Here is a 57,671-nt window from a genome sequence, read left to right on the forward strand (position 1 = left end):
CGTTATGGAAAATTCCCTATGGGAATTGGAAATAACATCACATTTACAGCACACAAACCGGTTAAACCTAGTGATTTTGACTCTACTGAAGCGTTATTAAATCACATAGAAACTACCATTAAAAATAGCATAAAAATATAACGTTATGTCATCAAAAAATGTAAGATTAGAAGTCATGTCTTTTTTAGAAAAAGATATTGATACTTTAATAGAAAAATATTTAATCCCTGTTGAAAAAATTTGGCAACCTTCTGATTTTTTACCAAACTCTGAAGGTCCTAACTTTTTTGAAGAAGTAAGAGAAATAAGAGAATTGTCTAAAGAATTGTCTTACGATTTTTGGGTGGTTTTAGTTGGTGATATGATTACAGAAGAAGCTTTACCAACTTACGAATCTTGGCTTATGGATATAGAAGGTGTAGAACAAGATGGTAAAAACGGTTGGGCAAAATGGATTAGACATTGGACAGGCGAAGAAAACCGTCATGGTGATGTTTTAAACAAATACCTATACCTTTCTGGTCGTGTTAACATGCGCGAGATAGAACAAACCACACAACACCTTATTGCAGATGGTTTTGATATTGGTACAGCTAGAGATCCTTATAAAAACTTTGTTTATACCAGTTTTCAAGAATTAGCAACTTATGTTTCACACAATCGTGTAGCAAAATTAGCCAAAGAAAAAGGTAATAAGCAATTGGCTAGAATGTGTAAAATAATTTCGGGAGACGAGATGAGACACCACCATGCTTATAGCGAGTTTGTAGAGCGCATTTTTAAAGTAGATCCAAGCCAAATGATGCTAGCGTTTCAATATATGATGAAGCAAAAAATTACAATGCCTGCTCACTTTTTAAGAGAGTCTGGAGGTAAAATTAGCACTGTTTTTGACGAGTTTTCTAATACTGCACAACGTATAGGTGTTTATACATCTATGGACTACATAGACATTTTACAAAAATTAATTAAACGTTGGGAAATTGACAAAATAACAGACCTTAACGACGACGCTGAAAAAGCACGTGATTACTTAATGAAACTTCCAGACAGAATGTTACGTTTGGCAGACCGAATTAAAATCCCAGAAAACTCTTATCAATTTAAATGGGTTGAACCAGCCAAACTATAGTTTATGTTTAACCAAGAGCTAATTGAAGCCACTAAAACCTTTGTAAAAGACACTTTAAAAGATGCCGAAGGTGGACACGATTGGTTTCATGTGGAGCGTGTTTATAAAAATGCGCTTCTAATAGCTAAAGGCGAAATAGTTGATCCATTAGTTGTTGCGCTTGGCGCTTTACTACATGACATTGCAGATAGTAAGTTTTATGATGGTGATAGTACCATTGGTCCAAAAGTCGCTGGTGCTTTTTTGTTAAAACACAACGTAGACTCGGCAACCATTAATCATGTTATTAAAATTATTGAAAACATTTCCTATAGTTCTAATATAGGCTTAGAAAACACATTTAGGTCCATCGAGTTGGATGTTGTGCAAGATGCTGACCGTTTAGATGCTTTAGGAGCTATTGGTATTGCGCGCACTTTTAATTATGGAGGCTTTAAAAACAGGACTTTATATAATCCAGACATTAAGCCTAATTTAAATATGACTAAAGCAGAATATAAAACATCTAACGCTCCAACAATTAATCATTTTTACGAAAAATTACTGCTTTTAAAAGATAGAATGAATACTACTACTGGTCATAAAATTGCTAAACAACGACACCAATATATGGTAGACTTTTTAAAACAATTTGATGCAGAATGGAAAGGTGAGAAATAAATTATACTAGTTTAGTGATTCTGAAATTTTCAACTATTCAACATTTTAATAGTAATAACAAAACCATTTTCAGATAAAAAGCACAAAATGAAAAAAAATTGTTTAAGTCGTTTTTTTTTTTACTCTTGTCTAAGTTTTTAAAATAAAGATTAAAAAATCTACTTAATTTTTAAATCTAATATCGCGCGATAAAATCAAACAAAATGAAAGACTTTAATAATTAAATTTAACAAAATAAAAAAAATAAATATATCAAAGGTATTATACTTGTATTTTGTCTGTCGTTATTGACAGTTGGATGCACTACAGAAAAAACAGAAACAGATGACACTCGTACAGACTTGTCACTTGAAGAAAGTTTAAAAATTGATAGAAAAGGAGTATTATCATTTCAAAACAATAATTATATAATATTCAAAGATAATAAAATTAGAAAATTTAATAATGGTAATTTTGATTATGACATTATTAGTGATTTAAAAACAGAAGTAATAAACGATAAAAAAAATGAAGATTATACAATTACTTTACATAATAGTTTAGATAATACTGAAACTTTGACATACTTTAACTTTGAAGTAATTGATGGTAATAAATTAAATTTTAGTGTTTTAGCAAGCAATGGTGCTGAATTAAATAACTTAACTTTTGAATCAGAAACTATTTTAACAAGTACAAATACAGATGATAAAAATCCAGCTTTAGATAAGTATTGTTGGACTTGTATTGAAGTAATTGCTGGTTTAGTTCTTGACTCTATCATAGATGCTGTAACTTCTACAGGCAGCGGTATTGATATGACAAAAATTTGTTTAGAACAAATCAAAGCTTGTTTTCAATCTGGTGGTACTCCAACAAATATGCAGGCTTCATCTAGTTTTTTTGGTGGAGAAAACTGTAGCTTAGATTGTATACCAAACTAAATAATGAAATTTAAATTGTTTAAAAAAAACTGGCTAATGAGCTTAGGGTTATTTTTTTTAACCCTAGGTCTATTGGCTTTATACCTCTCGCAGTCACTACCTATTTCAAGTAGCATCCAACCAAACAGTTCTTTTTTTTCAATACCATATAACTTTCTTATAATTGCAGCATTAATAATAGCTCCAATATTAGAAGAAATTACATTCCGTGGTGTATTTACTAAAAACAAAATATTAAAATGGTTTTCATTAATTGCAATAATACTATTAGTAGTTTTCAGCAATACTATTGCATTAAAAATAGTTTTTGTACCCTATATACTTTCTTTATTCTATTTCAATTCTAAAAAAAACAATGTTAGTCTTAATATCTTAATTTTATTAAATGCTTTGCTGTTTTCATTTGCGCATTTAAACAATGATTATATAAATAATATCGAATATATATTTGCGCCTCTATTTATAAGATTTGCTATGGGCTTATTTTTAGTTTGGATCTGTATTAACTTTAGTATTATTAAATCTATGATTTTTCATGCTATTTGGAATCTCTGCCCAGTAGTCTTTATGAGCTATATATTATTTTTTCCAAATACTGAAATAAACCATTTTGAAAATAATGAATTAAAAGTTACTTGGAATAGAGTTAGTAAATCAACTTCCAAAGTAAATATTTTCCCTAAGACAAATAAAAATTCAATAGTCTCTGAAAGTAGTGAAGTCTTGTTTTTATTAAAATCTTTAGAATGGAGCAAAAACATGAGTGATGGTAATTATAAATTTAATCCAATAGAACCATACATGAATTATAAATTTGATATTGAATTAAAAGATACAATTCATAAATATGAAGATTTATATAATAAAATTGAAACTTTTTTAATAGCGTCAAAATTGGTTGAACGGATTAAATTAAATACCAGTTCAGATAATAAAAATGAATAAGCTTTATGTAGACTTTTTAAAACAATTTGATGCAAAATGGGAAGGTGAGAAATAAAAAAAGGTTATTTTAAGTTAGTCAATACTAACATTAAAATAACCTTTTTTACTGATTAAATGTGCTTACTCCATATAAGTAAAAGTAGTTGTATAAACACTTACGCTGTCATCCTCTAAATCTGTAGACGTTACAGTTCCGGTTGAAGGATAATTTTGAGCATCATAAACATAATTAGCAACAATCTGATAGATTGGTGTTAAATCTTCATCTTTATACGTGATTTTTTTAATGTTATTTGTAGGTAACAATAATCTAGCTTGTACAATTTCTGGTGCTTGAACATCCATGCTAAAGTTTAAATCTACATTATCCAACACATCAATAATTCCGGCTGCTTCTAGCGTGTAAAAAAATGGATTTGGTGTTGCATCATATTCAATTTCTGCAAAATATTCCACTACACTCATTGTATTGGCAACAAAGTCAAACTCTTCTTCTAAAAATCTAATACTAACAGGATTCATGTTACTATCATATTGCAAAACTTCTCCAGTTTCAAAAGCATCATAAGGCGATTCATATAATTCTTCTACATTTAATGTTTCACCTTCTCCTGTTACATTTGTTAAGTTGTCATTGTCATAAACTAATATGCTAGTTTCTACACCATCTGTGATGTTAGCGACTTGATTATTTCCGTTATAATTAATAGTAACAGATTGGTTTTCTGAAGCATCTTGAGCAGACACAACTGACAAATTAGTGATTAATTTAACTGATGCATTTTGATTTGCTTGGTTAAATTCTTCTGTAGCAGAATCTTCGCTACAGCTCATAAAAACAGCTAAAACAGTAAGTAATGTAATTTGTAATTTTAGTTTCATAAATAAATTATTGATTGATTAAATTATTAAATAAGTCACGAAAATAAAAAAATTCACAAATTTTAAGACTACACCATGGATTTTATTTCGCTTCTATATTTTGAAGCACTTTTTCCGATCACTTCGTTAAAGACTTTGTTAAAATGAGAAAAGTTATTAAAGCCACATTCAAAGCATATATCTGTAATGCTACTTTGGCTTTCGGTTAGTAATTTTGTAGCATAAAAGACACGATATTCGTTTACAAACTGCGTAAATGTTTTTCCTGTAATCTTTTTAAAATAACGACAAAAAGCTGGCACAGTAAGACTTACCTCCTGCGCTATTTGATCTAATGTAATATGATTTTGAAAATTTTTATTAACGTATTTATAAATTTTATCAATCTTATTAGTGTCTTGCGGTTGGGTTTCAAAAACGTAACCGTTTTCATTAAGTAATGTATAATCATTGGTTATTGCCAACAATTCTAGAATTTCTAAAAGTTTAGTAATTCGCTTTATACCTTCATACTTAGGAAGCTTTTCTATTTTAGGACCTACTATTTTTTTTATTTCTGGCTTAAACAGAATTCCCTTTTTTGCGCGCTCCAACAATTGCAAAATATTTTTCATTTCTGGTAACGCATTAAGCGCATCACCTAAAAATTGAGGATGAAATTGCACTAAGGTTTCTTTTCCTTTAGAAGTTAAACGGTCTGTAAATCCATTATGTGGCAAATTGGAACCAATTAATATTAACTGACTATTATTAAAATAAGACAAGTGATTACCTATATGTCGTCTTCCTTTTCCTTTATTAACATACACCATCTCTACCTCTGGATGAAAATGCCAAAATGCATCACTTCGTTTACGTTTTTTAGTTTTTTGAACCGCAATTATAGAGCTTCCAAAACTAGGTGTAATTTTTTTAAATGTAGGTTTAGTATTCACTGCATTGAACTTTTGACAAAATTACAACAACTTATAGTATGGTTGTATGCTAATTTAGCTTTAATATATGTTATTTTAACCTATAACGTTTTGGTAATACGTAATTAAGTTAAAATAGCATATAAAGTTGCCAAATGACTTGTTATTAAAACTACTCTTCTATATTAACTTTGCACCTGTAATCCTTAAAAAGATTTAGATTATGAAAAAAATTATGAAACACATTTTAGCTTTAGCAATCGTATTTGCTACGCTAAGCAGCAACGCAACAGAAGCCGTAACTTTTACAAACAAAGAGGACGGAAAAACGTTATTAATGTTTGAAAACGTTAGCCAAGGTGATCAATTATTAGTTAAAGATGCTTTTGGAATTATTTTATATAAAGAGTCTATAGAAAAAAGCGGTCAATATAATAAGTCCTTTGATTTGACATCTTTACCTGATGGAAATTATATTTTTGAATTAGATAAAAAACATCAAATTAGAACTTACCCATTTAAAGTAGATTTATCTGTAGTTACTTTTAATAAAGCTAAATTAACGGTAATTAATAAACCTGTAGTTAGCGCTAAATACAATATGGTGTATGTGACATCAAACAACCAAAACCCTACAGATTATAAAATTGAAATTTTTACAACACTAACGGAAGCTATTTTGAAAAAATACATACCGAAACCGTTAAAGATGCTATTAATTTTGGTAAAAAATTCAAATTATTAGAAGATAAAAAAGAAGATTATAAAGTCGTTATTACTTACGAAGGTCGCACATTTACATCAATTGTCAACTTTTAGTATTAGTATCCAAAAAACAAAAAAGACGCAATAATGCGTCTTTTTTTTGTTTAAAATTTAAAAAACTATTGTTTAGTTTCCAGGAAAATCTGCTTTACGTTTTTCTAAAAATGCAGTTGTACCTTCTTTAAAGTCTGCTGTACCAAAACAAGCACCAAATTCCTTAATTTCTATATCAAATCCATTAACACCATCTGTGTAGTTAGCATTTATTGCTTGAATAGCTTTACCAATTGCTACGCTTGAGTTACGCATAATTTTACTTGCTATTTTTTCGGCGAGAGGTATTAATTCTTCTAAAGCTACAACGTGATTAACTAATCCATAGTTTAATGCTGTATCAGCATCAATCATTCCTGCAGTCATAACCATTTCCATTGCACGACCTTTACCAACTAATTGTGGTAAACGTTGCGTACCACCATAACCAGGTATTACACCTAAACTTACTTCTGGCAATCCCATTTTTGCGTTATCACTGGCAATTCTAAAATGTGCAGCCATCGCCAACTCTAATCCTCCACCAAGCGCAAAACCATTGACAGCTGCAATAACAGGCGTTTGTAAATTTTGAACAAAGTCAAATAACATTTCCTGACCAAGCGCTGCTAATTTACCACCATTTTCAACAGTAAAATTTGCAAACTCGCTAATATCTGCTCCTGCTACAAATGCTTTTTCTCCGCTTCCGGTTATAATAATCACCTTAGTGTCTACGTCTTTATTTGCATTATCAAATGCATGATGAAGCTCAGTAATAGTAGCCTTATTTAACGCATTTAATTTTGAAGGTCTATTAATTGTAATAGTTGTTATTCCGTTTGCTGTTTTAGTAAGTATGTTTTCGAAATTCATATGTAAATGTTTTAATATTCTTTTGGAAATGAAACCGTAAAGGTTGTTCCAACATCTTTAACAGATGTAAAGGTAATTGTTCCTTGATAGGTTTCTACTATATTTTTTACCATTGCCAAACCAAGACCCATTCCGCTAGACTTTGTTGTAAATTTTGGCTCAAAGACTTTGTCTTTATTTTGATCAGAAATCCCTATTCCATTATCCGAAATATTTAAAACAACGCGATTGTTATCCTCAAATACTTTTACAATAACTTGAGGTATCCTATCATCTGGAATAGCTTGTATTGCATTTTTAACTAAATTGGTAATCACTCTAATTAATTGGGTACGATCAAATTTGGCAATAATTTCGTCTTTTTCTGGTGCAAACTGGATATAATCTTCATTAAAAATATCCAACGCTAAGTCTACAATTTTAACCACATCAAGTAGTTCGTTTTGTTGTGCTGGCATTTTAGCAAAATTAGAAAAAGCACCTGCAATTGCACTCATAGTATCAATTTGCTGTATTAGTGTTTTACTATACTCATCCAATTTTTGTACTATATCTGGATCTTCTGGATTAAACTTACGCTGAAAACTTTGAACCGTTAAACGCATTGGTGTTAATGGATTTTTAATCTCATGAGCTACCTGTTTAGCCATTTCTCTCCAAGCTTGTTCGCGCTCGCTTTTAGCAAGCTTAACAGCACTTTCTTCTAACTGATCAATCATGCTATTATATGCTTTTACTAAAGTAGAGATTTCTTCTGTTGTACTTTCAATTTCTATCTTTTCATTACGTTTTTCTAAACGTGTTTGATTCATTTTATCACTAATAGTTTTTAATGTTTTAGTTATATATTTTGACAAAAAATAAGCTAAAACAATTGCTATAATTAACATTAAAAGGTAAGCATATCCCAAACGCTCAAAAAATTCATTTAACTCTTTAGATAAAAAGTCATCATTTTCTAAATAAGGTAAATTTAATATGGCTAATGGTTTAAATTTCTCATCGACAATGTAGGTATAAGACGATCTAAAACTTTCTCCTTTTTCTTCTCTTAACTCGACAAATCTATGAGTAGTGGTATTAGATAATGTATTAAGCGCTTCCGCTTTTACGCATTTTTCTGCAATATCATAAGGCAATGCTGCTTTGGAAGAAATTAGCAAGGACCCTTCTAAATCGTACAAGTTAACCTGAAGTCCATGTACGTTAGCTATTTTATAGATTTCATCTTTAAAAATTAAGGGTAACTTTTCTGGAACCACCTCAAAAGAGGTTTCTTTAATAATAAAGTTAATGTGACGTTTTATGCTAATTTCTTTTCTTTCTAAACGTAACTTATGGTAATCTTGAGTTTCTTCGCTATACTGATAAGCAGCAACTAATGCAATTAAAATGGATGCCAAAAGGACCAAAAAAATCATCGCAAAAAAGATGCGAAGTCGTAAAGAAAGTCTAGTAATTTTCATTGTTTAAATATAACAATAATCACACCAAAAACATAAGATTTAGCAATGCTTAGATTAAGCTTTTGGATTTTTCTCTCTGATGCGCTTATAAACCTTAAAGCCTAACATAAGTAAAACCCCTAAAACAAAAATACCTATAACGCCAAACATCCAATTTATGGCACTTTTAAGTATTACTAAAAAGACAACTGCAAAAAGTATAAATGTGGCACCTTCATTATACATACGCATAAAATTTGAAGATTTTTTAACCACATCATTTTGTAATTGTTTAAAGTAAATATGTGTTTGAAATTGATATAAAAATAACAATACCACAAAGGTTAACTTAACATGCATCCAAGGTTGCTGCAACCAAAACGGTTGTAAAATTAATAACCAAACTGCAAAAATTGTAGCTAATATAGCACTAGGCCAAGTAATAATAAACCACAAGCGTTTAGCCATAAGCTTTAACTGATCTCCTAAAATTTCTTTATCTGGAGAGGGTTTATAAAATGCTTCTATTTGATAAACAAATAATCTTGGTATATAAAATAAACCAGCAAACCACGTGACTACAAATATGAGATGTAATGATTTAATGTAATTATAGTACTCCATAGTTTTTTTTTAAAAATAACTAGTTAAATATAGGCAATTATTAATTTAATTTAAGCCTTACTTCCCTAAGTAAAAAGAAAGCGGTTACGATTGTAGATAAAATATCCGAAATTGGAAAGGACACCCAAATACCAAATTCGCCAAAATACATTGGTAATATATACATCAAAGGAATAAAGAAAATAGCCTGTCTTGTTAATGTTAAGAATAACGCAGGTAAAGCCTTCCCTACTGCCTGAAAATAAGCAGCTCCAATTAACTGAATTGCTAATATAGGAATGGCAGCAAAAGCCCAACGCATGTTGTTTGGTGTAACTTTTAAAACCTGTATATCTGTTGTAAATAATTTAGTAATAGCTTCTGGAAACAACATTAAAATAGCAAAAACTATAGTTGCTAAAATAGTCGCATATTTAATAGCAACATAAATTACCTGTTTAACACGATCATACTGCTCTGATCCATAATTGTAACCTGCTATAGGAATAAATCCTTGCGTAATACCAAACACAGGAAATAACGCAAACATACTCATCCTTCCTACAATTGCATAGGCTGTTACAGAAGTTTCACCACCAAAATCAAACAACGCATTATTAACTAGTAAAAAAGTAACACTAACTACAGCTTGTCTTGATAGGGTTACAAAACCTAGAGATCCGATTTCGGCAACTATTTTTTTATGTAATTTAAAATGAGAAACGTTTATTTTTAATTCAGAATTATCTGATAAAAAATACCAGAAAATAAACAAAAATGACACGATATATGAGCCTGTTGTAGCCCAAGCAGCACCAGACATTCCCATATCTAATACTCCAATAAAAATATAATCTAATACTAAATTTCCAACGGAAGGAATTAGCATAGCATACATTGCAAATTTGGGTTTACCTTCTGCACGTATTACACTATTACCCATCATTACAAAACCCAAAACAGGAACTCCGTACAGGATAATCTCGTAATACACTTTTGCTGGATCAAAAATAGCACCTTTACCTCCAAAAGCAGGAATTAATTGATCTACAAAATAAAGCCCAAAAGCAGCAAAACTTACAGTAAACAACAATGTTAAAGAGACTTGATTACCAAAGGTTTTTAAAGCTTTTTCTTTATTGTCTGCACCTAAAGCACGAGAAATAATTGAAGAACCTCCAATACCAATACTCATCCCTAAGGCAGCAATAAAAAAAGAGACTGGTAGCACAACATTTATAGCTGCAATTGCTGTAGACCCAATCCATTGACCTACAAAAATAGTATCCACTAAAATATTTAGTGACATTACCAAAATACCAATAGATGCAGGCACTGCTTGTTTTATCAAGAGTTTGCTTATGGCTTCTGTCCCTAAGTTTGAAGATTTGCTTGTCTGCATTATCCCTTAACAGCAGTTTTAGACCAATCGTTAATCCAATCTGCTAATAAGTTTACCCAATTTTGATCTGTATTTAAACAAGGTATTGTTGTAAAGCCCTCTCCTCCAACTTCATGAAAAATTTCTTCTCCTTCCATTGCTATTTCTTCTAAAGTTTCTAAACAATCGCTAACAAAAGCAGGTGTAACAATCGCCATATTTTTTATACCTTGTTTACCTAAACGTTCTATAGTACGATCTGTATAAGGTTGTAACCATGGATCAAAACCTAATCTAGATTGAAACGAGGTAGAATACGTATTGACTTCCAAACCTAAATATTGTCCAACTAATCTGGTAACCTCTTTACATTGGTGTCTATAACAAAACTCATGTGCTTTACTTGCGGTTTCGCAACAACTACCATCAATTTTACAATGTCCATTAGTAATATCGCTTTTTCTAATATGTCGCTCTGGAACACCATGATACGAGAATAATAAATGCTCGTAATTTTTACCTTGTAAATGACCTTTAATAGACTCGGCTAACACTTTAATATAATCAGGCTTGTTATAAAAAGCCGGTAAGCTATCAATTTTTAAATTAGGAAAATTGGCTTGTCTAACCTCCTCTGCTAACACCAAAATGGTTTCGGTAGTTGCCATAGCAAATTGAGGATATAACGGAATTAAAAAGACTTCTTCCACACCTTTATCAACCAATTCTTGAAGCCCTTTTTTAATAGTCATACTTCCGTAACGCATAGCTAAAGCTACCGGAAAGTCTACTTTTTCTTGAACCTTTTCTTGTAACTGCTCTGAAAGCACAATTAATGGTGACCCATTATCCCACCAAATTTTCTGGTAAGCTTTTGCACTTTGTTTAGGTCTAGTGTTTAAAATTATTCCTTTAACTAAAAGCGTCCTAGCCCAAAGCGGAACATCTATAACACGCTCGTCCATTAAAAATTCTCCCAAATATTTTTTAACATCTTTTGGAGTCGGACTTTCTGGTGACCCTAAATTTACAAGTAGTATTCCTTTTTTCATCTGTTATCTTTTTCAGATGCAAAAATACAACTCTAATTTAAAATATATAATAAACTTAAGACGTTGATTATACTTATAGCTTATTATAATATAATCAAAATCTTTCAGTTAAAATTAAGTTTGATATATTTACGAGTAGATATTATTAATATATGAAAAATTACATATTTGCACTTTTCTGTGCAATTTCATTTACCTCTCTTTCACAAAATCAAAATAACGATCAAAGTTTGCTTTGGGAAATCTCTGGAAACAATTTAACTAAATCGTCATATATTTATGGCACAATGCACGTTAGTGCAAAAGTTGCTTTTAGACTAGATGATGTTTTTTTTAAGGCTTTAGAAAACAGTGAGAGCATTGCTTTAGAGTCTGACCCTTCCACCTGGTTAGCTTTTAATTACCAGACAACGACTTTAACTCCTCAAAATTACTCTCAGAGTTATGACAAAAATTTTTACTCAACACTTTTTGGAATAGAACATCCAGAGGAAGTTGCTATTAGAGGTAGTATAAGATCTGATAACAGAATGATTAATGGCTATCTGTATCGTAAAGATGGTTATGCCGATAATTTTGAAGAAGAAACCTACTTGGATATGTTTATTTATCAAGCTGGTAAAAAGAAAAATAAAGCCATTTATAGCTTAGAAGATATTGAAGAGTCTCGCTATTTAGTATCGAAAGCACAACGTAACGCAAGAAAAAACAAAATAGACCCTTGGTTAACTAAATTGTATGAAAAAGAAAACCCATATCTAGTTCAAGAAAACACTTATAGAGATCGCAATTTAGCTTTGTTAGACTCTATCGGAGTTGCTTCCAACACTGAGTATTTTAGAGAAAACATGTTGTACATACGCAATGCCAATATGGTACATGTTTTAGACTCATTAATGCAATCACAATCCGTATTTGCAGGTGTTGGCGCTGCACATTTACCAGGAAATAAAGGGATGCTAAAAATGCTTGAAGACAAAGGTTACACAGTAAAACCTTTACTATCTAAACAAACGACTGTCGCACAAACCAAAAAAGAACAAATTGAAGCATTTATTGCACCAACTAGCATTACAAAACAAAGTACACCTGACGGTTTTTTAACCCTAAAGGCTTTTACGGAACTTTATGAGTTTTATTATGGTGGTCAAAAATATTACATATCTCCAGACATGACCAATGGTGCGTATTTAACTATTAGTAGGTTTAATACTTTTGATTATTTACCAAACGACAAAGAAATTTCTTTAAATAGATTAGATAATTTTTTATTTGAGGATATTCCTGGAGATATTATCAAAAAAGAAATACTATCCAATCCGTATCCAGGTATCAGTATTTTAAATAAAACTAAAAAAGGTGACTATCAAAAATATCATATATACAAAACACCTTTAGAAGTAGTCGTGATAAAATTTGCTGGTCAAAAAGAGTATGTTTTAAAAAATGAAGCACCAATATTTAAATCTATAAAATTTAAAACACCAACAAATACATTAACAACCTTTACCTCTGCTTACAATAAATACAAGGTTAATTTTCCAGAATACCATACCACAGATAACGTCCAAAATGCAGGACAAAAATTAATCCAAGGTAAAATAAAAGACGATTATTATTTTGTAAAAGAAGTCGCTTTTAACGATGTCTACTATATTGAAGAAGATAAATTTGAAGCTAAATATATCGTCACCAACTTTTTCAAAGATTTTGAAATTGAAGATTCTACAGGAGAGTACAAAAACAACAAATATTACAGTTATGAAGGTGTAGCAAAAAAGGACTCAACGTCTTTAGAAAACATCCACTTAAAAAGTATAGTAAAAGACGGAAGCTACTTTTTATTAGGCTACATTGGTACTAATAAAGACCTAGCAGATAACTTTTTTAAATCCTTTAAATTTACACCTATTAATCAGGAAGGGTTTACAAAAATAATTGACACATCGTTACATTTTTCTGTAGTCACTAACACAAAATCAACGCCTCCATACGACTATTACAGCTATAGTACACCTAAAGATTACGAAGAAAAAACTAAGCGCACCACTTACTATTCAAAATCAAATGAGCAAGTATACATAAGCAAACTAAAATTTCATGATTTGCAGATGTACAAAAATGTAGATAGCCTATGGAATGAAATTGATGCAGAATTAAAAGCTGTTGAAAAAATTGACGGATTCAAAAAATATAATATTTCTGACAAGAAAAAGTATAAAAAAGATAATCAGTATGTTTATGAGTACACCTTAAAAGATTCGTTAAGTGCAAAAGCAATCTTAGTAAAAAACATACTTAATAAAGGTGCTCTATTTGAAATTAAAAGCCTAACGGACACGCTATCAAAACCAACACCTTTTATCGCTAATTTTTATAATACATTTCAACCTTTAGACACGTTGTTAGGAGAATCTGTTTTTAGTGACAAAACTGAACGTTTTTTTAAAGCACTACGTGATAACGACAGCATAGTATTTAAAGCAAAAAACAAAGTGAAGTTTAATAAATCTAACGCAAGTACTATGATAGATTTGATTAAAAACTTTGATTTTCCGGATAATAAAGAAGATTTTAAAACTTTTTTAATTTCAGAATTGGCAAAACTTGAAGACCCTAGAACAGATGCTTTTTTAAATAATTTATACGAAGAGTCTTACTCTAAACCTGATATTCAAAACACTATTTTAAGGTCACTTTTAAATAAATCAACAAAAAAATCTTATGCTACTTTTTTAGATCTACTTAATAAAGACCTACCCTTAAGTGGATCTATTAGCTCAATGTTTTATAATTATAACGACTCGTTAGCGCTTAAAAAAACACTTTTTCCTGACCTATTAGAATACACATCAATTGAGGAATATAAAGAGCCTATTTACGAGCTGTTAGCAAAATTAAAAGACAGTAGTGTTATTAAAACAAAAGCTTATAAAAAATACAGAAAGCAATTAATAAAAGATGGTAAAATAGAAGTTAAACGAAGCTTAAAATCTAAAGCAAGTTATAATTATAGATCTTACAGTAGCTCATTATATGCTTTTGTAAAATTAATTTTTCCGTTTAGAAAAGAAGCCGAAGCTAAAAACTTTTTCAACAAACTATTAGATAGCGACAATGTTACTGCACTTACAACATATTATGTATTATTAGAAGAAACTGGAGAAGCAATACCAGAAAAATTAAAAGAAAAAACAATAGACGACTATAAAAACCAAGCCAACTTAGTAGACAAAATGTATCGTAAAAAGCTATACAAACAGTATCTAACAGAAAAAATTAGTCAAGAAATGTATGCTAAATCTAGTTTGTTTGGAAACACAACTATCGAAAAAGAAAGAGATTCTATTTATTTTTTAGGCAAAAAAACCTTTAAAACAGACGACGATCAAGAGGGAGACATGTATTTTTATATGTTAGTACAAAAAGAGGATAAGGATGAAACCAAACGTTTATATTATGCAGGCTTTTTAAAATCTAAAACAAAAGACAGGCTCCAGACTGAAGTCTATTACGACTCTGGTTACAGTGGTAATTATATCGATCAAAACGAGGAAGAAGATAAATTAATGAAAGATGTTTTAGACCTAGTTATCCATAAAAACCGAAGACGACTGGACGATAGTGGTTACTAAACAAACAAAAAGCGCTTAATAAATTAAGCGCTTTTTGTTATATGGACTGTATATACTTTTTAGGAGTAATCCCATACTTTTTTTTAAAAGCAGCGATAAAATGGCTAGCCGTACTATATCCAACACGCAAACCAACCTCGTTAACATTGTGCGAACCTGTCTCTAAAAGCTTTCTTGCAACCTCCATTTTATAATCAAACAAAAAACTAAAAACAGAGTCTCCATAAATCTGCTTAAAACCTTCTTTTAATTTTTTAAGCGATAAATTTATTTCTTCAGACAATTCTTGTAAAGTTGGTGGCTCTGCCATTCTAGCAATTACAATATCTTTGGCTTGCTTAATTTTAGCAACATTAGATTCATCTACTAAAAAGGGACACTGATCAATATTAGCATCCTCTCCTCTATTAAAATACAAGCTAAGTAACTCATATGCTTTTCCTTTAAAATACAAGGTTTTAATAGATGAGTTTAAGTTATAATTAATAATTTGATTTAATGCAATAGCCATAGATGGCGAAATCTTTCCATCCTTGTAATATTTTTTATCCTTATTATCACTACTTAAAAACGTGATATAATCGGCTTCTTGAGAAAACAAACCATGAAACTTTTTTATAGATATTAAAACAGAAACCAACCAACAATCAGGCTTTACATGTAGATTAATTGGCAAGTCTTTTTGCGGATTATAAAGCAGCAATGAGGTTTCTTCAGCAATATTTAAAACGTAGTTACCATTGTTAAATATAAAGTCACTATTACCCTTTAAACAAAAATGAAATTGAATAAAACCACTATCAATAAAGCGCTCAACAATCTGATTATTAGACGTTTCATTTTGATAAGTTAAAACAAAAACATCCTGATCAACCTGTGTTTCGTTAAACGAACCTTCAGCGACATTTTTAAGATCTTTAATAAGTGCCATAAAATTATTTTATTTAGATTGATTCTAAACAACAAGCTTTAAAACCATTGATTTCACTACAAAAATATGATAAATATCATTGTTACGTTAAAATAACGATTAAAAAACCACAATCGTTATTAAAAGTTCTTTTAGCGTTACTTTTTAAATAATATACAACATAAATTTGCTAACAATAAAGTCCCAGTCAGGTAAATGGAGCACTATCACATGTCAACAGGCACATATTTTTACGCGTTAGGTTTAAGTTATAAAAAGGCAGATGCAGAAATTAGAGGTCATTTTAGTTTAGATGAATCTTCTAAAGAAGCCCTTTTAAACCAAGCTAGATCAAACGGAGTAGAAAGCCTAATCGTAACGTCAACTTGCAATCGTACAGAAATTTACGGTTTTGCAGAACACCCATATCAATTAATTCAACTATTGTGCGATAACACAAAAGGAACTGTTGAAGAGTTCCAAAAATTTGCATATATCTATAAAGGCAAAGAAGCTATTTCGCATTTATTTAGAGTTGGTTCTGGATTAGACAGCCAAATTTTAGGAGATTTTGAAATAATTGGACAGCTTAAAAAAAGTACTATCGAATCTAAAAAACATGGCTTACTAAACCCTTTTATTGAGCGTTTAGTAAACTCTGTAATTCAAGCAAGCAAACGCATTAAAACCGAAACCGAAATTTCTTCTGGTGCAACAAGCGTATCTTTTGCTTCTGTTCAATACATTTTAAATACTATTGAAGACGTAACCAACAAAAACATACTATTGTTTGGTACTGGTAAAATTGGACGTAACACCTGCGAAAATTTAGTTAAGCATACTAAAAACGAGCAAATCACATTAATAAATCGTACCAAAGGAAAAGCAGAAGCTGTTGCTGGTAAATTTAATTTAGTGGTTAAGGATTATGCCAACCTACAAGAAGAAATAAATGAAGCTGACATTTTAATTGTAGCTACTGGAGCACAAAACCCAACGGTTGATAAACAACTAATTCAATCTAAAAAAGACTTATTAATTTTAGATTTATCTATTCCTAAAAATGTAGACGAAAACGTAACAGATTTACCTAACGTAAAACGTATACATTTAGACGATTTATCGCAAATTACCGATGAGACTTTAGAGCGCAGAAAACTTCAAATACCATTAGCAGAAAGTATTATAGAAGACATCAAAGCTGACTTTATAGGTTGGTTAGAAACTAGAAAATTTGCACCAACAATCAAGGCATTAAAACATAAACTACAAGGTTTTAAAAATGCCGAGTTAGATACGCAACGCAAAAAAATGGCTAACTTTAACGAAGAACAAGCCGAAATTATAAGTAATAAAATTATTCAAAAAATAACCAATCATTTCGCTCATCATCTAAAAGATGATGCTTTCTCAACAGACGAAAGTTTGGAATTAATAAAAAAAGTGTTTCAATTAGAAAACACCGCAAAGCATGTCTAAAATAATTAGAATCGGAACTCGTGATAGCGAGTTAGCTTTATATCAAGCAAAAGCAGTACAAAGTCAATTACAAGCATTAGGTCATCAAACTGTATTAGTCCCTATAAAATCTACAGGAGACATCGTACTTGACAAACCACTTTACGAGTTAGGTATTACAGGAATTTTTACACGTACTTTAGATATTGCCATGCTAAATGGAGATATTGATATTGCAGTACATTCCTTAAAAGATGTACCAACACTGCTGCCAAATGGCATTGTACAAGCTGCAGTATTAAAACGTGGTAATGTTAGGGACACTTTAGTCTTTAAAAACAACGAAGAGTTTTTAGGGTCAAGAGAGGCAACCATAGCAACCGGAAGTTTACGTAGACGTGCACAATGGTTAAACCGTTTTCCAACACACACCTTAGTAGATTTAAGAGGAAATGTAAACACTAGATTACAAAAACTAGAAGATAGCGATTGGAATGGAGCTATTTTTGCTGCTGCAGGTATTGGTCGTTTAGACTTAAGACCAGAAGACGCTGTTAATTTAGATTGGATGATTCCTGCGCCTGCACAAGGTGCAATAATGATTGCTGCTTTGGCTGACGATGAAGAAACCCTAGCAATCTTATCAGAAATAAATCATCAAGAAACTGAGATTTGCACCAAAATAGAACGTGCTTTTTTAAACAAACTTGAAGGTGGTTGCACTGCTCCAATTGGTGCTTTAGCTTTTATTAAAGATGAAGAACTAACTTTTGAAGGGATACTTTTAAGCAAAGACGGAACTAAAAAAATACAGGTTAAACGCGTTAAAGCAGTAGGAGAACATCATGATATTGCAGAGTGGTGCGCCAATTACATTTTAGATCGTGGTGGTAACCGTTTAATGGACGAGCTTAAAGAGTCTCATATACCAACAAACATATATTCTACCAAATCATTAACTGAAGATCAACGCTTTTTATTTAACGAAAAAGTAAAAGCAGAAAGCTCTGATTTTGTAAAGATTAGTTTAAATAGAATACACCCAAGATTTGTTAAAAACGAAATAAAAAACGTAGTTATAACTAGCCAAAATGCTATTGAAGCATTATTAAATAATTATTCTGCCATAGAGCTTCAGTTTAAAAACATATACTGTGTAGGTCGTCGTACCAAAAAAATGATTGAAAAGCGTATTGGTAAAGTCACTCACACTGAAAAAAACGCAAAAAAACTAGCGCAATATTTAGTAGATTTTATTGAAGGCACAGAAGTAACTTATTTTTGTAGCGACTTAAGATTAGATGATTTACCATCAATTTTAAAAGAAAACAATATCACAGTTAACGAGGTTGAAGCTTATCAAACCAAGCTAGATAGCATCAGTCTTCCAGAAAGTGTTGAAGGTGTTATGTTTTACAGCCCATCAACAGTACAAAGTTATAAAAAAGAAAATGATGCTAATGGTATTGCTTTTTGTATTGGCGAAACTACCGCTAAAGAAGCAAGCAAACATTTTAAAGATGTACGTATAGCAAAAGTACCAACGGTAGAAAGTGTAATAGAGTTAGTAAACCAACATTACATGTCATAGTCCGCCAAAAGGACAACATAAAGTATCAAGTAATAATAATTTAAAAGATTTTCCGTCTACGCGGAAAGGACACAAGGATATGTTGAAAAACGATTTATTTTTAAGAGCATTAAAAGGAGAAACAGTAGAGCGTCCACCAGTTTGGATGATGCGTCAAGCAGGTCGTTACCTTCCAGAATTTATGGAAATAAAGGCTAAATATGATTTTTTTACACGTTGTCAAACGCCAGAATTAGCTAGCGAAATCACTGTACAACCAATCCGTCGTTACGGTATGGACGCTGCTATTTTATTTAGTGATATTTTAGTAATTCCTCAAGCTATGAATATTGAGGTACAAATGAAACCTAATTTTGGTCCTTATTTACCAAATCCAATTCGTACGCAAAAAGACGTAGATAATGTTATAGTACCTGACACAAAGGAAGCTTTAAACTATGTTTACGAAGCTATAAAAGCCACAAAAGAGAAACTTAACAATGAAGTACCATTAATAGGTTTTGCAGGTTCGCCTTGGACTATCTTATGCTATTGCGTGCAAGGTCAAGGCTCTAAAAACTTTGATAAAGCAAAAGAGTTTTGTTTTACAAATCCTATCGCTGCACACCAATTATTACAAAAAATAACAGATACAACGATTGCTTACTTAAAAGAAAAAGTAAAAGCAGGTGTTAATGCTGTACAAGTATTTGATTCTTGGGGAGGCATGTTATCTCCCGTAGATTACCAAGAGTTTTCTTGGCAATACATTCAACAAATAATAGATGCATTAAAGGACGAAACACCTGTTATTGCATTTGGTAAAGGTTGTTGGTTTGCATTAGAAGAAATGTCTAAATCTGGAGCATCTGCTTTAGGTGTAGACTGGACATGTTCTGCTAAAAATGCACGTTATTTAACTGGAGGAAACATCACACTTCAAGGAAATTTTGATCCTACTAGATTATTCTCTCCTCCTGCAGAAATTAAAAAAATGGTACACCAAATGATAAACGATTTTGGTAAAGATAAATACATTGTAAACCTTGGTCATGGTATTTTACCAAACATACCATTAGAAAATGCTAAAGCATTTATAGACGCTGTAAAAGAGTATAAAGCGGATTAAAAATGAAACTTTCATTTAACCAAACAACAAAAAAATATGCTTTAGTTAAAAAAAGTTGGACACCTCAACAAAATTTATTTTACGGTTTTCTAACTTATATTGCTCTAGGTTTCATATTACTCTGTTTGCCAATATTTCAAAAACAAAGCGCTTCTATTTTAGACCATTTGTTTATTGCTACTTCTGCTGTATCAACTACAGGATTGGTTACAGTTTCAATTTTTGACACCTATAATATTTTTGGACAATTTATAATAATGGTCCTGGTTCAATTAGGTGGTATTGGATATTTATCCTTTACCACCTATATGATTTTATCCACTACCAGAAAAATAACCCTATGGCATAAAAAAATATTATCCACAGAATTCACATTACCTAACACAATTAAAATTACAGAATTTTTAAAATCTGTAGTGTTATTTACACTAATAATGGAGTCAATAGGTGCTATTCTGTTTTTTATAGCTTTTAAAGCACAAGGCATGCCAACCTTTGAGGCTATTTGGTCATCTGTTTTTCATAGCATAAGCTCCTTTTGCACAGCAGGCTTTAGTTTATTTAACAATAGTTTTATGGACTATGTTGACAATAATTTTGTCAATTTTATAATCTCAATGTTAGCTATTTGTGGATCATTAGGTTTTATTGTTATTACAGATTTTGGATTAAAAATAAAAAACAAATCACACAAAGTTAGTTTTACAACAAAAATAATTATCTACGGATTTTTAATGCTACTTACTTTTGGTACAGCATTTTTTTATTTTGAACCATCTATAGTCAATTACCATTCTGATTCAAGATTTATAGCTGCCTTTTTTCAATGTATGTCAGCCATGACCACAGTAGGGTTTAACACTGTAGATTTTGGATATTTTACTCAGGCAATGATGTTAATTTGCATCTTTTTAATGTACATTGGAGCCTCACCATCTGGAACAGCTGGAGGAATTAAAATCACAACACTAACTGCTGTTTTTGCAGTCATGAAAAGTAGACTAACTGGAAGTAAAACTGTAACTTTTTTAGGGAGACAAATTCCTTTTGAAAGATTATACATTGCCACCTCTGCTTTTATCTTTTACACAATCATAATACTTATCGGAACTTTTTTAATAACTTTAACTAACGATTTTAAATTTGAAGAAATCCTGTTTGAAGTTTCATCTGCACTTGGTACTGTAGGTTTAAGTACAGGTATTACAGGAGACTTAAATACAGGTGGTAAATTGATAATTATTGCTTTAATGTTTATTGGTCGTCTAGGTGTTTTAACTTTTGGATTAGCCATCTGGTCAAGACAAAGACAACAAGAAAAACCAAATGTTATAAAAGAAGATATCGCAGTATAAAAATGATACAAAACATAATAAAAGGAATAAACGGATACTCTGGTGCATTTGCATTAATTTCAAAACTTAAACTTTGGAAGTATTTTTTTATTCCTATTGTTATTAGTATTCTAACTGCAACTATCATTGGTTTTACTGCTTATGGACTATCCGATAATATTGGACAGTTTATCGCAAAAATTTGGTTTTGGGAATGGGGTAAACAAACCTTTACAACTATATCTACAGTCCTTGGAGCTATAATTATTATAGCATTAGGCATAATCCTTTACAAACACATTATTATGGCATTATCGGCTCCATTTATGAGTCCTGTGTCAGAAAAAATAGAAACGCATTTAACTGGTATAGTTAAACACAATCACAGAAAAACATCGTTTCAAGAGCAACTTTGGCGTGGGATTAGAATTAACATCAGAAATTTAGGTCGCGAGCTACTAATTACCATTCCAATTTTACTTCTTAAATTTATTCCTGTAATTAATATCTTTTCTACAGCATTATTAATAATCATACAATCCTATTATGCTGGTTTTGGTAATATGGATTACACCTTGGAGCGTCATTTTAATTACAAAGACAGTGTAAAATTTGTTAGAGCTAATCGTAGACTAGCTATAGGTAACGGACTAGTTTTTATCCTGTTTTTATTTATTCCAATAATTGGTGTAATTTTAGTACTACCCTTAAGTGTAACAGCAGGAACAATCAGCACTGTAAAACGTCTTAAACCCGAAAATCAAAACATAATCTAATGATTGCAACTTTTGATAATTTTGAAATCAATCCCATACACAATGGAGATGCATGGAAAATTTGCGATTTCATGGTTACCAATCAAGACAGATTAAAACGTTATTTTCCTAAAACATTACAACAAAACCTAACACCTACTTTATCACAACTATTTGTAGATAAAAAAGTAAAACAATATAATAATAAAGAAGAGTTTTTATTCACTTTAAAATCTAGCGAAACCAGAACTTTAGCAGGACTAATTTATATAAAAGAAATCGACCATCACATCAAACAGGGTGAGTTTGCCTATTGCATTGATTACAACTTTCAAGGCAAAGGACTAATCACAAAGTCTGTTGCTGCATTATCATCTTACGCCTTTAAAAATTTAGATCTAAGCACACTACAAATCATTGTATATAAAGACAATATTAGCAGTGTTAAAGTGGCAAATAACACTAATTTTAAATGGATTAAAACCTTAAAAAACGAATTTACTCCAATTGGTGAAAACCCGCTTGATATGGAGTTATACGAATTATATAATGAAAGATAAATTTTTTGAATACATACATCAATTACAAGACAGCATAACTGCTGGATTAGAAAAAATAGATGGCAAAGCAACTTTCCAAGAAGACATTTGGAAACGACCAGAAGGTGGTGGAGGACGCACACGAGTTATAGAAAACGGAAATGTTTTTGAAAAAGGTGGTGTTAATATTTCTGGTGTACACGGTAAATTACCTGACAGCATGCAAAAATATTTTGGTGTTGAAGATGCCGATTTTTTTGCTTGTGGATTAAGTCTAGTTTTACATCCAAAAAATCCAATGGTACCTACTGTACACGCAAATTGGCGTTATTTTGAAATGTATGACAAAGACGGTAATATTGTAGACCAATGGTTTGGAGGAGGACAAGACCTAACACCTTATTACTTATTTGATGAGGATGCAACACACTTCCATCAAACATGTAAAACAGCTTGCGATAAACACAATGCAGAATTTTATCCAAAATATAAAGCACGTTGTGACGAGTATTTTCATAATACACATCGTAATGAAGGTCGTGGTATTGGAGGCTTGTTTTTTGATTACTGTAAAGCTTCAGAAGACATGAATATGCAAAATTGGTACGATTTTGTAACAGAAGTTGGTGATAGTTTCCTAGATGCCTATGTACCTATTGTAGCAAAAAGAAAAGATTTAGATTATACCAAAGCACAACGTGATTGGCAAGAAATAAGACGTGGACGTTATGTTGAGTTCAACTTAGTACATGATAAAGGAACCCTTTTTGGTTTAAAAACAAATGGACGTATAGAAAGTATTTTAATGAGTCTTCCGCCACATGTGCAATGGGTTTATGACCATCATCCAGAAGCTGGTAGCGAAGAGGAAAGGTTAATTAAAATATTGCAAAACCCTAAAGATTGGGTCTAAAATGGATTGCTACTGCGGAAATACTAAGAGTTATAAAAACTGTTGTGAAGTGTTTCATTTAAATAATGGAAAAACCGAAACAGCAGAGCAATTAATGCGCTCAAGATATAGCGCATTTGTATTAGCAAATGGCGATTATTTAATGCAAACACACCATATTTCTACTAGACCAATTTCAGAAAAAAAAGCAATTGTAAAATGGGCTAAATCTGTAGAGTGGATAAAACTTGAGATTTTAAATACAACTGAAGGTTTAAGTAATAATGAAGAGGGTACAGTAATGTTTAATGCCTATTTTTATGACAACGGAAACGTTGATGTAATACATGAAAACTCTGCCTTCATAAGAGAAAACAACAAATGGTATTACTTAGGTTATGCCAAAAACTAATATAATTATGTATCCAATTAAAAGAAATAGACGATTAAGAACAAACGAAGCCATTAGAAGCTTGGTACGAGAAACAATAATCTCTTCAAACGATTTTTTAGTACCTCTTTTTATTGTCGAAGGAAAAGGTGTTAAGGAAGAAATTGCTTCTATGCCAAATTACTATCGTTACAGCTTAGATTTATTACAAGCCGAAGTTAAAGAGCTGTGGAAACTAGGTTTAAAATCGGTATTACTATTTGTAAAAGTTCCGGACCATTTAAAAGACAATAAAGGGACAGAAGCTATTAATCCTGATGGATTAATGCAACGTGCCATAAAAACAGTTAAAAATGCTTGTCCTGACATGCTAGTGATGACAGATGTAGCATTGGATCCTTATTCAGTTTATGGACATGACGGAATTATTGAAAACGGAATAGTTGTCAATGACGACACTGTAGACGTTTTAGCAGACATGAGTGTATCACACGCTCAAGCTGGAGCAAATTTTGTTGCACCAAGTGACATGATGGATGGTCGTATACTAGCCATTCGCGAAGCTTTGGAAGACGAAGGATTTACAGACACAGGGATTATGAGCTATTCAGCTAAATATGCCTCAGCTTTTTATGGTCCTTTCCGTGATGCTTTAGACTCAGCTCCTGTGGATGCACAAGATATTCCGAAGGATAAAAAAACCTACCAAATGGATTATGCTAATCGTTTTGAAGCGCTACGCGAAACCGAAATGGATATAGATGAAGGTGCAGATATTGTAATGGTAAAACCAGGATTATGCTACTTAGATATTGTCCGAGAAATTAAAAACGAAGTTGACGTACCTGTTGCTGTATATCAAGTCTCTGGAGAATATGCAATGCTTAAAGCTGCTGCCGAAAAAGGTTGGCTAGACCACGATGCAGTTATGATGGAACAAGTTACAGCTATCAAACGTGCTGGTGCAGATGTAATTGCTAGTTATTTTGCTAAAGATATTGTAAAATTAATATCGTAAATTCGCAGTACATTAATCAAAAATCTATCCATGGGATTATTACTATTTTACGGAGTTATATCAATATTTTTTTCGTTTTTATGCTCTATTCTAGAAGCTGTTTTACTAAGTGTTACTCCAACATTTATTAACCTAAAAAAGCAAGAAGGTAAAGCGTTTGCAACAAATTTAGAAAATCTTAAAAAAGATGTAGATCGACCTTTAATTGCTATTTTAACACTAAATACAATCGCACACACTGTTGGTGCAATTTTAGTCGGGAAAGAGGCAGAAGGACTTTACGGAAATGGTGATGGATACGGAGTATTTGTAGTGTCTGCAGTTATGACTATTTTAATATTAGTCGCTTCAGAGATTATTCCAAAAACAATTGGTGCAACCTATTGGAAAAGTTTAGCTGGTTTTACAACAACAGCACTTAATATTTTAATTTTCCCATTAAAATGGACTGGATTACTATGGTTAATGCAACTTACAACAAAGTTAATTGGTGGTAAAGGTCATGGTAGCGTACTAAGTCGCGAAGGGTTTTTGGTTATGGCAGATATGGCTCATGAAGAAGGTGTTTTTGAGGGTAACGAAAGTAGGATTATAAAAAACCTGTTAACATTTAAAGAGGTTTTTGCTAAAAACGTAATGACACCTCGTACTGTAATGCAATCTGAAAATGAAACCACAACTGTGGAAGACTTTTTTAATAGAAATATGAACCTTCGTTTTTCAAGAATTCCTGTGTATTCTAAAACAGAAGATAATATTAAAGGATTAGTTTTAAAAGACGAAATTTTTAAAGAAATGGCTTTAGGCAATGGATCTAAAAAGTTAGTCGAATTAAAAAGAGACATTATTATCGTAGATCGTAACTTACCTATTCCAACACTTTTTGAACAACTTGTAGAAACTAGAAATCATATGGCTTTAGTGGTAGACGAGTATGGATCTGTTAGCGGAATTGTTACTATGGAAGATGTCATAGAAACACTTTTAGGTATGGAAATTATGGACGAAAGCGATAATGTTAGTGACCTACAAAACTTAGCAAGAAAAAGCTGGGAAGCGCGTGCAAAAAAATTAGGTATCATAGACGAAAATAATCCTGAATAATACATGGACACATGCATTATCAAATCGCCTTTAGGTTTTACTAAAATAACAGGTGATGTTAATGGTATTGCATCAGTAATCGTTTTAAATTCAGAAGAACAAGTTTCTGTAAAAATACCCAAGGTTTTAAATGACTGCGTACTTCAACTTAACCAATATTTTGAAGGTTCACGAGAACAATTCAGCTTAAAGCTAAACCCAAAAGGTACCGCTTTTCAAAACAAGGTTTGGGAAGCCTTACTAAACATTCCGTTTGGCAAAACCACATCTTATCTTCAACTTTCAAAACAACTAGGCGATGTAAAAGCAATCAGAGCTGTTGCTAACGCTAATGGTAAAAATCCATTATGGATTATAATACCATGTCATAGGGTTATAGGTACAGACGGAAGCTTAACAGGATATGCAGGAGGTTTACACCGCAAACAATGGTTGTTAGATCATGAAAGCCCATATAAACAGCAATCTTTATTTTAATGTACAAAGTAGTAACCCAATTTTTAACGCGTTTTGTTAAACCAGCAACAATATATAAATACGGTTTTAACTGGTCACCAATGTATAGACGAACAACCGCAAGACTTACAGAGGTTAGCGACGATTTACACTACGTCAAAATACGATTAAAACTTAATTATAAAAATCGTAATTACGCTGGATCTATGTTTGGTGGTAGCATGCTATCTGCAACAGACCCTATTTACATGATACAACTTATTCAAATTTTAGGTGACGACTATGTCGTTTGGGATAAAGCAGTTACTGCTAAATATAAACGACCTGGTAAAAGCACTATTTATGGTGAGTTTGTTTTTACTAAAGAAGAAATCGAAGCCTTAAAAAATCAATTAAAAACAAAACAACAAGTTGATATTATCAAAACAATGCAATTGGTAAATACCAAAGCTGAAGTTATTGCAGAATTTTCCAAAACGCTATACATCGCGCAAAAAGCATACTACAAGAAAAAGCTTGCGCTAAGACTTAGCAAATAATAAATTTTGATTCATAATTTTATTATATTTAAAATCTAAACTAATAAAATAAATGAAATTCTTAAAAAAGCTTCTTAAAGTACTTGTAGTTCTTTTTGGATTACTAATCGCAACCCTTTACATAACAGACACAGACTACTTAATTAAAGCTGTACGTACCATTTACATGCGTGGTTATACAACCGCCTTTTTAGATGACTACAAAAAATTTGATAACCAAGAGGTTAAAAATGGAACACCTCAACCTTGGCCTAATCATATTAAATACAATACAGTAACAGAAACCGAAACATTGCAAAAAGCCAATAAAGATTGGGGAACAATAGCATACGTTATTATAAAAAACGATAGTATCTGGTTTGAAAACTACTATGATGGTTACAACAAAGACTCTAAATCTAACTCATTTTCTATGGCTAAAAGTTATGTCTCTGGGCTTATGGGAAAAGCGATAATGGAAGGTTACATTAAAAGTTTAGATCAGCCAGTTTGTGACTTTTTACCAGCATTTTGTGATGGCGAAGCAGCAAAAATGACTGTTGGAGATTTGTCTAGCATGTCCTCTGGTACCAATTGGGATGAAGCATACTATTCGCCTTTATCTATCACTACACGTGCTTATTTTGACGATGACTTAGCTAAAGTTATGAATGGTTTAAAAGTTGTAGACCAACCTGGTCAAGCTTTTAAATATGCTAGTGGAGACACACAAATGTTAGCAATGGTTATTGAAAAAGCAACAGGTAAAAAAATGTACGATTATTTAACCGAAAGCTTTTGGAAACCATTAGGTAGTGAAAACGAAACCTTATGGCAAGTCGATAGTGAAACACACGATTTAGTAAAAGCCTATTGCTGTATAGCTAGTAACGCTAAAGATTTTGCAAGATTTGGTAAACTATACAAAGACCATGGAAAATGGAATGGACAACAAATTCTAGATTCTGCTTTTGTTGCTAAATCCTTAAAACCTCGTTTTGCAGCTAGTCCAGAATATGGCTATGGTTGGTGGTTAAAAAACCAGATTGGTAAAGACTTTTTCATGATGCGTGGACATTTAGGACAATATGTAATTGTACAACCAGAAGACAATGTTATAATTGTACGTTTAGGACATCAAAAATCTCCAGATGCTGGTGTTGGTGTATTTACTAATGATATTGCTTTATACATTGATGAAGCTTATAAAATGCTAAATATGAAACCTTAATATTTTGTTATTTAACATAGTGTTAGTTAATACGCTTTTAATTTATTCATTTTTTTGAGTAAACTAATCAACCATGAAAAAACTAATTTTTACATTTTATGTACTCTTATTGTGTAACAGTATGTATGCACAAGACTCATTAAATTTTGACTTTGAAATCCTGAAAGAGAAAGAGGCTGTTGGATGGTCTTCCTTTGGAAACAAAGAATATAATATTGTTTATGACACCGCAATTTCTCAAAACGGAGTAACATCTGCGTCCATAGAGGGTAATGGTAATACTGATGAATTTCGAGTTTTAACATATACTATTCCTGCAGATTTTGGAGGAAAAAAAATAAAGCTAACTGGCTATTTAAAAACTGAAAATATAGTTAATGGTTGGGCTGGTTTATGGATGCGTATTGATCCAGATATAAGTATTGATAACATGGAATCAAGAAAGGTCCAAGGTACTACAGATTGGAAAAAACACGAAGTAGAATTAAAGACTAATAACAATGCAACATCTATTTCCTTTGGTGGTTTAATAGTTGGAACAGGAAAAATATGGGTAGATAATTTTAAAATAACAGTTGATGGTAAACCACTGGATCAAGCTCCTGAGAAAGAATTGGACAAAGAATTTGATAAAGGTTCTAAAATCACAATAGATTTATCTCAAAAAAACCAAATAGAAAATTTAACGCTTCTGGGACGCATTTGGGGTTTCTTAAAATACTACCATCCAGAAGTTGGAAAAGGAAATTTTAATTGGGATTACGAATTATTTAGAATATTACCAGATTATCAAAAAGCTAAATCTAATACAGATCGAGATAAAATCCTTAGTAATTGGATAGATAATTTAGGAACTGTAAAAATCTGTAAAAAATGTAAACCATTAGACGAAAATGCTGTTTTAAAACCTAATTTAAGTTGGATTACAGATGGTAATTTATCTAAAGATTTAATTAACAAACTACAGTTTATTACCCAAAACAGACACCAAGGTAACCATTATTATATTGATATGGTTCGCGGTGTTGGAAATCCAGAGTTTAAAAATGAAAATCCCTATGCTAACATGCCATATCCAGATGATGGTTTTAGATTATTATCGGTTTATAAATACTGGAATATGATTAATTATTTTTTTCCTTATAAACATATAATGGATAAAGACTGGAATGAAAGTTTAAAAGAAAATATTCCACCATTTATTAATGCTAAAAACGAATTAGAATATGAATTAGCAGCTTTAAAGATGATTGCAGACATTAAAGACACTCATGCTAATCTTTGGAGAGGAAAAGATAAAATTAACGAAATACTTGGTGACAACTATCCAAATTTCCATGTTTCATTTATTGAAAACAAGCTGGTTATAGACAACTTTTATAATGAAGACAGTCCTAGAAACGGTTTAAAAATAGGAGATATTATTACGCGTATTAACGGAAAAAAAGTTGAAGACATCGTTACAGATAATCAAGATTTTTATCCAGCGTCAAACCAGCCAACTCGTTTAAGAGATATTAGTTTTAATTTATTACGTACTACAAGCAATAGCTTAGATATTGAGGTAGAAGACAATGGTATCAAATTAATTAAAACAATACCTGTATACAACAAAAAAGACATTAAGGACTTTTACAAATGGTACACAAAAGAAGAAAACATTAGTAGTTATAGACTACTTAAAAATAACATTGGATATGTTTCACTTAAAAACATTAAAGATGAGGACGTGAATAAAATAAAAAAAGAATTAAAAAACACCAAAGGGATTATTGTAGACATTAGAAACTATCCATCTGCCTTTATGCCTTTTACCTTAGGTAGCTTCTTTACCTCATCTAAAACACCTTTTGTTAAATTTACAACAGGTAATATAGATTATCCTGGAGAATTCACGTTTGGTGACAATTTATACATTCCGTCAAAAGGAAAAACATATCAAGGTAAAGTAATAGTATTAGTAAACGAAATATCTCAGAGCGCAGCTGAATATACAGCTATGGCATTTAGAGCAGGAGATAATGTATCTATAATAGGTAGCACAACAGCTGGAGCAGATGGTAATGTATCTACAATTTATCTTCCAGGAGGATTAAAAACTATGATTTCTGGAATTGGCGTATATTATCCTGATGGCACTCCAACCCAACGTGTTGGAATCGTACCAGATATTGAGGTAAAACCAACGATTAAAGGACTAATAGAAGAACGTGATGAATTGATTGAAAAAGCAATCGAAATCATTGATGACGCTAAAATTGCACCAATAAACGCTAAAGATTGACCACTAATGATAACCAAACTCAACCTTGAAAACATCTTATTTCTAGACATAGAAACCGTTCCGGAAACACAATATTTTTCAGATTTAGACAAAACTAAGCAAGATCTTTGGGACGCTAAATCACGTTACCAACGCAAGGAAGAGTTTACAGCAGAAGAGTTTTACGATCGTGCTGGTATTTGGGCTGAGTTTGGCAAAATAGTATGTATTTCGGTTGGATATTTTACCATTAAAGGCGACACACGCCTGTTTAGAACAACATCCTTTTATGGAGAAGAACGTAAACTTTTAGTCGAATTTAAAAACCTTTTAATTTCTCATTTTAGTCAAACAAAGCATTTACTTTGTGCACATAACGGTAAGGAGTTTGACTTTCCATACATCGCTAGACGTTTGATTATTCATAACATAGAATTACCTTATAAATTAAATCTTTTTGGTAAAAAACCTTGGGAAATTCCGCACTTAGACACCATGGAATTATGGAAGTTTGGTGACTACAAAACGTATACATCATTAAAGTTAATGACTAACGTTTTGGGTATTCCTAGTCCAAAAGATGATATTGATGGTAGCGAAGTTTATAAAACTTACTATGAAGACAATGACATTGATCGTATTATTATTTATTGCGAAAAAGACACCATTGCAGTAGCACAAATATTTTTACGTTTACGTGGCGACTCCATTCTTACTGATGATGAAATCATTCATATTTAAATAAACATAAGGGTATAATATAAATAAAAAGCCTCAACTTTCGTTGAGGCTTTTAGCAATAAAAAAATGATTGATTAATTAAGACTAATTGTTATTGCTTTATAAATTTTCTTGTTTCAATAGTATCATTTACTTCAAATTGTATTAAATATAATCCAGCTTCAAGCTTACTTACATTAATACCATTTGATGTTGTAACACCTTTAACTACTTGTTGTCCTATCATATTAATTACCGTAAATGGTAGATTCTCTATATTAGTTTTAACAAATAAGGCATCTCCTTTTACTGGGTTTGGATATATAGAAATTTCTACTCCTAAATGTTGTACAAACCCTTCGTTAGATGTTCTTGCTGTTCCGCAAGCACCTAGATTAGTCCATCCACTTGCTGTTCTTTCATATAAATTACCTAAATAGGTTACTTGATCTCCCACTGAGTAAGATTGGCTACCATTATATTCTGCAACTCCTGCACACTTATCTGCAGATCCATTGGTTAAACTTACAGCGTCTACTGCCATATCACCTTGCCAAGTTGTACCTGTTGTCCCATCAAATCTTAATTTTACTGAATTTCCTGAGTAAGAAGACAAATCTACATTTGCATCTAACCAAGAATTACCTTGATTACCAGATCGTGTCCAAATTGTTGACCAAGTTGATCCATTGTTAGTACTAATAGCCAAACTTAAACTTCCCATTGCAGATGTACCATACATATGATATTTAAAGCTAAAGCTTCCGTTATTAATTCCAGATAAATTAAAACAAGGCGATACTAATAAGGCACGTTTAGTAGAATAATTTGGTGCTGAAGACTCCATGAATACATATTGTGATCCTTCACTTGCACTAGATGGTCCAGTGTTACTTGACGGAGTAGACCCACTTCTTCTAGTCCAATTAAAGTCGTCACCACTACCTTGTGTCCAAGCGCCAAAACCTGATTCAAAACCTTCATTATAAGGAAAAGAAGAAATTGCTCCAGAACAACCTGTTGTACTTGCTGGACTTACTACAATACTTCTAGTGACTTGGTTTGCTGCATTACCTGCTGCATCACTTACATTATAGTTTCTTGTATACGTTCCTGCTGTATTAGTATTAACTGTTCCTGAAATTACAATACTAGAAGTAAGGTTTCCATCAACATTATCCGTTGCTGTAGCACCTTGTTCTGTATATGTATCACCAACAGTTAAGTTAATTGTAGATCCTCCAATTAAACTAATAACTGGTTTAACCGTATCTGCAGCTCCAACCGTTAAATTAATAGTATAATCTTCCACTTCTCCATAAGAAAAAGTTTCGCAAGATGTAGGCACTGCGTTATATTTCATAGATACTCTTAACCTTGTGCTACCTGTAACAGCACTACTTGGCACTGTAAAGCTTCCTGTTGCTGGAGTTGCTGTTGATGCAGCTTTAGAGAAAATTTGTTCTCCTGAATCTGTAAAATCACCATCGTTATTATAGTCAATCCAAGCTGCATAACCCTCTGCATAAGTGGTTCCTGTCCAAGTTGGAGTAATTGTAATAGTATTAGAAGATCCTTTAGTTAAATTAGTCGTTATGCTAGTAAAATCTGAATATAATTGTGCTCCTGAGGCATTGTTAATAGATCCTACTTGAACACGACTAATATACTCGTCACTAACACTATTCCCTTGCGAAGCACAATATTGTGTACCTGTTGTACAAGGTGTACATGCAGAACCACCACAATCAACGCCTGTTTCGTCTCCATTTTGAACACCATCTGTACAAGTTGGTGTAGTTCCACCTCCTCCACACTTATCAGATAATCCTAAAGCTGCACGAGGTCCACCACTAAGTAACGTTGCTCGCATACGCGCTTTTTGTCCTTGTGTAAATAAATTCATACAAGAGTCATTGGTATAATCCATATAGTTTTGCACCATATCTGTAGACCCACAAGATACTTGTCCTACTGGACATCCACCATTTGACGTTTGATGTGTAGGTGTATCACTTACAAAATCATTACCACAATTAGCATCTCCCCAAATATGACGTAAATTTAAAAAGTGACCTACTTCGTGTGTTGTTGTTCTTCCACCATCAAAAGGTGCACTAACATTACCAACTCTACCAAAATAATTGTAGCCCATTACAACACCATCTGTTGCTGCACTGCCACCAGGAAATTGAGCATAACCTAAAATAGTATTTCCTCCACTTGTCATTTGTGGTACAATCCACATGTTTAAATACTCACTAGTATTCCATGGGTTAACACCTCCAGTTGACGTTCTCTTCATATCATCAGACGTTCCCCAATCTTGACGTGTCACTTGTTTTCTAGTAATACCTGTTGTTGTATTTCCGTTTGGATCAATGGTTGTTAAACAAAACTGAATTTCAGAATCGGCTGCCTGTGACCACGTATTATCTGCATCCGGATTAGTGCGTCTAAAATCTTCGTTTAAAACATCTAATTGTGACTGGATTTGAGCTACACTAATGTTTTCGGTGCTGTTTCTATACAAAACATGTACTACGACTGGTATAGTAATTATACTTCCATCAATTCTGGCATTTTGGGATTGTGCAACACGTTGTTGCGTAAAAGCTTCGATCTGATCCATCCTTTGCTCTAAGGTTGGATCTAATTGTTTTCTGTATTCTAAGTTCTCCATTGTTGAACAATTTCTATCTTGCTGAGCAAAAACAGAAAGCGTTAATAAAAAACTTAATAATGATAAAGTAATTGTTTTTTTCATGCTAATTAATTAATGGATTAAGATAATAATTATTAATTTGATGGTTAAATTATTAAAACTTTAACAATAAATCATTTTTAACTATTTGTTTTTCGATTAAAAACAACGTATTAAAAAACATTCGCTTTTATGTGTGGTTTAACCCGCAATCATTTGAAAGAAATTAATTACTTTTACCCTATATGAGCGAGATTTTACTTAAAACAGAAGGTCTAACAATTGACGTAAAAAATGGATCTGACTACAAGACCATTATTAATAACATTTCATACCATATTAATACTAACGAAATTGTTGGTGTTGTAGGAGAATCTGGTTCTGGTAAATCCGTATCATCTTTAGCTATTTTAGGGTTGTTATCTAAGGCTATTTTTAAAATAACTTCAGGAAGTATAATTTTTGAAAATAAAGACTTAACAACTTTAAGTAATAAAAATCTGCAAACCATAAGAGGCGCCAAAATTGGAATGATTTTTCAGGAACCAATGAGCTCTTTAAATCCATCTATGACATGTGGTAAGCAAGTTGAAGAGATCTTACATCAACACACATCTTTAACTAAAAAACAAATTAAAGCAGAAACACTAGTATTACTCGAAAAAGTAAAACTTCCAAATCCTGAACGCGTTTATCAAGCTTATCCTCACGAAATTTCTGGTGGACAAAAACAACGCGTCATGATTGCTATGGCAATTGCATGTAAACCTCAACTTCTTATTGCTGATGAGCCAACCACTGCTTTAGATGTAACGGTTCAAAAAGAAATAATTAGTCTATTAAAAGAGCTACAAACCGAAACTAAAATGAGTATTATTTTTATTACTCACGATTTAAGTTTAATATCAGAAATTGCAGACCGAGTGCTTGTTATGTATAAAGGTCAAATTGTAGAGCAAAATACTGCTAACACAATTTTTAATAAGCCAAAAGACAATTATACTAAAGCGCTTATTAAATCTAGACCATCATTAGATGTTAGACTTAAAACACTACCAACAATAGCTGATGTATTAAAAAATGAAGTTTCGGAAGTAGTCGTGACTAGTACTATGCGTCAAATTCAGCACAAAAAAATATATGCTAAATTACCATTATTAGAAGTTAAAAATCTTGAAAAAGAATATGTTTCTAAATCAGGTTTTTTTGCTAAAGCAGAAACATTTAAAGCAGTTAATAATGTTAGTTTTAATTTGTATGAAGGTGAAACTTTAGGATTAGTAGGCGAATCCGGCTGTGGTAAATCTACCTTAGGAAACGCTATCCTACTATTAGATAAAGCCACTAAAGGTCAAATTTTATATAAAGGCAAAGACATTACCAATTTAACTAAAGCTGAAACAATAGCTATTAGAAAAGATATTCAAATCATTTTTCAAGATCCTTACGCCTCACTAAACCCAAGGTTAACTATTGGTAATGCAATCATGGAACCTATGAAGGTGCATAATTTATACGCTAATGATACTGAAAGAAAAGCTAAAACTTTAGAGATATTAAATCGTGTTGGACTGGATGACACTGCCTATAATAGATATCCACATGAGTTTTCTGGAGGACAAAGACAACGTATAGGAATAGCGCGTACTATTGCATTACAGCCTAAATTAATTGTTTGTGACGAGTCTGTGTCTGCTTTGGACATATCTGTACAAGCACAAGTTTTAAATTTATTAAATGAACTAAAAGAAAAGTTTGGTTTTACCTACATTTTTATTTCTCACGATTTAGCTGTAGTAAAATACATGAGTGATCAACTTTTAGTAATGAATAAGGGTAAAATAGAAGAATTAGCTGATGCTGATATAATATACAACACACCTCAAAAAGCCTACACAAAAAAGCTAATTGCTGCCATCCCAAAGGGACTATAGCATAAATACTTTTTTTGTTAAATAGAAAACGCTGCTAATAAAATTAACAGCATTTTTAAATCCTTTTCTTAAATTCTTAAAAAACATAGTAGGTCAAGTTTTTGATAAATTTGAAACAAAAAAGTATTAAAAATAGATTAAATCATGGTAGACTTGGTTTATTTCTAATGGTTAGGTTTGGGATTGTAAACATACAACCTCTTTTGATAATAATCAGACAAAAAGCATAATTATTCGATAAAATACACTTAATTTTAACATTTAGTGTATTTATTAGACCTTTTTTACTTTGTTTTTTTAGCTGGCTTAGTAGTCAAAACACCTCTAGTAGGATAGTAACTTCTACCGTAATTAGAACGTCTATCCTCACCTAATCTAGCTGCCACTTGGTTAGTCATTTTAATTACAAAAACCTCCTCAGCATTTGGAAACGACAAATCGCGTCCATCTGCATCTATTTTTTGACCTTTAGACGTATGGTTTCTCTTTCTAGCCAGATAATCTTCTGTATCATATAACTCATTATAACAATGAATTAATTCATGAGATAATAAGGATACAGGAGAATTGTATCCTTTATTGCGTTTAAACCATCTTTTTTTATGATTTTTCCTAAAAATAACACCATGTGTATCGTAAAACATAATGGTGTTATATTTAGGGCTGTAAGCATTTTTTTGACCTGAAACAATTGTTATATTATTATCGACGTCTTGAATTAACACGTCAATGACATCAACATTATATGTTTGATTGTCCTCTTTAAAAGTTATGGTAAGCGCACTACTTTTTACTAAAAAATCCAAAGCAATGGTCACATTTTTTAAAAACCGATCTTCAATTATATCATGATTTCTATCTAATACATAATGATAGTCTACAAACTGATTACTTAAGGTCTTAATACGCATTATAATATATCCATTTCTGGGATATCTCCTTCAATAATCAAATGACCTTCAGTAGCTTTTTGAATTTGATCTACAGTAACTCCTGGTGCACGTTCTAATAGTTTAAAACCGCTATCTGTAACTTCAATAACAGCTAAGTTGGTAACAATTTTTTTAACACAACCAACACCTGTTAAAGGAAGACTGCACTTTTTAAGTAGCTTAGATTCGCCTGCTCTGTTGGTATGCATCATTGCCACAATAATATTTTCTGCACTAGCTACAAGATCCATAGCTCCTCCCATACCTTTAACCATTTTACCAGGTATTTTCCAATTGGCAATATCACCATCTTCCGACACTTCCATAGCTCCTAAAATAGTTAAATCAACATGTTGTCCTCTAATCATAGAGAAGCTCATCGCTGAATCAAAAAAGCTAGCTCCTGGTAAAGTTGTAATGGTTTGTTTTCCTGCATTAATAATGTCTGCATCTTCTTCTCCATCAAAAGGAAAAGGTCCCATACCTAAAACTCCATTTTCTGATTGAAATTCAACTTCTATATCCTCACGCACATAATTGGCAACTAAGGTTGGAATACCAATTCCTAAATTAACATAGTAGCCATCTTGCACTTCTTTAGCTATTCGCTTTGCTATTCCTGTTTTATCTAACATAATGTATGTCTTTAACTTCTTTGTCTAACTGTTCTTTGCTCAATTCTTTTCTCATATTTTTCACCCTGAAAAATACGTTGTACAAATATACCTGGAATGTGTATTTGATTAGGGTCTAACTCACCAACCGGAACCAACTCTTCAACCTCAGCAACGGTAATTTTAGCTGCTCCAGCCATGCACGGATTAAAGTTTCTAGCTGTACCTTTAAAGATTAAATTTCCGGCTGCGTCACCTTTCCATGCTTTTACAAAAGCAAAGTCTGCTTTAAAAGCGTGCTCTAGCACATACATTTTACCATCAAACTCTCTAGTTTCTTTTCCTATGGCTACTTCTGTACCAAAACCTGCTGGTGTAAAAATAGCTGGAAATCCTGCTTGAGCAGCACGACAACGTTCGGCTAAAGTCCCTTGTGGAATAAGCTCTACATCTAATTCGCCAGACAACATTTGTCTTTCAAACTCATCATTTTCTCCTACGTAAGAGGATACCATTTTTTTTATTTGCTTTTTTTGAAGTAGCAAACCTAAACCAAAGTCGTCAACACCTGCATTATTTGAAATACAAGTCACACCTTTTACATTACGTTTTACCAACTCTGCTATCGCATTTTCCGGAATACCGCTAAGACCAAAACCACCTAACATAAAGGTCATATTATCTTGTACGCCTTCTAACGCATCTGAAACTGAATTAACTGTTTTTAGAATCATTATTTTCTAATTTTTTGTGGTTTAAATTTAATAAATAAAAAAGCCATTCTGAAGAGAATGGCTTTTAATTTTAAAGATATATTATAAGTTACATTTCTAACTCATCTGGGACTTCGTCATCTAATAAATCTAATCCTTGTGAATCTCCTCCATCTGGAACATATCCTTCACAATCTACTGCGATAGATAATTCTGAAGGACGTGTAAAACTACCTTGAGAGACGTCTAGAGTTTCATCTTCGTAACAACTTTTCATGTACATTCCCCAAATTGGTAACGCCATAGCTGCTCCTTGTCCATAAGTAATACTTTTAAAATGCACAGCTCTATCTTCTGCACCAACCCATACACCAGTAACCAAATTAGGTACCATTCCCATAAACCAACCATCTGACTGGTTTTGCGTAGTACCTGTTTTACCTGCTATTGGGTTTTTAAACTCATAAGGGTAACCTGTAATAATTTCTGGATACACACCAGTTTTAGGCATCCATGTTCTACGTAGTCTTGATCCTGATCCCGATTGTGTTACACCTTCCATTAACTTAACGGTTACATAGGCTGTTTCTTCACTTAAAACATCTTTAGTTTCGGGTACAAATTGATATAAAACTGTATCATTTTTATCAACTATTGTCGTTACCATAACCGGTTTTGTGTAAACTCCTTGGTTAGCAAAAGCGGAATATGCACCTACCATTTCATACACACTAATGTCAGGTGTACCTAATGCAATAGAAGGTACTAATGGTATGTCTGATGTTATTCCTAAATTTTTAGCTAATTCGGCAACTGGTTGTGGACCAACTTTATCCATTAACCTTGCTGTAATTGTATTTACAGATTTTGCTAAAGCCTCCTTTAATGTTAGGTCTCCACTATAATTATTATCATCATTTTTAGGAGCCCAAGGTTCTGGATTACCATATTTATTAGCCTCAATAGTTAAAGGCGCTAATGGTAATTTATCACATGGTGACATATGTAATTGATTTACTGCTGTTGCATAAACAAAAGGCTTAAATGTAGACCCTACTTGACGTTTACCCTGTTTTACGTGATCGTATTGAAAATGTCTATAATTCATACCACCAACCCATGCTTTAACATGACCAGTTTGTGGATCCATACTCATCATTCCTGGGTGCAGGAAAGACTTGTAATAACGCATAGAGTCAATAGGCTTCATTATGGTATCAAATTCTCCTGGACTACCATCTTTTTCCCATTTAAAAAGGGTCATTTGAGCTGGCTTATAAAAAGACGCTCTAATTTCTTTATCATTCTTACCAGCATTTTTTAAGATTCTCCAACGCTCACCACGTTTCATTGCTGTATTTAATAACTTATCAACTTCATCTGAAGATAAATCTAAAAAAGGAGCAGTTTTATTTCGCTCTGGTGTATTTTGATTAAAAAACTCTGCCTGAAGTCTTGGCATATGTCTAGCAACAGCTAACTCAGCATATTTTTGCATGCGTGAGTCTATGGTTGTATAGATTTTTAAACCATCATTATACAAACTATACTTAGAGCCATCTGCTTTTCTGTTTTTTGGATCTGCGATCCATTCTTTCATAAATTCTGTTAGATAACCTCTAAAATAAGTTGCAGATCCTGAACTATGACTATCAGGTGTATAATTTATACCTAAATCTGTTTTTTGAAGCGAATCTTTTTCAACATCTGTGATATAACCATATTTAGCCATTTGATCAAACACCGTATTTCTACGTTGTTTGGTCCTAATTGCACGTTGTCCCTTATCTTTAAGTGGATTAAAAAGTGATGGATTTTTAAGCATCCCAACAATCATTGCAGACTCTTTAAGTGTTAACTCTTTAGGCTCTTTACCTCCAAAATAAATCCTTGAAGCTGAACGAATCCCATCTGCATTATTGTCAAAATCTACAATATTAAGGTATTGCGCTACAATTTCTTCTTTGGTATATTGACGCTCTAATCTTATAGCTATAATCCATTCTTTAAATTTTTGAAGGACTCTTTTTACTTTATTGCTAGAGGCTCTTTTTGTAAATAGTTGCTTAGCCAATTGTTGCGTAATTGTACTTGCTCCTCCACTTCCAGGCTTTAAAACTGCACGTAAAGTACCACGTCCATCAATACCAGAATGCTCCATGTACCTTACATCTTCTGTTGCAATTAATGCTTGTACTAAATGCTCTGGTAACTCGTCAAAACTAACTGGTGTTCTATTATCACGAAAATAAAAATTACCTAATGTTTTTCCGTCAGATGAAATAATTTCTGTAGCTAAGTTTGTTTTTGGATTTTCTAATTGTGTGTGATCTGGCATTTCGCCTAACACTCCCCAAGATGCTAGTAGAAACAATAACACTACTGATAATAAACCTCCTAAAAACAGCATCCAAAACCATCTAATATACTTATCAAAGTTTGTTGCTTCTGCTTTTTTTGTTTTTGCCATATCTATCTGACTTGATTATTCTGTTTTTTCTATTCTAAATCCTACGTCTGTAATACCTTCTAGGTTAACGATACCATTAACTTGACCACTACCTCTCATAGCTTGTTGCACATTAACGTTATACGTACCACTTTCATTAAAAATAACACCTTTTTTGTACCACAATTTATTTTCTTTTACGGATGATAACCCTTCACCTAACCACTCACCATTTTTTTTAGTCATATCGTACTCTAAAGTATCTGTTAAAGTTTTTCCGTGAGGAAAATTCATTTCGACGATTAAATACAAATTACTAAATTTATAATCATTTGTATTTCTAACGTTAACAAATAAATTATAAGGATTGATAGAGTCTGGCGCGTTTATTTTAAAATTAACTACATCTTTTTTGTTCCAAGATGTTGAAACACTTTGATACTGATCAAACACCGCTTTATCATCGCATGACGATAGCAATACTAGCAATAAGACAACTAGAATTTTACTTATTTTCATTAGTTGAATTGTTATTGTTTTCAGGTCTTTTTTTGTTTGGCTTACGTTTTGGCCTAGGTTTAGGTTTTGGCTTAGCACTATTTGCCTGACTTTTATTTGGTTGGTTTTTATTTGGTTGCGCTTTGCTATTAGCCTGATTTTTATTATTTGTATTAACCCTTTTGTTAGGTTTAGCTTTTTTGTTATCAGTAGTTTTAACCTCAGCTTTGTTATGAACAGGCTTTTTGTTTCTACTTCTATTGTTTTTACGTTTTTTATTGCTTTTTGGACTATCAAAACGTGTTAAACTATCTTGACCTACAACGTTTTCAAACTCTGTTTTAGTATCTACAAGCAGTTCTACAGCGTATTCTTCAAGGCTTGCTACCTTTTCTCTTTTTTTATTTATTGCAATAATTTCTCTAGCTTGATCTGTAGTAATTAAGTGCCAATTCATCCATTCTCCTTCATAGGCATACCACATATGTCCTTTAAAAATATCTGTTTTTTGACACACAGCAGTTCCTTTTTCTGTGTATAATTTAGTGTCTGGTTTTGGAAATGCTTTTAAGGCGTCTAAGTACGAATCCAACTCGTAATTTAAACAACACTTAAGCTTACCGCATTGACCTGCTAATTTTTGAGGGTTTAGTGATAATTGTTGGTAACGTGCAGCACTTGTGCTTACAGACCTAAAATCTGTTAACCAAGTAGAACAACATAACTCACGACCACAAGATCCAATACCACCAAGTCTAGAGGCCTCCTGACGGAAACCGACTTGTTTCATTTCGATACGTATTCTAAACTCTCTGGCATATATTTTAATAAGCTCTCTAAAATCTACGCGCTCTTCAGCTGTGTAATAAAATGTAGCTTTACTACTATCACCTTGAAACTCGATATCAGAGATTTTCATGGATAGTTTTAAATCGATAGCAAATTGACGTGCTTTAACCTTCATAGGTTCTTCTTTATCACGTGCTTCGCTCCAGATATCTATATCTTTTTGAGAGGCTTTACGGTATATTTTAAGAATATCGTTTTTAGTATCTATTTTTTTACGTTTGATTTGTACGCGAACTAATTCTCCCGTAAGGGTAACCATACCAATATCATGACCAGATTGTGCTTGAGTAGCAACAATGTCTCCAATACTTAGTGTTAAATTTTCTGAATTATGATAATAATGTTTACGTCCGTTTTTAAATCTAACTTCAACCCAATCAAACGGTTTCTCGCCATTTGGGACAGACATATTTGCTAACCAATCAAACACGGTTAATTTATTGCAACTATCTGTACCACATGTTCCGTTATTTTTGCAACCTTTTGGTTGTCCGTCTTTTCCTGTAGCGCAACTTTGACAAGCCATACTATTTATATGTATATATTGAATCTTAAGGTGTTAACCCAAAGATGAAGATTAATAATTAGTTGTTTCCGCGAAAGCGCATACCAACTCCTGTTAATGTGTAAAGATAAGATTATTTAGGTGACTTTAAAATATAAAAAAAGCGCAGTAAAATTTACCACGCTTTTTGCAATATTAAAATAGTGTTTTTTACTTTTTAAAAGTTTCAAATATATTACGTAAATCTTTTTTATATGGTAAATGATCTGCACGACCTTTTTTAAAGATATCGTTACTATTACCCTGTCCTTTTCTTAGTGCTTTTTGCTCTTCAAATGGTAACGCATGTATTTCTTTACAAGCTGTAGAACAGCAATTATCCATTTCGGTCTTACAATCTTCGCATTGTATAAAAAGTAGGTGACAGGCATCATTAGCACAATTTACATGTGTATCACATGAGGTACCACATTGATGGCATTTTGCGATAACGTCATCACTAATTTTTTCTGAGCGACGCTCGTCAAATACAAAGTTTTTTCCTATAAATTTATTATCTATACCTTCTTCATTAACCTGTCTGGTGTATTCAATAATACCACCTTCTAGCTGATAGACATTTTTAAATCCTTTATGTTTGTAGTAAGCACTTGCTTTTTCGCAACGGATGCCTCCTGTACAATACATTAGTAGGTTTTTTTCTTCTTTATGCTCGCGTAAATCCGCTTCGATTATATCCAAAGATTCTCTAAAAGTATCTACATCTGGAGTTACTGCACCATCAAAATGCCCAATTTCACTTTCATAATGGTTACGCATATCTACACATACTGTGTTTGGATTTGCTAACATGTCGTTAAACTCTTTAGCGGATAAGTGTACACCTTTATTGGTAACATCAAAAGTAGCGTCGTTTAATCCGTCTGCCACTATCTTATCTCTTACTTTAACTTTTAGCTTTAAAAAAGACATATTGTCCTGTTCTACAGCTATATTTAATCTAACATCTTTTAAAAAATCGATGCTATCTAAATGGTTTTTGAAGGTATCAAATTGATCTGCTGGTAATGATAGTTGTGCATTAATCCCTTCGGTAGCGACATAAATACGACCTAGGACGTCTAAACTATCCCATTTAATAAATAATTGGTCTCTTAATTGTTGTGGATTGCTAATTTGAGCATACTGATAAAAAGATAACGTTAGACGGTCTTTTCCAGCTTTTTCTATAAGTTCTGCTCTTTCAATAGCGCTTAATTTGTTGTACAGTTGCATGCTATACTTAGTTTTAAGTGTTAATAAAAAGTTTTTGCAAAGGTATTATTTAAAATGAATTAGCCAATTTACATCCAAAAAAAAGTCCCTTGCGCTTTGCAAAGGACTTTTAATAGACTAACTCGTTAATAATTTTTTAATATTAATTAAAAAATGTTACGAGTTAACCTCCATCGGCTTTACAGTTACTATTAAGTAAAACAGCAACTGAAACGCCTAATGTTTTTGTAAATACTAGTCTTTTTAAATATCTCATGCCTCTAATTATTAAAGGATTAACATTTTAAAAGCGGATTAAATTTTCTTTTTCATAGCATATTTTTTCCACTTCAATAAGTAGATGCAAAAACTTTAAAAAGGTTGCGTCATAAAATTAAAATTCGTTAAAAAAAGTAGTATTTTAGCATAGAATTTTTAATAAACTATTGACGATGAGTAAAGAAAACGAAGCAAAACTAAAAGCACTACAACTAACTTTAGACAAGTTAGATAAGGCTTACGGTAAAGGAACAGTAATGAAAATGAGTGATGCTGCAGTAGTGGATGTGGAAGCTATCCCTACAGGATCTTTAGGTTTAGATATTGCTTTAGGCGTTGGTGGCTACCCTAGAGGAAGAGTCATTGAAATATATGGACCAGAATCTTCTGGTAAAACTACTTTAACATTACACGCTATAGCAGAAGCGCAAAAAGCTGGTGGTATTGCTGCTTTTATTGATGCAGAACATGCTTTTGATAGATTTTATGCACAAAAATTAGGCGTAGATATTGACAACTTAATTATATCTCAGCCTGATAATGGTGAGCAAGCTTTAGAGATTGCTGACAATTTAATTAGATCTGGAGCAATTGATATAGTAGTAATTGACTCGGTTGCAGCTTTAACACCTAAAAGCGAAATTGAAGGTGAAATGGGAGACTCTAAAATGGGACTTCATGCAAGATTAATGTCTCAAGCACTAAGAAAATTAACTGCATCTATTAGTAAAACTAATTGTACTGTTATTTTTATTAACCAATTACGTGAAAAAATTGGTGTTATGTTTGGTAACCCAGAAACAACAACTGGTGGTAATGCTTTAAAGTTTTACGCTTCTGTTAGGTTGGATATTAGACGATCTACACAAATAAAAGATAGCAATGGAGAAGTACTTGGTAATAAAACCAGAGTTAAAGTGGTTAAAAACAAAGTAGCTCCACCTTTTAGAATGGCTGAATTTGACATCATGTATGGTGAAGGCGTAAGTAAAGTTGGAGAAATATTAGATGTAGCAGTTGAAAAAGAAATTGTCAAGAAAAGCGGTTCGTGGTTTAGCTATGAAGACACTAAACTTGGTCAAGGTCGAGATGCTGTTAAACTAATAATTAAAGATAATCCAGAATTATTTGAAGAGTTAGAACAGAAAATTAAACAAGCTATTAAAGACAGTCTTTAAAACAAAAAATCCCGATTTATCGGGATTTTTTTATTTTAAGACGCAACCTTTTAACTTATTAAGCATCTACACTTTAAACAACGTTAGTTTACACAAAACAATGAAGCCATTTTTTATTTGTTTAATAGCTCTTTTTGCTTTTTCTTGTAGTATTGAAGAAGAAGATAATACAAATAGCTACATAGCAGTTTTGCCTATTGCAAGCGTCTCTATGCCTCAATATTTTGAATATGGCGAAACTTATCAAATAGAAATAACTTACTTAGCTCCTACCACATGTCATTATTTTAATGATATTTATTATGACCTAGAAGGAAACACAAGTCATGTTGCTATTTTAAATACAGTAGTAGATAACGGAAATTGCGAAACAACAAATCTAGAAGCCCAAACGTCTTTTAACTTTGAAGCAAATACTACTGGATTACATATCTTTAAATTCTGGCAAGGCGAAGATGAAGATGGACAAGATATGTACCTATTAATGGAAGTTACTGTTGAGTAAATAATTATTAACTAACACCTTGTTTAAATTTGAGTTTAGAACAACTCATACATAAATGTAAGTCTAATGATACTAAAGCGCAAAGCGAATTATACCAGCTTTTTTCAAGCAAATTATTCTCTGTTAGCTTAAAGTATTCAAGCTCTTATGTGCAAGCTGAAGATAATTTACAAGATGCATTTATAACCATTTTTGCAAAAATAAAACAGTATAAAAACAAAGGTAGTTTTGAAGGTTGGTTAAAAAGAATAACCATTAATACCATAATGCAACGCTACAGAAGTCAAAAAGTTTTTGAAATAATTAATGAAGAAGCTATAGTTGACGAAAGCATTGACATAGATGACGAGGATGTTGGGATAGATTTTTTGTTGCAATGCATACAAGAGTTACCAGATAGGTATCGCTTGGTTTTTAATTTATATGTTTTAGACGGTTATTCGCATAAAGAAATTGCAGAAATGCTTGCAATAACAACAGGAACAACAAAATCAAATTTAGCTAGAGCTAGACAATTATTAAAAGAAAAAATAGTAGCCTATAAAACGGGACAAAAATCCCAATTGTTATAATGAGTAGTAAAAAGAATATAGATCGCCTATTTCAGGAAAAATTCAAGGATTTTGAAGCTAAACCCGACCCAAAGGTTTGGCAGAATATACATTCAAAATTAAAAGAAGAAGAGGAAGATAACAAGCCTATTGCTATCCTTCCGTTGTGGTTAAAATTAAGTGGTATTGCAGCCACATTTGTCTTACTGTTAGTTTTAGGAAACACCATTTTTAGTAGTCCTTCTGCTGTAAATACACCAACAACAGTAGATAATCCAAGTCCAAATAACAACACCATAAAAAACAGCCCAACTTTAAATGAAAAGCAAAAGCTGCAACAAAATAATTCCAATATTAATGAAGCAACTACTGATGCATCAGAAACTATAAACAAAGAGAACAACACCATAGTTACTAATAACCAAGACCCTAAAAACACGATAACTAAAGGTAATAGCAAAAAAGACAACAAAGCTAATTTAATCCAACAGCAATCAGCTTCAAATTATACCAAGTCTTCTATTGCTACTAACACTATTCAGAACAACAATAAGGTATCAAAAGGTAATTATACTCTTCAAAAAAATAAATTCTCAGTTTCTTCAAACAAAACAACAACAGATAATCAAACTAAACAATTACAAGAATCTGTAGTTAAAAACCAGGTGAATCCTAAAAAACAACCTACTAATATTACAAACAAAGACAATATAACTAAAGCTATAACACAAGAAAACATAGCAAAAAGCACTATTGTAAAGGATACTATACAACAGCAAAAACCATCTATTGAAGATGCAATTGCAAATAATAAAGCTATTAAAGACCTTATTGAAAAAGAAGAAGAGGCTAATAACAGGTGGAATGTTTATGCTAACATTGCGCCTGTTTATTACAATGCATTTGGAGAAGGATCACATATAGATGAACAGTTTAATAAAAACAATAAATCAGGAGAGGTTAATACAAGTTATGGCGTTAAAGTAGGTTATACTTTAAATGATAAATTAACTATTAGATCTGGTATTAATAAGTTAAATTTAAGCTACGACACAGACGACGTTATTGTATATCAAAACGTTAGTACTAATCCTAGTCCTAAAGAAATTAGAAACATAGATTTTAATCCAGAAAACAACCAATCAATCAATATTATAAGTAGTAATAGCTTGCTATTGGGTAATAACAACTCCAGTTTAATCAAAAATGTTGGGCTTAGTCAGAGAATATCTTATTACGAAGTCCCTGTAGAAATTGAATATGCTGTAGTTAATAATCAATTTAGCTTGAACCTAATTGGAGGTCTAAGTACTTTTGTTTTAGATGATAATAAACTAGTTTCAGAATTTGATGGTTTTAAAATGGAGATTGGTAGTGCTAATAATATTAACAACTTAAGTTTTAGTGCCAATTTTGGTGTGGGTTTAAATTATAAATTTTCAGAATCTATCATTTTTAATTTTGAACCAACCTTTAAATATCAATTAAATGCATTTTCCAACACCTCTGGAAACTTCAATCCTTATATTATAGGAGTTTACACAGGGTTTAGTTATAGATTTTAAGTATTGATTTAGTTTTTAAGTGTCCCTTTAAGTAGGGAATTAATACTGTAAGAGCTGCTCTGTGCCAAGAGCAGCTTTTTTTTATGCGTTATAAATCTCTAATTGCTTTAAAATAATCTCTCTAGATTTTTTATTTAAAGATTTAGTATCCTCTACAGTTAAATCATTTGTGGGTATAAAATGGTGCACTTTAGCTCTTAATACTCCTGGTCCACCACTAAAAAAAGTATAAGAAAAACGTTTTTTATTATCTGCAAAAGTTATTGGCACAATAGGTGTTTTATGGTTTATCGCTAAACGGAAAGCACCATCTTTAAACTGGTCTAATATTATATGTTCTTCTGGGACTAACCCTTCAGGAAAAATACAAATGCTTAACCCTTGTTTAAGTCGTCTTTGCGCTCTTAAAAAAACGGCTTGCCTACTCTTAACGCTATTTCTATCCACTAATATGCATGTTCTTTTATAGAAAAATCCAAACAATGGTATTTTAGCCAACTCAGCTTTTCCAACAAAAACAAAAGGATTCTTAACAGTAACCAACATTAACATAATATCTAGCATAGAGGTGTGATTACCTATAAACATATAGCTTTTGCTACGTTCCGGTTTTTGCAAATACTCTGTTTTAGTTGGCAATCCCATACCTATTAAAATAAATCTAGCCCAAATACGAGCTAATTTGAAAAAATAAGGATACCAAGATTCTTTTAAAATAGAAACAATCAATAACGGAAATAGGATTATAATTGGCACTGCTACTAATATGTAGAACCAAATACGATATAATACCCAAAAAATATACTTAAATACTATCATTTGCTGTCAAAACTAACTAAATTAATTGAGGTATTCTACTAAAAAAAGTACCTTTGCTATTCAGAATTAAATTTAATCATGGCAAGAATACTTACAGGAATTCAAAGTACAGGAACACCACATTTAGGTAATATACTAGGTGCAATTTTACCTGCTATAAAATTATCAGAAAACAGTGATAACGAATCATATTTGTTTATAGCAAATTTGCACACCTTAACACAAATTAAAAATGCAGAAGAATTAAGACACAATACCTACTCTGTTGCTGCAACCTGGTTAGCTTTTGGATTAGACATAGAAAAAACAGTGTTTTACAGACAAAGTGATATCCCTCAAGTTACAGAACTTGCTTGGTATTTAAACTGTTTTTTTCCATTCAATAGATTGCAATTAGCACATGGTTTTAAAGATAAAGCAGACCGTTTAGAAGACGTAAACTCTGGTTTGTTTATGTACCCAATGCTTATGGCTGCAGATATTTTATTGTATGATGCAGAAGTTATCCCTGTCGGTAAAGATCAACTTCAACATATCGAATTTACAAGAGATGTAGCCTCTCGTTTTCATGCAAAAATGGGCGAAGCTTTTGTTTTACCAGAAGAAAAACTGCAAGAAAACACTATGCTTATTCCTGGTACAGATGGCGAAAAAATGAGTAAAAGTAGAGACAATTACATTAACATCTTTTTACCAGAAAAGCAACTTCGTAAAAAAATAATGAGTATTGAAACGGATAGCACACCATTAGAAGACCCTAAAGATTGGTCAACTTGCAACTGTTTTGCTTTATATAAATTATTAGCCTCAGAGAGCGAAGTTGAAACCATGAAAGCTAATTACGAAAACGGTAATTATGGTTATGGTCATGCTAAACAAGCATTATATGAGTTAATGTTAACTACTTTTAAAATGGAACGTGAACGTTACAACCATTATATGGCTAACTTACATGAAGTAGATGCTGCTTTAGAAAAAGGAGCTGAAAAAGCTAGAAAAATTGCTAATGATGTATTAGCAAGAGTTAGAGCAAAAGTTGGGTATTAATATAATATTTAAATAACCTCAAATAATTTTCCAGGAAGTGGTCTTACCACACCTTTTAATTCCATATTAAGTAATATGCCAGCTAGCTTATAGGTTGGCATATTACATTTAATAGCAATACTATCTAACAACGCCTTATTATTTTCTTTTAGGTAATTATAAACAATCTTTTCGTCAGGATCTAACTCAATAAACAACTGCTTTTGTACAGGAGGTTTTTGTAAGTTATCTAATTGCCAGTTTAAAATATAAGGCACATCTAAAGGCGTAGATAGCAAATGTGCCTTTTGTTGTTTAATTAGATTATTACAACCAATACTTTGACTATCTGTGACACGTCCAGGGACAGCAAACACATCTCTGTTATATGAGTTTGCAATATCTGCTGTTACCAGACTACCGCCTTTTTCTGCAGATTCAATTACTATAGTCGCTTGACTAATGCCTGCAATAATGCGGTTTCTTTTTAAAAAATTGTTACGATCAAAAGTATCGCTACTCCAAAAGTCAGTAAAAAAGCCTCCATTATTTTCAACTTCTGCAACGTACTTTTTATGCACTTTAGGGTAAATTTGGTTTAAGCCATGTGCTAAACAACCTATAGTTTGTAATTTATTTTTAATGGCAGCTTTATGTGCTGTAATATCTGTACCATAAGCAAATCCCGAAATTATAATTGGTTTATATATGGCTAACTCTTCAATTAATTTTTCACAAAATGCAATACCTGATGTTGTGATTTTTCTGGCTCCAACAATACTAATAATATGTTTATTATTAAGGTTAATGTTTCCGCTTTCAAACAAAACTATAGGACTATCAATGCAATGTTTTAGGTTTGATGGATACGTTGAGTCAGTAAAAACGTGATGTTTTAGGTTTTCGTCTTTAATAAATTTTAGTTCTTTATCTGCTTCTTCAAAATGACTAGATTGATATAATTCACTTAAAATAATTTCGCCTATACCATCAATTTTTAAAAGGTTTTGTTTCTTTTCTTTAAACACAGCTTCTGCACTTCCGCAATGGTTAATTAGCTTTTTTGCGGTAGTATCTCCTATTTTAGAGACGTGTTGTAAGGCTAAAATATAGCGTAATTGGTCGTCATTCATTTTTTATTGCACTGATTTTGAAACTACAAGAAAAGAAATTTAAGTCTGTTAATAACTAATACGCACTAAATTTTCTTGGTTTTTAAAATTTTCTAACTTTGTTACTATGCAATTAGAACATTACATAAGCGATTTATTATACAGATATGATTGTGTTACGGTTCCAGAATTTGGATCGTTTTTAACACAACGTAAATCTGCGCAAGTACACGATAGTACCAATGCCTTTTATCCTCCTAAAAAGCAATTGTCTTTTAACGAGCAAATACAAAATAACGACGGTTTATTGATCCGTTATATAGCAGATATTGAAAAAATACCTTTTGAAACTGCTGCACAAAACCTATCTAAACGCGTTAAGTCTTTAAAGTCTTACTTAGTTGAAGGTGAAACGTTAAGTTTTGAAAACATTGGTGAGTTAATTTTAAATAACGAAGGTAAAATAGAATTTAATCCATCTTACCATTTAAATTATTTAACTGATGCTTTTGGTTTGTCACAGTTTGTATCTCCTGCAGTAACTAGAGTTGTTTACAAAGAAGAAGCCGAAACCATTGAGCGTGTTATCCCAATTGCGGTAACACCAGAAAAACGTCAAAGCAAATCATACCTTAAGTATGCTGCTATTGCAGTTGTTGCTTTAGGCTTAGCTGGTTTTGGTTTTAATAACTACGTTAATACAGTAGCGCAACACAACCAAATTGCACAAGAAGAGGCAAACACACAATTAGATAGTCAAATACAAGAAGCTACTTTTGTAATTAGCAACCCATTACCTGCTATTACTTTAAATGTAAATAAGCAAACAGGAAATTATCATATTGTTGCTGGTGCTTTTAGAGTCGAAGAAAACTCTGATAAAAAAGTTGCAGAATTACAAGAACAAGGTTTTAAAGCGCGTAAAGTTGGTGTAAACCAATATGGTCTACATCAAGTAGCTTATGCAAGTTATACGTCCAGAGAAGAAGCTAATAATGCTTTAAACAGTATAAGAACAGAACAGAATAAAGACGCTTGGTTATTAATTAAGTCTTTGGACTAAAACTAAGCCATTAAGTATACCAAAAACCTCGTAAGTGTAAATTTACGAGGTTTTTTAATTCTTAATTTATTCTAAAATGCACTAACTAAATCTTAAAATCAGTTTACCTTTGCGCCTGAAAAGAAAAAATTATGATGAACGCAAGAACAGCTGAACACTCTAGAACCGTAATGACAGATTTAGTTTTACCAAGTGAAACTAATCCTTTAAACAACCTTTTTGGTGGCGAATTACTAGCTAGAATGGATCGTGCAGCAAGTATAAGCGCAAGACGACACTCAAGACGTATTGTTGTAACAGCATCTGTAAATCACGTAGCCTTTAACAAAGCAGTCCCTTTAGGAAGTGTAGTTACAGTTGAAGCTAAAGTATCTAGAGCCTTTAAAACCTCAATGGAAATATTTATTGATGTTTGGGTAGAAGACAGAGAGTCTGGCAACCGATCTAAAGCTAACGAAGCTATTTATACTTTTGTTGCAGTGGATGAAACTGGAACACCAGTTGCAATACCAGAATTAATCCCAGAAACTGACTTAGAAAAAGAACGTTTTGCTGCTGCCTTAAGACGTAAACAATTAAGTTTACTACTAGCAGGAAAAATTAAACCAAACGATGCTACAGAGCTTAAAGCTTTGTTTGAATAACATTAAACAAAAAAAACCAATGCAAAGCATTGGTTTTTTTTGTTTTTACACGTTTTACATCTTATAAATCCATTCTGCTGGATCCACTGAAGCATCATTTTTATACAAACTAAACCATAAAAGTGTTTCGCCTTCGCTGTTAGTAAATACCTCTCCTATTTCTTGTTTGGTTACTATTTTATCTCCTGTTTTAACCGATATTTTCTTTAAATTATGGTAAGCAGATATGTAATTACCATGCTTTATTAAAACCGTAGGATTACCTCTTTTTTGAATTATAATTTTTAAAACTTCTCCTTTAAAAACAGATCTAACAATAGCATTTTGCTCTGTAGCAATACGTACACCACTACTGTTTATAGTTAGTGAAGCATCTGTTGGATGACGTTGCACACCATATTTAACTTTAACCAAACCTTTTTCTACAGGCCAAACTAATTTACCCTTGTTACTTAAAAAATCTGCTGCTAATAGTTTTGCTTCAGGAGTTAATGCAAACGTACTAGACGCTTTAGTTGTTGTGGTTTTTGTGCCAGCTTTTTTGTTAGAATTTGCAATAGCCTCTTTAATAATACGATCAATTTCGCGATCAACCTCTCTTGCTTCTTGTTGCTTTTCTTTAATCTGGGCAGCATACTTATTTAAATCTTTTTTAATAGAAGCCATGATGGTTTCATGCTGCTTCATGTCTACCTCCAAAGCTTTTTGCACCTCTCTGTTTTCTGCAATCAACTTGTCTTTAGCTGCTTTTTGCTTACCAAGTTCAAGGTTTAAATTTTGAAGTTTTAATGCTTTTTCTTTAATGTTTTCTCCTTGTTGCTTTTGATATTTAGAGTACTGATTCATGTACTGTAAACGCTTGTAAGCTTGTCTAAAATTGTTGGAAGACAATAAAAACATAACACGACTTTGGCTGCTTTTATTTTTATACGTATTCAATATTGTTTTAGCGTAATTGTCCTTTAAAATAACCAACTCATCACGTAATCCAGATATTTTTTTTTGGTTTACAGCAATTTCTCTGTTAATCAAATTAGCTTGTTGGTTGGTAACCTTAATCAAGTTACGTCTAACGCTTAATTTGTAATTTAAATCTTCAATTAGTGTTGTTTGGCTTTTTTGCTTGGACTGGTTTTGAAACAGTAAAGCATTGATTTGCTTTATTTGGTTTTTAATTTCAATACGTTTAGCCTCTAATTGATCTATTTTATTTTTTTGCGCTAAAGCGGAAGTTGTGCCTAATATTGCAAAAAAAGAAACTAGTAATAGTAATTGACGATACTTCATAAATTACAACTCTATTTTTTTATAGCCAGAAGGTATAGTAAAAGGAAAACGTACGTCTTCATTTAATTTTACAGACTTAAGCTCTAGATTAATCTCTAATTGCTCTTCATCTTCTATTGCTAGTATTTTGGTTAGTTCTGGTAAGGTTTTGTCGTCTATTTTTTGATAAGCTAAATAATCAATATGTAATATGCGCTTATCATTAGGTTGAGAGATTTCTTGAGCGTCCATTTTAAAATGCGACGGGTTTACAAATAAAAACAACTCGAACAACTCGCGTTGCTTTTTAGGTTGTAGTATATACGATTTATCGTTTGCAGATAGGTTATATTTATCATCGTTTAAGTCAAAAAGCGATTGACCTAATAGCATATTTTGCACCTTATTAAAATCCAAATCTGTACCTAATAGGTTACTTAAATAAGTAAAATCGCCATCAAAATAAGTATTATCCCATTTGTTATAAAAGGCAACTCTTACTGGCGTAATAAGTACTTTAGCAATCCCTAAATAACTCATCCAGATGGTTTTATCTTTTTCCATTCTAAAACTTAAAGACACACCTTTTGATTTTTGATTTTGTGTGTAATCTACTTTTAGCTTTCCTGTTAAAGACGTAAAATCTATATTAGCTTTTGTACTATTTTTAATAAGTTGTTTGACTGATAGTTTAGTATCTACCGTTCCATTAGTCACTAGAGTTTTAGACCCTTTACAGCCAGATACTACCATAGTGATTAATAGTATTACAAAAGATATGCGTGTTTTAAATGCCATTAGTTTAAACCTTCTAGTTTTTTTGCTTTATCTGTAAACGTTTTTGCTTTAGAAAAATTGTTAGTAGCAGTATAAGCTTTGGCTAACTGCTTGTAAAAATCAATCTCCATTTTTGGGTCTTCAATTATATAATCCACACCTACTTCCAAGCTATTTATTGCGTCTTTAGGACGATTTAAATAATTTAAAGCGACACCATTTGCTAAATATAAAACGGGTTGTGATGGAAAAACCTCTAAACCTTCTTCACTTTTTTGATGTGCTTGATCAAACTGTGATAAGTCTATGTGAAGTAAAATAATGTTTCGTAAAATACCAAAGTTTTCTTCTTCTTTTTGTAACGCTTGCTCGTAAAAATTTAATGCTTTTTGCTTTTCGCCTTTTACTAAATAATACTGTGCCAGCTCTACTAAAGTTTTTCCGCTGGATTCTATTTTAGTAAGCATGGACGTGACCTCTACCAAATCTTGCTCGTATTGCTGATTTATGCTGACAAATTTTACAAAATCTGCCAATACCTTAATTTTGGATTCTGGGTTAATTTGTGAGCTTTGCAAAGTGACTTTCATGGATTGAATAGCCTTTTCATTTTCTCCAGCTTCTAAATAAAACTTATACAAAGCTAAATGTACTAGCTCTGATTTAGGGTTAACTTCCAATAATTTTTTTGCGGTTTCAAATGCTTTTTTGGTGTCTCCACTTTCGCTGTAACGATAAATTAATCTTAAATAGGTGTCTTCAGAGTCTGGGTTTTTATCTACTCGTTCTTCTAGGTTTTCAATTTGATCTTTTTTACGACCTGTTGCGTTATAAATCCTGTTACGTAACAAGTCACGATCCTTATTAATACCAAGCTCTTCATCTAATTCATCTAAAATTTTAAGTGCCTCTTTAAAATCTCCAGTTTGCATATATATATTAGCCAAATCTTCTTTATAATCTGGATGATACTTGACTAATTGCCTAACTGTTTTTATGGCTTTTTTATATTCTTTTTGATGAATATAAGTACTATACAATTCATCTAAAAACCACTCGTTATCAGGAATTTTGTTGACAGCTGTTTTTAGCGCATCCTCTGCTGCACCAAAATTTTTAAGTTGGTTATAGTTTTTACCTAATTCAAAATATAAAATAGCTTCAGAATCATCAATTTCTATGCACTTTAATAAGTTATCTATAGCACGTTGGTAGTTCTCTATTCCTTTTTGTTTTAGGGCTTCAAAAAAGTACTCTTGGTAAGCGTCTGAAACATCTCCTAAATCATCATCAGGTTTTTTGTCAAAATCAATTTGCGCAGTATTAACCTGCGGAAATAGAAATATCCCTAATATGATAAGTAGTATGTAACCTTGTTTTTTCATTAATTTGAAGCTTCGCTTTGCTTTAAAATTTATTCTAATACAGAATAATCTCCTATACTAATTTTGGTGAATTTTCCATCAAACTTAACATGGTTACCAATCATAGCTTCGTCTAAATTAGCATTTTTAATAGACGTATGGTTTTGTATTAGACTATTTTTAACGGTTGAGTCTTCAATAACACAGTTGTTTCCAACCGAAACGTATGGTCCAATTGTTGTGTTTTTAAGCATTACATTCTCGCCAATGTAACACGGTTCAATAATGGTTGCATTTTCGGTTTTAACCGTGTCTGACACTAACTGTTCTTCTCCATCTGCTTTTAAAAAGCCTAACATGCGTTGATTAGTTTCTAAGGTAATGGCTTTATTTCCGCAGTCCATCCACTCGCTAACAACACCTGTTTTAAATACTTTGCCTTCAGACATCATCCCTTTAATACCATCATTAATTTGGTATTCTCCACCATGTATAATATTGTTGTCTAAAACAGTTTGAAGTTGCTTTTTAAGTTGGCTTACTTCTTTAAAATAATAGATACCAATAACAGCTAAATCGCTAACAAACTGTTCTGGTTTTTCAACAAGCTCAATAATTTCGTTGTTATCGTTTAGCTTAACAACACCATAAGCTTCCGGTTGATCTACTTGCTTAGCCCAAATTACAGCGTCTGCTTCTGGATCCAAATTAAAATCTGCCCTAATTAACGTGTCTGCATATGCAATTACCGCTGGACCAGATAATGAGTCCTTAGCACACATTATAGCGTGACCTGTTCCTAAAGGTTGGTCTTGTCTATAAATAGATGCTTTAGCACCTAAGCTTTTTGCTAAATCCTTTAGGCTAGATACCACGTCGTCACCAAACCAAGCTGGATCGCCTAAAACAAAAGCAATCTCTGTAATAGGTTGATTTAAAACTTTAGCAATATCCTTAACCAATCTATGGACTATTGGTTGTCCTGCTACTGGAATTAAAGGTTTTGGTACTGTTAAACTGTGTGGTCTTAGACGAGAACCTCGTCCTGCCATAGGAACTATTATTTTCATGTTATTAAATGCCTACCTAAGCAGGAATCTTGTTATAGTTAAACTAATATTTTATTTTAAATTAAATTTTTGGCTTACAGTACTTTTATTTTGTGCCTGTACTACCAAATCCACCTTCACCTCTATCGGTTTCAGAAAGTGTTTGTACTTCTACCCATTCTGCACGTTCATGTTTTGCAATAACTAATTGTGCTATACGCTCGCCATTCTGGATTATAAAATCTTCGTTGGAAAGGTTTACTAAAATAACACCAATTTCTCCTCTGTAATCAGCATCAATTGTTCCTGGTGCATTTAATACAGTTACTCCGTTTTTTGCTGCAAGACCACTTCTAGGTCTAACTTGAGCTTCTAATCCTATAGGCAATTCTATAAACAAGCCTGTTTTAACGATAGTACGTTGTAAAGGCTGCAATTGTATTGCTTCAGTAATATTGGCTCTTAAATCCATTCCTGCAGACGCTAT

The 57,671-nt window shown here is 32.1% G+C and carries 53 protein-coding genes (2 of these 53 only partly in view); 30 read left to right on the forward strand and 23 right to left on the reverse strand.

Annotated features, from left to right (window positions below):
* From JM82_RS12830 to JM82_RS12850, 5 genes are all read left to right on the forward strand, one after another.
* A protein-coding gene (locus JM82_RS12830) for a lysophospholipid acyltransferase family protein (protein WP_145004633.1) crosses the window boundary here: on the forward strand, window positions 1-141 show its final stretch. The gene continues 597 nt to the left of window position 1, outside the view; only the last 141 of its 738 coding nucleotides appear in the window; its start codon lies beyond the left edge, outside the window; its stop codon occupies window positions 139-141.
* Window positions 142-145: 4 nt separating this feature from the next.
* Window positions 146-1,132: an acyl-ACP desaturase gene (locus JM82_RS12835; protein ID WP_145004636.1), complete on the forward strand. Its 987-nt coding sequence runs from the start codon at window positions 146-148 to the stop codon at window positions 1,130-1,132.
* A 3-nt stretch (window positions 1,133-1,135) separates the two neighbouring features.
* Window positions 1,136-1,792, forward strand: coding sequence for an HD domain-containing protein (locus JM82_RS12840; protein ID WP_145004640.1), 657 nt, complete (start codon window positions 1,136-1,138; stop codon window positions 1,790-1,792).
* Between the two features lie 287 nt (window positions 1,793-2,079).
* The gene (locus tag JM82_RS12845) at window positions 2,080-2,715 is read left to right on the forward strand and encodes a hypothetical protein (protein WP_145004642.1); all 636 of its coding nucleotides are present in this window, start codon (window positions 2,080-2,082) and stop codon (window positions 2,713-2,715) included.
* A gap of 36 nt (window positions 2,716-2,751) precedes the next feature.
* Window positions 2,752-3,660: a type II CAAX prenyl endopeptidase Rce1 family protein gene (locus tag JM82_RS12850; protein WP_186439221.1), complete on the forward strand. Its 909-nt coding sequence runs from the start codon at window positions 2,752-2,754 to the stop codon at window positions 3,658-3,660.
* A gap of 120 nt (window positions 3,661-3,780) precedes the next feature.
* Here the strand turns inward: JM82_RS12850 and JM82_RS12855 are convergent, their stop codons facing one another.
* Complete coding sequence (locus JM82_RS12855; RefSeq protein ID WP_145004648.1) at window positions 3,781-4,542, reverse strand: hypothetical protein; 762 nt, start codon at window positions 4,540-4,542, stop codon at window positions 3,781-3,783.
* A 68-nt stretch (window positions 4,543-4,610) separates the two neighbouring features.
* Window positions 4,611-5,477 carry an AraC family transcriptional regulator gene (locus JM82_RS12860; protein ID WP_145004651.1) on the reverse strand — a complete coding sequence of 289 codons (867 nt, stop codon included), beginning with the start codon at window positions 5,475-5,477 and terminating at the stop codon, window positions 4,611-4,613.
* 202 nt (window positions 5,478-5,679) lie between these two features.
* Between JM82_RS12860 and JM82_RS12865 the strand changes: the two genes are divergently transcribed.
* On the forward strand, window positions 5,680-6,201 hold the full coding sequence (locus tag JM82_RS12865; RefSeq protein WP_186439222.1) for a hypothetical protein: 522 nt from the start codon (window positions 5,680-5,682) through the stop codon (window positions 6,199-6,201).
* Window positions 6,202-6,347: 146 nt separating this feature from the next.
* On the opposite strand, the gene JM82_RS12870 is transcribed toward JM82_RS12865, so the two are convergent.
* From JM82_RS12870 to hemH, 5 genes are read right to left on the reverse strand one after another with little or no spacing between them, the layout of a single operon-like run.
* Window positions 6,348-7,130, reverse strand: a complete 783-nt coding sequence (locus JM82_RS12870) for an enoyl-CoA hydratase/isomerase family protein (RefSeq protein WP_145004658.1) — start codon at window positions 7,128-7,130, stop codon at window positions 6,348-6,350.
* Window positions 7,131-7,141: 11 nt separating this feature from the next.
* Window positions 7,142-8,596 carry a sensor histidine kinase gene (locus tag JM82_RS12875; protein ID WP_145004661.1) on the reverse strand — a complete coding sequence of 485 codons (1,455 nt, stop codon included), beginning with the start codon at window positions 8,594-8,596 and terminating at the stop codon, window positions 7,142-7,144.
* 54 nt (window positions 8,597-8,650) lie between these two features.
* Window positions 8,651-9,199, reverse strand: a complete 549-nt coding sequence (locus JM82_RS12880) for a CopD family protein (protein ID WP_145004665.1) — start codon at window positions 9,197-9,199, stop codon at window positions 8,651-8,653.
* 40 nt (window positions 9,200-9,239) lie between these two features.
* A complete protein-coding gene (locus JM82_RS12885) occupies window positions 9,240-10,580 on the reverse strand; it encodes an MATE family efflux transporter (protein WP_145004668.1) in 1,341 nt (446 codons plus the stop codon).
* Window positions 10,580-11,611, reverse strand: a complete 1,032-nt coding sequence (gene hemH, locus JM82_RS12890; protein WP_145004671.1) for a ferrochelatase — start codon at window positions 11,609-11,611, stop codon at window positions 10,580-10,582. The genes JM82_RS12885 and hemH overlap by 1 nt, the downstream gene beginning before the upstream one ends.
* A gap of 152 nt (window positions 11,612-11,763) precedes the next feature.
* Here hemH and JM82_RS12895 point away from each other — a divergent pair, with 152 nt between their 5' ends.
* Window positions 11,764-15,246 carry a TraB/GumN family protein gene (locus JM82_RS12895; RefSeq protein WP_145004673.1) on the forward strand — a complete coding sequence of 1,161 codons (3,483 nt, stop codon included), beginning with the start codon at window positions 11,764-11,766 and terminating at the stop codon, window positions 15,244-15,246.
* Between the two features lie 37 nt (window positions 15,247-15,283).
* On the opposite strand, the gene JM82_RS12900 is transcribed toward JM82_RS12895, so the two are convergent.
* Entirely contained in the window at window positions 15,284-16,177 is an 894-nt protein-coding gene (locus JM82_RS12900; RefSeq protein WP_145004675.1) for a helix-turn-helix transcriptional regulator, read from the reverse strand.
* Between the two features lie 195 nt (window positions 16,178-16,372).
* Here JM82_RS12900 and hemA point away from each other — a divergent pair, with 195 nt between their 5' ends.
* From hemA to JM82_RS12975, 15 genes are all read left to right on the forward strand, one after another.
* Window positions 16,373-17,635 carry a glutamyl-tRNA reductase gene (gene hemA, locus JM82_RS12905; protein ID WP_145004678.1) on the forward strand — a complete coding sequence of 421 codons (1,263 nt, stop codon included), beginning with the start codon at window positions 16,373-16,375 and terminating at the stop codon, window positions 17,633-17,635.
* Window positions 17,628-19,205, forward strand: a complete 1,578-nt coding sequence (hemC, locus tag JM82_RS12910) for a hydroxymethylbilane synthase (protein WP_145004681.1) — start codon at window positions 17,628-17,630, stop codon at window positions 19,203-19,205. Before hemA ends, hemC begins: the two co-directional genes overlap by 8 nt.
* Window positions 19,206-19,284: 79 nt before the next feature.
* Complete coding sequence (gene hemE / locus JM82_RS12915) at window positions 19,285-20,313, forward strand: uroporphyrinogen decarboxylase (protein ID WP_145004684.1); 1,029 nt, start codon at window positions 19,285-19,287, stop codon at window positions 20,311-20,313.
* Window positions 20,314-20,315: 2 nt separating this feature from the next.
* Complete coding sequence (locus JM82_RS12920) at window positions 20,316-21,668, forward strand: TrkH family potassium uptake protein (protein WP_145004687.1); 1,353 nt, start codon at window positions 20,316-20,318, stop codon at window positions 21,666-21,668.
* 2 nt (window positions 21,669-21,670) lie between these two features.
* Window positions 21,671-22,423, forward strand: coding sequence for an EI24 domain-containing protein (locus JM82_RS12925; protein ID WP_145004690.1), 753 nt, complete (start codon window positions 21,671-21,673; stop codon window positions 22,421-22,423).
* Window positions 22,423-22,962, forward strand: a complete 540-nt coding sequence (locus JM82_RS12930) for a GNAT family N-acetyltransferase (RefSeq protein WP_145004692.1) — start codon at window positions 22,423-22,425, stop codon at window positions 22,960-22,962. Before JM82_RS12925 ends, JM82_RS12930 begins: the two co-directional genes overlap by 1 nt.
* Window positions 22,952-23,854, forward strand: a complete 903-nt coding sequence (gene hemF / locus JM82_RS12935) for an oxygen-dependent coproporphyrinogen oxidase (RefSeq protein ID WP_145004695.1) — start codon at window positions 22,952-22,954, stop codon at window positions 23,852-23,854. The genes JM82_RS12930 and hemF overlap by 11 nt, the downstream gene beginning before the upstream one ends.
* Before the next feature lies 1 nt (window position 23,855).
* Window positions 23,856-24,245, forward strand: a complete 390-nt coding sequence (locus JM82_RS12940) for a YchJ family protein (protein ID WP_145004698.1) — start codon at window positions 23,856-23,858, stop codon at window positions 24,243-24,245.
* Between the two features lie 7 nt (window positions 24,246-24,252).
* Window positions 24,253-25,242: a porphobilinogen synthase gene (gene hemB / locus JM82_RS12945; protein WP_145004702.1), complete on the forward strand. Its 990-nt coding sequence runs from the start codon at window positions 24,253-24,255 to the stop codon at window positions 25,240-25,242.
* 30 nt (window positions 25,243-25,272) lie between these two features.
* Window positions 25,273-26,346 carry a CNNM domain-containing protein gene (locus JM82_RS12950; protein ID WP_145004705.1) on the forward strand — a complete coding sequence of 358 codons (1,074 nt, stop codon included), beginning with the start codon at window positions 25,273-25,275 and terminating at the stop codon, window positions 26,344-26,346.
* 3 nt (window positions 26,347-26,349) lie between these two features.
* On the forward strand, window positions 26,350-26,823 hold the full coding sequence (locus tag JM82_RS12955; RefSeq protein ID WP_145004708.1) for a methylated-DNA--[protein]-cysteine S-methyltransferase: 474 nt from the start codon (window positions 26,350-26,352) through the stop codon (window positions 26,821-26,823).
* Window positions 26,823-27,341, forward strand: a complete 519-nt coding sequence (locus JM82_RS12960) for a DUF4442 domain-containing protein (RefSeq protein WP_145004711.1) — start codon at window positions 26,823-26,825, stop codon at window positions 27,339-27,341. Before JM82_RS12955 ends, JM82_RS12960 begins: the two co-directional genes overlap by 1 nt.
* Window positions 27,342-27,393: 52 nt before the next feature.
* Window positions 27,394-28,551, forward strand: a complete 1,158-nt coding sequence (locus JM82_RS12965; RefSeq protein ID WP_145004714.1) for a serine hydrolase domain-containing protein — start codon at window positions 27,394-27,396, stop codon at window positions 28,549-28,551.
* Window positions 28,552-28,624: 73 nt separating this feature from the next.
* Complete coding sequence (locus tag JM82_RS12970) at window positions 28,625-30,835, forward strand: S41 family peptidase (protein ID WP_145004717.1); 2,211 nt, start codon at window positions 28,625-28,627, stop codon at window positions 30,833-30,835.
* Between the two features lie 6 nt (window positions 30,836-30,841).
* Window positions 30,842-31,555 carry a 3'-5' exonuclease gene (locus JM82_RS12975; RefSeq protein WP_145004720.1) on the forward strand — a complete coding sequence of 238 codons (714 nt, stop codon included), beginning with the start codon at window positions 30,842-30,844 and terminating at the stop codon, window positions 31,553-31,555.
* A 91-nt stretch (window positions 31,556-31,646) separates the two neighbouring features.
* Here JM82_RS12975 and JM82_RS12980 read toward each other — a convergent pair whose 3' ends face one another.
* Window positions 31,647-34,301, reverse strand: coding sequence for a GEVED domain-containing protein (locus JM82_RS12980; RefSeq protein WP_145004723.1), 2,655 nt, complete (start codon window positions 34,299-34,301; stop codon window positions 31,647-31,649).
* A gap of 182 nt (window positions 34,302-34,483) precedes the next feature.
* Here JM82_RS12980 and JM82_RS12985 point away from each other — a divergent pair, with 182 nt between their 5' ends.
* Window positions 34,484-36,172 (forward strand): ABC transporter ATP-binding protein, encoded by a 1,689-nt coding sequence (locus tag JM82_RS12985; RefSeq protein WP_145004726.1) that lies wholly within the window; start codon window positions 34,484-34,486, stop codon window positions 36,170-36,172.
* Window positions 36,173-36,456: 284 nt separating this feature from the next.
* Here JM82_RS12985 and JM82_RS12990 read toward each other — a convergent pair whose 3' ends face one another.
* From JM82_RS12990 to JM82_RS13020, 7 genes are all read right to left on the reverse strand, one after another.
* Window positions 36,457-37,083, reverse strand: a complete 627-nt coding sequence (locus tag JM82_RS12990; protein ID WP_145004729.1) for a hypothetical protein — start codon at window positions 37,081-37,083, stop codon at window positions 36,457-36,459.
* Window positions 37,083-37,739, reverse strand: coding sequence for a CoA transferase subunit B (locus JM82_RS12995; RefSeq protein ID WP_145004731.1), 657 nt, complete (start codon window positions 37,737-37,739; stop codon window positions 37,083-37,085). Before JM82_RS12995 ends, JM82_RS12990 begins: the two co-directional genes overlap by 1 nt.
* 11 nt (window positions 37,740-37,750) lie before the next feature.
* A complete protein-coding gene (locus JM82_RS13000; RefSeq protein WP_145004736.1) occupies window positions 37,751-38,452 on the reverse strand; it encodes a CoA transferase subunit A in 702 nt (233 codons plus the stop codon).
* An 88-nt stretch (window positions 38,453-38,540) separates the two neighbouring features.
* Window positions 38,541-40,901 (reverse strand): penicillin-binding protein 1A, encoded by a 2,361-nt coding sequence (locus JM82_RS13005; RefSeq protein WP_145004739.1) that lies wholly within the window; start codon window positions 40,899-40,901, stop codon window positions 38,541-38,543.
* A 15-nt stretch (window positions 40,902-40,916) separates the two neighbouring features.
* On the reverse strand, window positions 40,917-41,399 hold the full coding sequence (locus tag JM82_RS13010; protein WP_145004742.1) for a gliding motility lipoprotein GldH: 483 nt from the start codon (window positions 41,397-41,399) through the stop codon (window positions 40,917-40,919).
* A complete protein-coding gene (locus JM82_RS13015; RefSeq protein WP_145004745.1) occupies window positions 41,386-42,753 on the reverse strand; it encodes a stage 0 sporulation family protein in 1,368 nt (455 codons plus the stop codon). The genes JM82_RS13010 and JM82_RS13015 overlap by 14 nt, the downstream gene beginning before the upstream one ends.
* Window positions 42,754-42,942: 189 nt before the next feature.
* Entirely contained in the window at window positions 42,943-44,007 is a 1,065-nt protein-coding gene (locus JM82_RS13020) for a rhodanese-related sulfurtransferase (protein ID WP_145004748.1), read from the reverse strand.
* Window positions 44,008-44,438: 431 nt separating this feature from the next.
* On the opposite strand from JM82_RS13020, the gene recA reads away from it, so the two are divergent.
* From recA to JM82_RS13040, 4 genes are all read left to right on the forward strand, one after another.
* Complete coding sequence (gene recA / locus JM82_RS13025) at window positions 44,439-45,443, forward strand: recombinase RecA (protein WP_145004751.1); 1,005 nt, start codon at window positions 44,439-44,441, stop codon at window positions 45,441-45,443.
* Between the two features lie 100 nt (window positions 45,444-45,543).
* Complete coding sequence (locus tag JM82_RS13030) at window positions 45,544-45,948, forward strand: hypothetical protein (RefSeq protein ID WP_145004754.1); 405 nt, start codon at window positions 45,544-45,546, stop codon at window positions 45,946-45,948.
* A 29-nt stretch (window positions 45,949-45,977) separates the two neighbouring features.
* Window positions 45,978-46,520: an RNA polymerase sigma factor gene (locus JM82_RS13035; RefSeq protein ID WP_145004756.1), complete on the forward strand. Its 543-nt coding sequence runs from the start codon at window positions 45,978-45,980 to the stop codon at window positions 46,518-46,520.
* Window positions 46,520-48,064, forward strand: a complete 1,545-nt coding sequence (locus JM82_RS13040; RefSeq protein ID WP_145004759.1) for a hypothetical protein — start codon at window positions 46,520-46,522, stop codon at window positions 48,062-48,064. The genes JM82_RS13035 and JM82_RS13040 overlap by 1 nt, the downstream gene beginning before the upstream one ends.
* A gap of 81 nt (window positions 48,065-48,145) precedes the next feature.
* On the opposite strand, the gene JM82_RS13045 is transcribed toward JM82_RS13040, so the two are convergent.
* Window positions 48,146-48,883 (reverse strand): lysophospholipid acyltransferase family protein, encoded by a 738-nt coding sequence (locus JM82_RS13045; protein WP_145004762.1) that lies wholly within the window; start codon window positions 48,881-48,883, stop codon window positions 48,146-48,148.
* Between the two features lie 78 nt (window positions 48,884-48,961).
* On the opposite strand from JM82_RS13045, the gene trpS reads away from it, so the two are divergent.
* Entirely contained in the window at window positions 48,962-49,930 is a 969-nt protein-coding gene (gene trpS / locus JM82_RS13050) for a tryptophan--tRNA ligase (protein WP_145004765.1), read from the forward strand.
* An 8-nt stretch (window positions 49,931-49,938) separates the two neighbouring features.
* Here trpS and dprA read toward each other — a convergent pair whose 3' ends face one another.
* Window positions 49,939-51,042: a DNA-processing protein DprA gene (dprA, locus tag JM82_RS13055; protein ID WP_145004768.1), complete on the reverse strand. Its 1,104-nt coding sequence runs from the start codon at window positions 51,040-51,042 to the stop codon at window positions 49,939-49,941.
* 106 nt (window positions 51,043-51,148) lie between these two features.
* On the opposite strand from dprA, the gene JM82_RS13060 reads away from it, so the two are divergent.
* Together JM82_RS13060 and JM82_RS13065 are read left to right on the forward strand one after the other, a co-directional pair.
* Entirely contained in the window at window positions 51,149-52,084 is a 936-nt protein-coding gene (locus tag JM82_RS13060; RefSeq protein ID WP_145004771.1) for an SPOR domain-containing protein, read from the forward strand.
* Window positions 52,085-52,218: 134 nt separating this feature from the next.
* Window positions 52,219-52,728 carry an acyl-CoA thioesterase gene (locus JM82_RS13065; protein ID WP_028282450.1) on the forward strand — a complete coding sequence of 170 codons (510 nt, stop codon included), beginning with the start codon at window positions 52,219-52,221 and terminating at the stop codon, window positions 52,726-52,728.
* Window positions 52,729-52,782: 54 nt separating this feature from the next.
* On the opposite strand, the gene JM82_RS13070 is transcribed toward JM82_RS13065, so the two are convergent.
* The 5 genes from JM82_RS13070 to dut form a co-directional block, all read right to left on the reverse strand.
* Window positions 52,783-54,015 (reverse strand): murein hydrolase activator EnvC family protein, encoded by a 1,233-nt coding sequence (locus tag JM82_RS13070; protein ID WP_145004774.1) that lies wholly within the window; start codon window positions 54,013-54,015, stop codon window positions 52,783-52,785.
* Window positions 54,016-54,018: 3 nt separating this feature from the next.
* The gene (locus JM82_RS13075; RefSeq protein WP_145004777.1) at window positions 54,019-54,792 is read right to left on the reverse strand and encodes a DUF4292 domain-containing protein; all 774 of its coding nucleotides are present in this window, start codon (window positions 54,790-54,792) and stop codon (window positions 54,019-54,021) included.
* A complete protein-coding gene (locus tag JM82_RS13080; RefSeq protein WP_145004780.1) occupies window positions 54,792-56,156 on the reverse strand; it encodes a tetratricopeptide repeat protein in 1,365 nt (454 codons plus the stop codon). Before JM82_RS13080 ends, JM82_RS13075 begins: the two co-directional genes overlap by 1 nt.
* Window positions 56,157-56,185: 29 nt before the next feature.
* On the reverse strand, window positions 56,186-57,205 hold the full coding sequence (locus JM82_RS13085; RefSeq protein ID WP_145004783.1) for a sugar phosphate nucleotidyltransferase: 1,020 nt from the start codon (window positions 57,203-57,205) through the stop codon (window positions 56,186-56,188).
* An 85-nt stretch (window positions 57,206-57,290) separates the two neighbouring features.
* On the reverse strand, window positions 57,291-57,671 hold the 3' portion of the coding sequence (gene dut, locus JM82_RS13090) for a dUTP diphosphatase (RefSeq protein ID WP_145004786.1). 54 nt of this gene lie beyond the right edge of the window; the window shows 381 of its 435 coding nt (coding positions 55-435); its start codon lies off the right edge, out of view — the gene reads right to left on this strand; the stop codon is at window positions 57,291-57,293.

The organism is Olleya sp. Hel_I_94 (assembly GCF_007827365.1).
GTDB lineage: Bacteria > Bacteroidota > Bacteroidia > Flavobacteriales > Flavobacteriaceae > Olleya.

What these genes read in the sequence shown, in the direction of transcription:
- JM82_RS12835 (WP_145004636.1), top strand. Translation starts at nt 146, where the DNA reads ATGTCATCAAAAAATGTAAGATTAGAAGTCATGTCTTTTTTAGAAAAA.
- JM82_RS12840 (WP_145004640.1), top strand. Translation starts at nt 1,136, where the DNA reads ATGTTTAACCAAGAGCTAATTGAAGCCACTAAAACCTTTGTAAAAGAC.
- JM82_RS12850 (WP_186439221.1), top strand. Translation starts at nt 2,752, where the DNA reads ATGAGCTTAGGGTTATTTTTTTTAACCCTAGGTCTATTGGCTTTATAC.
- JM82_RS12855 (WP_145004648.1), bottom strand. Translation starts at nt 4,542, where the DNA reads ATGAAACTAAAATTACAAATTACATTACTTACTGTTTTAGCTGTTTTT.
- JM82_RS12865 (WP_186439222.1), top strand. Translation starts at nt 5,680, where the DNA reads ATGAAAAAAATTATGAAACACATTTTAGCTTTAGCAATCGTATTTGCT.
- JM82_RS12870 (WP_145004658.1), bottom strand. Translation starts at nt 7,130, where the DNA reads ATGAATTTCGAAAACATACTTACTAAAACAGCAAACGGAATAACAACT.
- JM82_RS12875 (WP_145004661.1), bottom strand. Translation starts at nt 8,596, where the DNA reads ATGAAAATTACTAGACTTTCTTTACGACTTCGCATCTTTTTTGCGATG.
- JM82_RS12880 (WP_145004665.1), bottom strand. Translation starts at nt 9,199, where the DNA reads ATGGAGTACTATAATTACATTAAATCATTACATCTCATATTTGTAGTC.
- JM82_RS12885 (WP_145004668.1), bottom strand. Translation starts at nt 10,580, where the DNA reads ATGCAGACAAGCAAATCTTCAAACTTAGGGACAGAAGCCATAAGCAAA.
- hemH (WP_145004671.1), bottom strand. Translation starts at nt 11,611, where the DNA reads ATGAAAAAAGGAATACTACTTGTAAATTTAGGGTCACCAGAAAGTCCG.
- JM82_RS12895 (WP_145004673.1), top strand. Translation starts at nt 11,764, where the DNA reads ATGAAAAATTACATATTTGCACTTTTCTGTGCAATTTCATTTACCTCT.
- JM82_RS12900 (WP_145004675.1), bottom strand. Translation starts at nt 16,177, where the DNA reads ATGGCACTTATTAAAGATCTTAAAAATGTCGCTGAAGGTTCGTTTAAC.
- hemA (WP_145004678.1), top strand. Translation starts at nt 16,373, where the DNA reads ATGGAGCACTATCACATGTCAACAGGCACATATTTTTACGCGTTAGGT.
- hemC (WP_145004681.1), top strand. Translation starts at nt 17,628, where the DNA reads ATGTCTAAAATAATTAGAATCGGAACTCGTGATAGCGAGTTAGCTTTA.
- hemE (WP_145004684.1), top strand. Translation starts at nt 19,285, where the DNA reads ATGTTGAAAAACGATTTATTTTTAAGAGCATTAAAAGGAGAAACAGTA.
- JM82_RS12920 (WP_145004687.1), top strand. Translation starts at nt 20,316, where the DNA reads ATGAAACTTTCATTTAACCAAACAACAAAAAAATATGCTTTAGTTAAA.
- JM82_RS12925 (WP_145004690.1), top strand. Translation starts at nt 21,671, where the DNA reads ATGATACAAAACATAATAAAAGGAATAAACGGATACTCTGGTGCATTT.
- JM82_RS12930 (WP_145004692.1), top strand. Translation starts at nt 22,423, where the DNA reads ATGATTGCAACTTTTGATAATTTTGAAATCAATCCCATACACAATGGA.
- hemF (WP_145004695.1), top strand. Translation starts at nt 22,952, where the DNA reads ATGAAAGATAAATTTTTTGAATACATACATCAATTACAAGACAGCATA.
- JM82_RS12940 (WP_145004698.1), top strand. Translation starts at nt 23,856, where the DNA reads ATGGATTGCTACTGCGGAAATACTAAGAGTTATAAAAACTGTTGTGAA.
- hemB (WP_145004702.1), top strand. Translation starts at nt 24,253, where the DNA reads ATGTATCCAATTAAAAGAAATAGACGATTAAGAACAAACGAAGCCATT.
- JM82_RS12950 (WP_145004705.1), top strand. Translation starts at nt 25,273, where the DNA reads ATGGGATTATTACTATTTTACGGAGTTATATCAATATTTTTTTCGTTT.
- JM82_RS12955 (WP_145004708.1), top strand. Translation starts at nt 26,350, where the DNA reads ATGGACACATGCATTATCAAATCGCCTTTAGGTTTTACTAAAATAACA.
- JM82_RS12960 (WP_145004711.1), top strand. Translation starts at nt 26,823, where the DNA reads ATGTACAAAGTAGTAACCCAATTTTTAACGCGTTTTGTTAAACCAGCA.
- JM82_RS12965 (WP_145004714.1), top strand. Translation starts at nt 27,394, where the DNA reads ATGAAATTCTTAAAAAAGCTTCTTAAAGTACTTGTAGTTCTTTTTGGA.
- JM82_RS12970 (WP_145004717.1), top strand. Translation starts at nt 28,625, where the DNA reads ATGAAAAAACTAATTTTTACATTTTATGTACTCTTATTGTGTAACAGT.
- JM82_RS12975 (WP_145004720.1), top strand. Translation starts at nt 30,842, where the DNA reads ATGATAACCAAACTCAACCTTGAAAACATCTTATTTCTAGACATAGAA.
- JM82_RS12980 (WP_145004723.1), bottom strand. Translation starts at nt 34,301, where the DNA reads ATGAAAAAAACAATTACTTTATCATTATTAAGTTTTTTATTAACGCTT.
- JM82_RS12985 (WP_145004726.1), top strand. Translation starts at nt 34,484, where the DNA reads ATGAGCGAGATTTTACTTAAAACAGAAGGTCTAACAATTGACGTAAAA.
- JM82_RS12990 (WP_145004729.1), bottom strand. Translation starts at nt 37,083, where the DNA reads ATGCGTATTAAGACCTTAAGTAATCAGTTTGTAGACTATCATTATGTA.
- JM82_RS12995 (WP_145004731.1), bottom strand. Translation starts at nt 37,739, where the DNA reads ATGTTAGATAAAACAGGAATAGCAAAGCGAATAGCTAAAGAAGTGCAA.
- JM82_RS13000 (WP_145004736.1), bottom strand. Translation starts at nt 38,452, where the DNA reads ATGATTCTAAAAACAGTTAATTCAGTTTCAGATGCGTTAGAAGGCGTA.
- JM82_RS13005 (WP_145004739.1), bottom strand. Translation starts at nt 40,901, where the DNA reads ATGGCAAAAACAAAAAAAGCAGAAGCAACAAACTTTGATAAGTATATT.
- JM82_RS13010 (WP_145004742.1), bottom strand. Translation starts at nt 41,399, where the DNA reads ATGAAAATAAGTAAAATTCTAGTTGTCTTATTGCTAGTATTGCTATCG.
- JM82_RS13015 (WP_145004745.1), bottom strand. Translation starts at nt 42,753, where the DNA reads ATGGCTTGTCAAAGTTGCGCTACAGGAAAAGACGGACAACCAAAAGGT.
- JM82_RS13020 (WP_145004748.1), bottom strand. Translation starts at nt 44,007, where the DNA reads ATGCAACTGTACAACAAATTAAGCGCTATTGAAAGAGCAGAACTTATA.
- recA (WP_145004751.1), top strand. Translation starts at nt 44,439, where the DNA reads ATGAGTAAAGAAAACGAAGCAAAACTAAAAGCACTACAACTAACTTTA.
- JM82_RS13030 (WP_145004754.1), top strand. Translation starts at nt 45,544, where the DNA reads ATGAAGCCATTTTTTATTTGTTTAATAGCTCTTTTTGCTTTTTCTTGT.
- JM82_RS13040 (WP_145004759.1), top strand. Translation starts at nt 46,520, where the DNA reads ATGAGTAGTAAAAAGAATATAGATCGCCTATTTCAGGAAAAATTCAAG.
- JM82_RS13045 (WP_145004762.1), bottom strand. Translation starts at nt 48,883, where the DNA reads ATGATAGTATTTAAGTATATTTTTTGGGTATTATATCGTATTTGGTTC.
- trpS (WP_145004765.1), top strand. Translation starts at nt 48,962, where the DNA reads ATGGCAAGAATACTTACAGGAATTCAAAGTACAGGAACACCACATTTA.
- dprA (WP_145004768.1), bottom strand. Translation starts at nt 51,042, where the DNA reads ATGAATGACGACCAATTACGCTATATTTTAGCCTTACAACACGTCTCT.
- JM82_RS13060 (WP_145004771.1), top strand. Translation starts at nt 51,149, where the DNA reads ATGCAATTAGAACATTACATAAGCGATTTATTATACAGATATGATTGT.
- JM82_RS13065 (WP_028282450.1), top strand. Translation starts at nt 52,219, where the DNA reads ATGAACGCAAGAACAGCTGAACACTCTAGAACCGTAATGACAGATTTA.
- JM82_RS13070 (WP_145004774.1), bottom strand. Translation starts at nt 54,015, where the DNA reads ATGAAGTATCGTCAATTACTATTACTAGTTTCTTTTTTTGCAATATTA.
- JM82_RS13075 (WP_145004777.1), bottom strand. Translation starts at nt 54,792, where the DNA reads ATGGCATTTAAAACACGCATATCTTTTGTAATACTATTAATCACTATG.
- JM82_RS13080 (WP_145004780.1), bottom strand. Translation starts at nt 56,156, where the DNA reads ATGAAAAAACAAGGTTACATACTACTTATCATATTAGGGATATTTCTA.
- JM82_RS13085 (WP_145004783.1), bottom strand. Translation starts at nt 57,205, where the DNA reads ATGAAAATAATAGTTCCTATGGCAGGACGAGGTTCTCGTCTAAGACCA.